Origin of the sequence: Luteolibacter sp. Y139 (assembly GCF_038066715.1) — a bacterium.
Classification (GTDB): domain Bacteria; phylum Verrucomicrobiota; class Verrucomicrobiia; order Verrucomicrobiales; family Akkermansiaceae; genus Haloferula; species Haloferula soli.
Map to the genome: position 1 here is coordinate 172,734 of NZ_JBBUKT010000011.1, position 57,671 is coordinate 230,404.

Sequence of the window (57,671 nt, forward strand, 5' to 3'; positions counted from 1 at the left end):
ATACCCCCGCCATGCTCGGCCTGACCCCGCAGTCCATCGCCGACATTGCGGCCTATTTGAAGAGCCTGTGATCAAACGCCTGATCGATTGATCAAAGCCCGGCATTCCCCAAGGATGCCGGGCTTTTTCGTGCCGGGATCTCAGGCAGCAAAGCCACCGTCGATCAGCAGGCTGGCACCGGTGATGTAGGCGGACTCCGGGCCTGCGAGGTAAGCGACAAAGGAAGCGATCTCATCGCCGGTGCCGTAGCGGGGCAGTGCCATGAGGCCCTTGAGCGATTCAGCGAAGGGGCCGTCCGCAGGGTTCAATTCCGTGTCCACCGGGCCGGGCTGGATGTTGTTCACGGTGATGCCGCGCGGTCCGAGATCTCGGGCGAGACCTTTGGTCAGGCCAGCCACTGCCGCCTTGCTCGCGGCATAGACGCCGCCTCCGGCGAAGGGCATGCGCTCGGCATTCGTGCTGCCGATGGTGATGATGCGGCCGCCCTCCTTCATGTGATTCGCCGCTTCCTGCGAGGCGACAAAAACGCCGCGGACGTTGATGGCCATGAGGCGGTCGTAGTCGGCGAGGGAGAATTGGTCGAGCGGAGCCATGACGGCGATGCCGGCGTTGTTGACGAGGATATCGAGGCCGCCGAGCTGCTTGACGGTGTCGTTCACGGAGCGCTTCACGGCTTCCGCATCGGCTGCGTCCGCTTGGATGGCGATGGCTTTGCCGCCGGCTGATTCGATTTCCTTCACGACGGCTTCGGCGCGGTCGGGAGAGCTGCTGTAGGTGATGGCGACCGCGGCTCCTTCGGCGGCGAGGCGTTTCGCGATGGCGGCGCCGATGCCGCGCGATGCTCCGGTGACGAGGGCGATCTTGCCGGTGAGCTTGTTGGTCGATTCGGTTTTCATGATGTGTGTCCTGGGGTGGGTCGGTGGTGTTCGTTCCGGCGAGTTGTCAGCCGTGGAAGAGGAATGACATGCCGCTGCCGGTTTGCCCAATGCCGTGATCGTTGGCTGGGCATGCTTATTTGGAATGGCAGCGGTTAGGGCGTGGGCTAGACCCCGAAGACTTGGTCCAGCTCGATCACGTGCTTGCCGGGGCCGAATGTGACGGGTGCCTTGGCCAGCTTCTCGGCGAGGATCGAGGTGGGCAATGGCCGGAACTTCCGGATGAGGCCGAGGCTATTCACGAATTTCAACACGTGGGCCGTGAAGCGTTCGCTGGCCCGGTCGGTGTCCTTCCGGAGCAGGAACCCCGGTCTGAATATGAGGCATTGGTCGAAGCCGAGATTGGCAATGTGCTCGTCGAGTGTGCCTTTCAGCTTGGAGTAGAACACTTTGCTGGTGGCGGATGCACCGTAAGCAGACACCACCACGGCCCGGGAAACTCCATTCCGCTTGGCGATCGCGGCGAACTTCGCGGGGATGTCATGATCGATCTGCCACTGCTTTTCCTTGGAGCCGGCGGCTTTGAGCGTGGTGCCAAGGCATGAAAACCAGACGTCGCCTTTGATGGATTCGGAAACCTCTTCGAGTTTATCGAAGTCGGTGATGACTTCTGAATACTTTGGATGCTCCAGCCCGCTGGAACGACGCACGAAGGCCACCACTTCCGTGTAGCCATGATCCTGTAGCAAGACCTTCACGAGGTCTTTGCCCGTGGCGCCGGTGGCTCCGATGATCAACGCTTTCATGTTCATCTGGGCCCCATGCAACCTGAATGGTCAAACACCTAGTTCATGCCGGGAGTGGAGGACAGATCAATTTGGGCCGTGCTTTCTTGAACAGCCACCTGACCAAGCGCAGCAGCAGGACCGAGAAGATGAATTCGAATCCGAGGATCAACCACACGATGCCGGTGAGGGGGCTGCGTTTCACGGGTTCGCTGCCGCCGTTCAGGGAGAGTTGGTGGAGGATGGCCGTCTCGGCGAAATGGGGTGCATGTTCGACATCGGAGACCAATCGCGGCAAGAGCAGCGATCCATCCGGCAGCGGGATGCTTCCGGCGATCATTTCGGCACCGAGCATGCCGGCTTTTTCATGATCTCCGTGCAGGCGCGTGGAGCCGATGCCGAGCCCGGTGGCGCCGGTGCCGAAGCCCCAAATCACCGGGCCGGAGTCGGCGTCGATGTAGAAGTCGGGTTGCTTCGAGCCGCGCGAGAACTCGCGCCAGCCGGCCGCGAGGCTGTCGACCTGCCAGAAGTCGCTCACCAGTTTCTGATAGAGTGCATCGGCTGCCACAGGATCGAGGTCGCGGGCATAGGAAAAGAAGAAGCCATTGGTGCAACCGCGCGATGGTCCCCACGCTTCGCCGCTTTCTATCGTGGCCATGTAAGGTGGCAGGTCTCCGGCGAAGTTTGCCATCACGCGTTGGAAGGCGTGCTTCGCCCAAGCGCTGCGCGATGTATCGGCTCTTTTGATCATGGCGATGCCTGCGACGACGTCGGCGGGAAAGCATTGCCCGGGGTAGTCATCGACCAGGCCATGGGCGGAGGCATCGATGTCCGCGGCGAGATCGTCGGTGAGTTGCTTGAGAAAAGGGAGGTGCTCGGTTTTACCTGTTAGATGGTGGTGGGCGGCGAGCGATCCGATCACGAGCATGCGGTAGAAGCAGTTCGGGTCGTCGAGGTAGTCATCGCCCCAGTAATTCTTCACCCACGAGGCGTGGCCGGGATCGAGGATGATGCGGGCGCAAGCCTCGATGGCGTTTTTGCCGGTTTCCTTTGGCGGGCGTTTTGCCAGAGATGGATCCTTCTCCCACTGGGCTTGCAGATTCTCGGTGGCCAGCAGGTAGAAGAAGGCGCCGTAGACCGGTGACTCGGTGGCGGTGATCTGATTCGAGCGCACGCTTTCCGCGATGCCGGAGGCAATGCGCCGGTCCACGTAGCCGGGAAGGCGGCGGGACAGTGAGGCGTGCAGATTGAAAGCGAAGGTGGAAGGCACCGCCGAGCGGAGGCCGCGATCCGTGAGAAGATACCATGATGTCTTCGCGAACGGGAAGACCACGAAGGCCAACGTGGGAATCAGGATCAGGAGGGCGAGGGTGCGCAGGACCAGCTTCTTCATGCGTGCGCTTGAGAACGCCGCAGACGCGGGGACTTGCCGTGAGGTGCGCGTGAAAAAGCGGTGAAGTACGATGGCCGTCGTATCTTCACAGCGCAGCCCGCGTCCTCGCCACCAGGGTGGAGTCCGGTGCCGATGATCCTTTCAGCCAATGCACGCTCGCGGCGAGGAAGCGGTGGCGGAATGCCGGCGACAGTGTCTGCCAGTCCTCGATGACGGCGCCGCTGAACTTGTAGTCGTGGGAGTCGGTGCCCTTCATGTAGATGAGACGCTGGGCGGCATCGACGAAGGCCTTGGGGTCACCGCCAGCATCGAGGTAGGCGAGCGTCCGGCGTGCTGCGAGCGGACGATCCCCCATGAGGCCGGAGAAGATTTCCTCCACGGCTTCGGGGCCGGGTTTGATGCCGGACACGGGCTCGAAGGTATCGATCTGGGGGCCTTCCTTCGCTCCGGCATCGTCACGGAAGAGCGGGAGGAAGGAGGCATTCTGGAGCATCAGGAAGCGGCGCGTCTCATCATTGGCGGCATGGTGGAAGGCGTAGTGCAGCGCATTGGTGGTGGTGGAAGCATGGAGCGCCACGATGCCGGGCTGGCGCATCAGCAATTCGGCTGCGGCGTGGAACATGGCGTCCCAGATTGGTTGCGGGCTGGCACCGGCATTGATGAGCTGGACGACCTTCGCCGAGGTTTCGTCCCAAGTGCCGGTGCGCAGGGTGGCGAGCATGTCGGCGGCGACTTCGGGCCGGTTTTCGCCGCCGTTCCAAGTGGCGCGGAGTTCCTTGAGGCGTTCGAGATTTTTGCGGCCGGGACGATCGGCGAGTTCGTCGCTTTCGGCAGGGTTCGCCTCATCGTGCGCGAGCAGGGCGTAGGAGAGTGAACGCAGGACCGGTTCGGCGTGCTGCCAGCCGATGAGGTGCAGAAGTCGCCAGGAATTGGCGACGTAGATGGCCTTGTGCCCGATATCCCGGTAGTCGCGCGCGCCGTAGCGGCAGAAGAGATCGAAGGCTGCCTGGGTATCGCCGCCGCGGGCGAGGGCGGCGGCGGCGGTGTCGGCGCAGGAGACATCCCACGAATCCATGCCCATCGTGAACGCCGCGGCGGCACGATCCGAGGCGGGCACGGCGGGCTCGAAGACGCTCTCCATGGTCCAATCGCCGGACTGTTTGTCGCGGTCCTGTGACGATTTGAACTGATCAAGTGCCCAAAAGACCGGGAGCCAGCGGTCCGAGTCAGGGGCATTCAAGCTGGCAATGTGGGCGGAATTCACCACCAGCACGGCGTGGAATTTGAAGCCGACCGGGCGTGGCTGGATATTGCGGATGCCGGCCAGCAAGAGGGCGGCGACGATTTCCCGATGAGTGGTGCCGGCCTTGATCTTCGCGCCGACTTCCTCCAGCAGCCGTTCACGTGGAGTGTCTTCCAGCAGGCGGACGAGGGGCTCGATCTCCGGGCGGAAGCGGACGATGGATGGGTCGACCTTTGCCTCTTGGGCGGAAACGCGCGGCAGTCCTGCGAGAAAGCCGAGACCACCGAATGCGCCCGTGCCGATGAAGTCCCGCCGTGTGAAATCGCCGCTCATGAAGGAGATGGCCTGCTTGGGAAGACCAAGCGGCACTCTGGACGAGAACGCCTTATACTGCAAGTTGCCCGGTGAGATCTTCGGGGGCGGCTGATTGCTTTCGCCGTACAAAACTCACGGCCGGCACGGGGGTAAACCCAAGAAACCCCGTGCCGGCCGTGTTCTGAACGGTTGCTACAAACTGGAAGGTGAAACCCAAGAAACCAACCGCTCGCCACAACCTATGTGGGTTCAAATTAAGCGGTAGGCGTGCCAAGTCTCTCCCAACGTTATGGAAAAATCGTCACAAAAGTCGGTGAATTGAGGTAGACATGAACGCCGTAAATCGAATTGGGGCGATCACTTGCGGTCCACAATTGCGAGCACGGCATCGTGCGACAGATCGGCTCGCTGGTAAGCTCCCATCGCGTTTTCGATCATCGCGATGGAGGTTTCGCGCTCGTCATGAATGACCTGCACGTCGTGGGCGCGGAGTTGGTCGACCTCGGTCTGGAACTTGGCGCGGGCGAAGATGAGGATGCCGGGATTCTTTTCACGGACCAGCGGCAGGGCGGCGAGGGTGATGGCGACGGAAGGGAAGGTGAAGGCGACGAAGCGCGCGCGCTCGATGCCGGCGAGATCGAGTGCCTCCGGATGGGCTGCATCCGCGAAGAGCACCGGCTGGCCGGCGGCCTTGAGCTCGCGGACGGTGTCGGCATTCAGCTCCATCACCAGCGTGGGGATGTCGCAGCGGCGCATGGCTTCATTGAGGCTCAGGCCGACCGGGCCGTAGCCGCAGATGATGGCGTGGTCGGCGATTTTGCGGACGGCGGCGGTGGGGGCCATGTCGGGCGCGGGCCGGGACGAGGACTTGAGGCCCTTGCTTTCCAGCCAACGGCCGAGCGGTCCCGCGCCGCGCATCAGGGAGGGGACGAGGCCCATGGTGACAGCGGTGCAGGCGAGCAGGAGCTGCTCGACGCCGGGATCGAAGAGCCGGAAGCCGCCGGCTTTTTTTACCAGCACGAGTGAGAATTCCCCCGTGCTCGCCAAGCTGGCGGTGGCCAAGAGGGCGGGCCGCAGCGGCACCTTCATGATCTTGGTCACGGCGAAGACGATGCCGCCCTTCACCGAGAGGATGAGGATGGTCCCGAGCAGGACGAAGGCCCACTGGTGAGCCAGCGCACCGAGGTCGATCATGAGGCCGACCGAGACGAAGAAGATTGTGAGGAACAGGTCCTTGAACGGCAGGATGTCCGCCATGATGCGGTGCGAGTAGATCGACTCGCTGAGCACGAGGCCCGCGGCAAAGGCCCCGAGGGCGAGGCTGAGCTGCAGGGCTTCGCCTGCCAACGCGACTGCGGCGCAGGTGCCGATGATGGTCAGCGTGAAGAGCTCGCGGCTGCGGGTGCGGGCGACGGCGTGGAGGAGGGGGGTATTGCCGTAGCGGCCGAGCAGTACCGCTCCGCCGAGGAACAGGACGCCTTTTCCGATGGCCCACGCGATATTGCCCACCGTGGATCCCGTGCCGGTGCCGTAGATCGCCGGCAGCATCAGCATGAAGAGGATGACGAGGAGGTCTTGGAAAAGCGCGACGCCCAGCGAGAAGCGGGCACCGGGGTTATTCGGCTGGCCGATTTCCTGGAAGGACTTCATGGCCACGGCGGTGGAGCTGAGGGCGATGGCCACCGACATGACGATGGTTTCCGGCCACGGCAGGCCGGTGAATCGGGAGACTCCGCCGGCGATGAGGGCGGTGAGTGCGACCTGGAGTCCTCCCCCGAAAAGCGACAGGCGCCAGAGATGGCGGAATTCCTCGACGGAGAACTCCAGGCCGAGGGTGAACATCAGCAGGATCACACCGAGCTCGCCGAGGTTCGCGATCGTGGGGTCCTGCGGGCCGATGCCGACCAGAAGCAGCACCCCGCTATTGGCAATCAACACGCCGCAGAGGAAATAGCCGACGAGCAAGCTCTGGCGCAGCTTCACCAAGGCCAGCGAGACGAAGACTGCCAGCACCAGCACCATGGCCAGCATGCCGAAAAACGGCGTCACGCTGGAGCCACCGGCGGCGAGAGGGAGTTGATCGATCCAAGGCACGGGCATCGCCTCCAGCATTTCCGATGCACGGCGCGGAGGGAAGCTTTGCGTCACGGCCATGCGTCACCAAAGCGCATTCCGGCTCGACGGCTCCGCGGCCCGGCCCATAGTCGCCCGCGTTCCCCGGAAGCGGGCGATGCCACCGTGGCGGAATCGGTAGACGCCGCGGACTTAAAATCCGTTGGGAGGTAACTCCCGTGCCGGTTCGAGTCCGGCCGGTGGCACTGATGATCTCCAGAGCGGCGTTACCTCGCCGTCGAAATGCCCGTTAGAGATGTGGCGGAGATCTGGGCGGCGTGATCCGAGCCGACCTTTACTAGATTCTCAGCGCGGGTCGCCTTGGTGAGGTCTTTATCGCGGAGCAAGTCAATTGCTGCAGGCGCTGGCGGGCGAGGAGGTCGATCGCAAGACCGTGGCCGCCCGGGCAGGGATAGGGTAGCGGGGAATGTTGAGGCCCGGGGGGGCTTTTGGTTTCAGACCAGCGACCGCAGGGCGCGGCGGACGAGGTCGGCGAGGTTCTTGCCGTTGATGGAGTGGGAGGCGTACTCGGCTTCCGGGATTTCCTTCACGCGGTCGGAGGCGCAAGACTCGGCAAAGACGGTCACTTTCCGGACGCGGCACTTTTCGCCCTCGTCCGTCACCAGGATATAATGATGATCCGATCCACGTTCTCCGCGAATGGATCCCAAGTATATCTCACGCATGGTCTGGTACATAGGAAGGGAAAGTATGCGATTTGGGCGTCGGGTTCGGTTGCCTGGGAGGCCGCCCTCAAAAGGTTCGACGCAGCGGGATATCCGGCGGTTACAAGGTGCGCCGGAATTCGGGAGATTTCCCGGGTAGGGTCCGGTTTAGGCCGGAAAGAGTTCGCTCAAGCAAAACGGGCGGCTCCGCGAGAGCGGCAAGCCGGGCTTCCGTTATTCGGCAGGGATCAGATCGAAAAGGTTCCGTCCGCCGTGTGACTCGGGCGGGGTGGGGGGATCGGCCGCTGGTGTGGCTGGAGAGTCGCCTGCTCCGGTCGCCGGCTGTCCGGGATCGACTGACGGTGTGGAAGCAGGGGCCTGGGTGGGAACCGGCGTGACCTCGGCCACTTGGCCAGGCGTGGCCTGATCCAATTGCCGGGTGAGGTCGTCGATGAGCTCTTCCCAGATCATGAGGTCGCTGGAGGAGAGGTTTGCCAGCGCGTTGGCTTGTGGCAGGTCGAGTTGCTCTTGCAGCGCCTCTTGCTGTTGCTTCGAGTCCAGGGGCTTGGTATCAGCGGCAGGCTTTGCGTCGGCGATGTTTTCGCTGGCTGGCTTGGAGCTGCCGTTGCTGCCGCGGCCATCGACGATCTGCATGCCCGGGTCGTAGGACTGGGCGCCCCGGACCAGGATGGGGAAGATGCGTGTCTGCTGGTCAGACGTCAGGTCGAGCTCGCCCGTGAGTTTTGCCAATTGCCGGAGCGCATGGGCTTCGACCCGGCTGGCACTGGCCAGGAGTTCGTCATGCCGCGGGTGGCCGGGTTTGACCTGAACCTTCAAGTCCGTCCGCAGCTCGGCTGCGGCTGGTCCAGAAGGCGTGTTCCGGTCTGCTCGCGGACGATTGGGACGGCTGGACTTGCCAGAACCCGCCGAACGGGCACCGCTTGCCTGGGATTCCGGTTGCCAGGCACCGGAGGTGGCGAATTCTTCCTTCGCGCTCTTGCCGCGATTCGTCCGCGATGTTCCCGCTTCCATGCCGCCGGCCGCGTCACCATGGGTGACGACGAAGGTCACCGTGCCGGCTAGCACCAGCATGACGACTCCGGTTATGAATGGAAGGCGGTGGACCATCGTGACGTCAGTCAGGTCTGCGGGCGGAGTTTCTGGATCTTCTCATCCAGGCTTTGCTTCTCCTTCTTCAGCTTCGCGGCATTCGGGCCATCGAGTTCCTCGATGAGCCGTCCGTAGAGCTCGGAGATTTGTTCGTGATAACTGAGAATGGTTTCGTCGCGCTTGAGGCGGATGCGCGTGGCCGCGCGCTGGATCTCACGCTCCACGGAGACTTGCTCCTGGGGTGCGAGGTCGAGCGAGTGCTTCAGGAGCGAGAGCGTCTCTTCTTCCCAATGGGCAGAGACCTCGGGCTTGGGCGCAGAGGCTTTCTTGCCCTGAATCTGGCCGACGCCGAAGCCGCAGGCGAAGACGGTCGCGAGGGCGAGAAGGATCACGAGATGATCGCGGAAACTTGGCTTCATGGTGCTTCAGGGATCGGGATTCGTGGGGAAGGAAGATGGCTCGAAGGCGTCAGGCGGTCCGCCAACAAGAGCCAAGCGAGGATGCCTGCCAAAACGGCCAGACCGGCCACGGTCCAGCGGCGCCAGATCTGGCGCAGGAAGCCGGCATGAACCTGAGCGCCGAGCTCAGGCAGCCAGCCGATGGGATTGTCTTCCGGTGCGGCTCCTGAGGCCGACTCGGTCATCGTGCGGCGGAGCTTTTGCCGGCCGGCGGCCGCGAGCTTCTGCCAGGATGGCGGGGTATCGGGCTTCATGGCGATTCGAGTTGTTTGAGCAATGTGTTGAGTTTCTTGCGGGCGCGGAAGGCGGTCACCTTGACCTTTGATTGGCCCCAGCCGGTCAATGCGGAGATCTCGGCGACCGAGCGCTCTTCCAGGTCGAGCAGACGGATGACGATTTGTTCGTGGGGCTTCAGTGCGGCGATGAGGCGGTCGAGAAGGCCGGACACCAGATCCGGGTCATCATTGCCGCCGTGATCTTCCGCCTGGGATTGGATGTGCTCGAGGGCGATGCGCTCGGCGTCCGTTAGATCGCTCGCCATGACGGCGGGGCGGGCCTTCTGACGGCGCAGCCAATCGTAGCAGGTGGTGACCGCGAGGCGGCTAACCCAGTGACTGAAAGGCTGCGGGCCCCGGTACTGGTGCATCTTCACGAAGACCTTGATGAAGACTTCCTGGAGGACGTCTTCCAGATCCGCATTCCGGCGGATCTGGCGGCTGACGAGGCGCGCTACCAGGGGATGGAGGAGAGTGACGATTTCCTTGCCCGCGGCTTCTTCGCCCCTGCGCGCCGCTTCCAGCAGGGCCATCGATGGCTCCTGGGATGAAGCGGCGTCATTGACCGGGGCGGCCATGCCCGGTGCCGGGCAGGCACCTGCCTGCGGCGCGTGGCCGAAGACCTCCGGGGTCGCCCAGAGCCCGTGCTCGATCCGTCCGCTATGGAGGTAGCCGCTCATGGGGTGGGCGTGCGTTGCACGCGGTAGTAACGATGGGCCGGCGCGGGCGAGGTGGTATCGGTGAAGGAAAGGGAGGCGGTGATCTTGTTCGCGGCGAAGCGTGATCCGGTCAGGGCATTGCTCCACGACTTGAGATCGTCGGAGCACTGGACCTGATAGTCGAAGCCGGTATGGGCAGGCCACCGGAGCAGGCTGCCTCCACTGGACGGCTTGGTGACGCTCTCCAAGGCAAAGGGCTCCGGCGGGATGGAGGCCACCAGCCAATCCGCGACGAGCAGCCAGTTGTCCCCGGCCTGGCCAGGAGAACCGGCCGCGATCTCCCACTCGGCGGCGACGGGTCCGAGATTCATCGCGGCCGAGACGGAGGTGAATTTCTGACTGAAAAGCGGTATGGAATCCAATTCCGCGGACCACACGTTCTTGGTGAAATTGATCGAAACACTCAGCGTCTGGAGGGCGGCGATGCCTAACAACTGGTCGCCGCGCAGGAAGGCGATGCCGGTGTCGCGGACGGTGACGCCGTCGTCGGTCATGACTTTCCCGGAGGTGTTGTCGAAGACCACTGCGGCGAGGAAGGTGCCCGCGATGTTGTAGAACGAGATGTAGAAGCGGTCGCGTTTCGAATTGGTGGAGTCTTGCACTCCCAGCAGGGAATCGAACTGCACCTCCGGGAAGCCGGTGGTGACGGGATTGAAATTGACCGGGCGGTAGACCAGAGTGGTTGCACTATTCGGCGAGGCATAGCCCAGCCAGGCGGTCTTTCCCAAGGGCAGATCGGCCACTGCATTCTGGGCGATCCCTTGCACTGCGTTGACCGAATTGGTGGAGACCCAACTGTTGCTGCCGCCCCACTTGTTGTTGCCCACGGTGAACTCCTCGAACTGCGTGGAATACAGCGTGCCCGCCTCCGACACCGGCGTCAGGATCGACGTCGAGAGGAGGAAGACCGCTTGGGCGGCAGTGAGGAGAGGGCGCTTCACAAGTCAGTTAGCCGGGCTTCGCCAAAAGCAACGCTGGGTGGGATTCATCCTGGCGGGGATTCAGGGTGAAGTGGTGGATTTGGGATCCTTGTCTGACTTGTCCTTGGTCTGGCCTGGCGGTGCCGGAGGTTTTCCGCGGCCGGTTCCCTTGAAGAATTCCTCGAGGGTCACGAAGCCATCCTCATTCTCATCCATGTGGTTGAAGTGGTTCGCGGGGACGTGCGGAGGGACGTGGCTGTATCTCGGCAGGGTGGAGAACTCTTCCAACGTGAGGAGCTGATCATCACCGGCCAGATCGAGGAAGAGGGATGCGACCTTCTGGTCCATGCGGTTCTTCAATTCCACGACCGCGGCCTGACGCTCGGTCTCATCGACCTGTCCATCGCCATTCGTGTCCCAGATCTTGTTGCCCTGGCCGCGGGAGCTATTGCGGGCCTCATCGTATGCCTGGCGCTCCAATTCGGAGATGTTCCCGTCTCCATTCACATCGAGGAACGCGGCGGTGGAGGTCGTCATGCCCGGTGGCACGGCGACGCAAACTCCGGCGAGAACAAGCCACGGGAAGAGTGGAGTTTTCATGATTGAATGCGGGGACAGCTTTCGAGAATGGCCGTCTGGCGGGGCATCGGTTTCCAACGATGCAGGGCGCAAACCGGGGTCCATACCGGCCCGCAGGATAGGGGATGGGGGGCCGCAAGGCAATGCCGAGCATGCGTAGGGTCCGGCGGTGGGAGCCGGCCTGAATCCGGGGGCCGGGATTTACTTCGCAGGCACCCGCGTGCGGGCGGCGGTGTAGCCGGCGGCTTCGGCGGTGATTTCCCAGGCACCGCCCGGCTGGGCGCTGCCAACCGGCGAGAGGTGGAGCTTGCCGGAGTCGGTGCCGCGGGTTTCGGCCATGCCCTGGGCGAGGGCGAGGATGGCGCGGATGATGGTTTCACCTTCGGCATCCGACACGGCGACCTGGGGAGGCATGGGGACCTCGCCCCAGACGCCGCCGCCGCCGGTTTTGACCTTGGCTTGCAGGCGGGCGGCCTCGTCGGGTTTGCCGCGGTATTTCATGGCGACGTCGAGATAGGCGGGGCCGACGGAGGTCTTGTCGACCTGATGGCAGGCGAAGCATTGGCGGGAGGTGACCAGCTTCTCGATGTCGGAGGAGAACTGGGGGCCGCCGGCGTCGTGGCCGGTGGGGGGGATGTAGCGGGCGCGGACGACGATCTTCGAGGGATCGGCGGCGCCTTTGACGGTGAAGGGGACTTCTTCGTCGAAGCCGAGCTTGTCGGGCTTGCCGGTGAGATCGAGGGTGAGGGGTGGTAGCGTCTTTTCCGCTTCAAGGGGGACACGGGCGATCGCGATGGCGCCTTTCGCATCGGTGGCGACGGCGCGGAGTTCGGAGCCGCTGCTGGTCAGGGTGACGGAGGTGCCGGTGCCGACCTTGGTTTCGTTGACGCCCTGGGTGAGCCACCACTCGATGGTCACGCGGTCGTTGTCAGGGTCGCTGGCGGTGGCGGTGTAGGTGGTGCCGCTGGTGGCGACGGTGATCGTGGGAGGCTGGTTGCCATCGGCGGCGTGGAAGCTGCGGATGCGGCCGTCCTTGTTGAAGTACCAGTCGCCGCCGTATTCGAGCAGCCAGAGGGTGCCATCCGCGGCCATCTCGAGGTCCATCGGGTGCTTCAGCTTGTCCATGACGGGCTCGAGCTTTTCGAGCTTCTCCTCGCGGCCGAGCTTGGCCTTCCACATCTTGCTGCGGGCCCAATCGTAGGTCAGCAGCGAGTGGTCATCCTCCTTGCCGAGGAGATTGAACTTTCTACGAGCATCATAGTAGAAGACGGGGCCGGCCATCGCATTGCGGCCACCGCTGCCCATGACGGGGAACTCGGGGCTGTCCGCATAGGGATACCAGATGAAGGCCTTCTGGGCCGGTGGCAGGTCGACGAGGCCGGTATTGCGGATGCTGGGGTTCTTCGGCTTGGCGGGGTCGGTGATTTCGCCGGGCTTGCCGGTATTGAAGTCGACGATGGCGTAGGGCTTGTTGTCGGCGATGACGAAGGGCCAGCCGAAGTTGCCGGCTTGCTTGGCCTGGTTCACTTCATCGTGACCGCGGGGACCCTTGGAGCCTTCGTTGCCGGCGTCGGGGCCGACTTCTCCCCAGTAGAGTACGCGGGTTTTCGGGTCGATGGAGATGCGGAAGGGATTGCGGCAACCCATCACGTAGATCTCGGGGCGGGTCTTTGCGGTGCCGGGTGGGAAGAGATTGCCCTTCGGGATCTCGTAGCCGTTTTCGGTGGGCTTGATGCGGAGGATCTTGCCGCGGAGGTCATTGGTATTGCCGGCGCTGCGCATCGAGTCGGCGTGCTCGTGGCCATCGCGGTCATCCATGGGCGCGAAGCCATCGCTCTCGAAGGGGTTCGTATTGTCGCCGGTGCTGAGGTAGAGGAGGCCATCCGGACTGAAGGTGAGCGAGCCGCCGTGGTGGCAGACCCGGTCGCGGCGGTCGGTGGGGATATCGAGCAGGACCTTCTCCGAGGAGAGGTCGAGCTTTCCATCCTTCAGCTCGAAGCGGGAGAGGCGGTTCAGCATCTCCTTGGGATGGCTGTAGTAGAGGTAGAGGCGGCGATTCTTGGCGAAGGCTGGATCGAGGGTCACGCCGAGCAGACCGTCCTCGCGGGCCCATGGCGAATTGCGGTCGGCTTCGCGCAAGGCGGTCACTGGCACCTCGCCGATTTCGAAGACGCCGCCGGTGGATGGGCGAACGCGCAGCACCCGGCCCTCGCGCTCGATGACGATGATGTCGCCATTTGGAACGAGGGTGATTTCCATCGGGTCGCGGAGGTTATCGACGATGGTGGTGCTCTGGATTTCGGCGGCCGGGGTGCAGGTGATGGCGAGGCCGGAGAGGAGGACGGAGCGAAGGGTGAGTGACGAGCTCATGCGAGGGTTCGGACTGGGCTAACGGGGCGGAAGGATTTGGTGGGAGGCGATACTTTCTCAGCTAATAAAACGTTTCAGGCGGCCGGGGCCCAAGCGAAAAAAGATGGCCTTGGGAGGGCGCGCAGGGGCCTCGGGAGGGGGCCAGTCGAGTCCGTTGACGCATCCGGGGGCTGGTGATGAAATACGGGCATGAGGTTTGCGTGTGTTCTGTTGGTTTTCCTGTCGGCGGCCTTGTTCGCCGAGCCTGTCGAGCTGGTGACGCCCGAGTTGCGGGATGCGATCCAGCCGCAGCTCGCGGTCGGGGTGGCGGGGGACATCCATGTTGTCTTCGGCAAGGGCAATGCGGTGTATCATACGGCCTCGGCGGATGGCCGGAAGTTCTCCGCGCCGGTGAAGGTGGGGGAGCTGGAGAAGCTGGCGCTTGGCAGGCGGCGTGGTCCGCGGGTGGCGGTGAGTGACGGGCTGGTGCTGGTCACCGCTATCTCGCATGCGGATGGGAATTTCCATACGTGGACTTCTTCCGACAAGGGCCAGAGCTGGCAGGAGGGCGAATCGCTCAACTCCAAGGATGGCACTGCGGGGGAAGGCATGCACGCGCTCGCAAGTGACGGCCGTGGCCATGTCGTGGTGGCGTGGGCAGCGAAGCGTGCCGGCGGGATGGAGGAGCGGGACCGCGTTTCCCATGATGGGGGAAAGACGTGGGGGCCGGAAGAGAGTGTCTATAGCTCGCCGAGCGGCAGCATCTGCCCGTGCTGCGTGCCGAACGTGGCGATCTCCTCGAAGGGGCAGGTCGCGGTGATGTGGCGGAATTCGCTGGAGGGGTCGCGCGACCTACACGTGGCGTTCCGCGAGGGTGATCAGCCTTTCTCACCGGGTATGAAGCTTGGCGATGGAACCTGGAAGATCGAGGGCTGCCCGATGGATGGCGGCGGTCTGGCTTTCTCGCCCATGGGGCAACGATTTGCGGTCTGGCGTCGCGAGAAGGCGGTTTATGCCAGCTCTTATACGTACCGGGAGAAGCTTTTGAGCGAGGATGCCAGCCAGCCGGTGGTGGCTTTTGCTGGCGACACGCCGGTCATCCTTTGGGAATCGGGTGGGAACCTGATGATGAAGCAGGGGGAGGAGGCGGCCGAGAAGTTCGCTGAGGGAGGGAAGTTCGCGAGTATCGTCGGCGAGAAGAATGGTGCGTGCATCGTGTGGGAAGGCACGAGGGGGGAGGGGAAGACGCTGCTTTTCGAGAGGCTGCGTTGAGAGTCGGCTACCAACCGAGCACCATCAAACGGGGCTTGGATGGATCGCCCTCGATGAAGCTGATCCAGATTTCGTGAGGATTGGATTTGGGAGCGAAGCCGAATCGGAAGATCACCTCGCGAGGTTTCTCCGGCTCGATTCGAAATCCGCGATAGGCTCCGATTCCCTGCCAGTCCTTGAGAGTCGCGTAATGCTTCAATACCGCAATCACTGCTTCACTGGGGCCGAAGAGCTTGTCCAACTCTTCCCACCTGTCCTCGTTGATGAGCGCCGTGATCCGGCAGGCTTCCGCCAAACACTGTGCGTCCTTGTCGGGTAGCTTCTCGATGCTTTGCTGGGCGAGCTTTTCCGGCTGCGTGACTTCCGCGATAGCATTCGGTGCAAAGGCCAACAGCGTCAGAAAAGCGACGAGGGTAGTAGGCGGCATGCCAGAGCATGCCACGGAAGGAACATCCCTACTGTAACTTGCGTGTAAAAACGAACGGGAAGCAGGAACGATCATTCCTGTTTCTTCGGCTCCAAGTTCTTCAGCAGGCGGAACAGGTCGCTGTTCGTGGTGAAGATCGCGGTGGTGTCCTTGGAGAGGGTGCTTTGGTAGGTCTCCAAGGTCTTCATGAACTGATAGAAATCGGCGGCCGCGGGGCTGGTGTTGTAGGCGGCGGCGTAGATGCCGGTGGCTTCGGCGTCGGCCTTGCCGCGGACTTCTTGTTCCGTGCGGTAGGCTTCGGATTCGATCTGTTGGAGATCGCGCTCCTTGCGGCCGAGGATTTTGGCGGCTTCACCAGCACCTTCGGAGCGGAAGCGGTCGGCGATCTGCTTTCGCTCGGAAGCCATACGGGCGTAGATCTTTTCCACGACGCCCGCCTTGTAGTTGATGCGCTTGAACTGGATGTCGATGAGTTCGATGCCCCAGGACTTCACCTTCGGTGCGGCGGACTTGAGGATCTGGTCGTCGAGGGCGCTGCGGCCATCGCGGATGGGAGGAAGCACGCCGAGATTCGAGTCGGCGGCGGTCAGTGCTTCATCGCGCTGGGGTTGGCGCGTCTTGTCGGTGCGAATGACTTCGATGAGGTCATGGGAGGCGATCACGGCACGGGTCTCGCTGCCGATGATGTCATCGAGCCGCGAGAGCGCGCTGCGTTCGTCGCGAAGCTTCTCGAAGTAGAGCTTGGGATCGGAGATGCGCCAGCGGGCGAAGTTGTCGACGGAGATGTAGAGCTTGTCGCGGGTGGGCATTTCGGTCGATGGGCCGTCCCATTCGAGGATGCGCTTCTCGATGCGATTGACATCCTGGATGAAGGGCTTCTTGAAATGCAGGCCGGCTTCGTTTTTCGCCGGGTCGGCATTGATCGGCGCGCCGACGGGCTTGCCGAATTCGGTGACGAAGATCTGTTCGGTTTCGCTGACGGTGTACATGCTGCCGCTGAGGAGCAAGTAGGTGAAGACGACGCCGGCGATGCCGAGGATGAGGATGGGGCGTTTCATGGCGTGCGATTTCAGCGGGCCGGGGCGACGCCTTGGTTGAGGTTCATGAGCGGGAGGAATTGCTTGGCGTCCTCGTCGATGATCACCTTGTTGCCGAGTTTCGGGAGCACTTCGCTCATCGTTTCAAGATAGAGGCGTTGCTTGGTGATGGCAGGCGCCTTGTCGTATTGAAGAAGGAGCTGTTGGAAGCGGGCAACGTCGCCCTGGGCTTCATTGATGCGGCGGACGGCGTAGCCCTCGGCGCCGGAGATGCGCTGCTGGGCCATGCCGCGGGCCTTCGGGATGACCTGGTTGTACTGGCCGTTGGCTTCGTTGATCATCTGCTCGCGCTCCTGTTGGGCGCGGTTCACGTCCTCGAAGGAATGCTGCACCTCGGCGGGCGGGTTGACGTTCTTGAGCTGGATCTGCTCGACACGCAGGCCCATGTCGATGTGCTCGACGTGCTTCTGGAGCTTCACCAAGGCCTCGGTCTCGATTTCGGTGCGGCCGATGGTCAGCACTTCATCGACGGTGCGGTCGCCGACCACTTCACGCATGGTGCTTTCGGTGAGGTCGCGCAGGGTCGGTCCCGGGTCGCGGACCTTGAAGAGATATTTCTCCGGATCAGAGATGCCGTATTGGACGATCCACTCCACCTGGGCGGCATTGAGGTCGCCGGTGACCATGTCGCGCTCAAGCAGGGGATCCTCGCTGCGTTGATCGCGGCTCGTCGCTCCGGGGGTATTGAAGCCGAACTCGAGTTTCAATTGCCGGCGGATGGGCACGACGGTCGCGGTATCGACGCCGAAGGGGATCTTGAAATGCAGGCCGGGCTCGGCGACGTGCTGGAATTTCCCGAAGCGTTGTACTACCGCCACCGATTCCGGGCTCACCGTGTAGAAGGAGGAGAAGATCCCGGTGAGCAGCAGAATCCCGACCGGGACAATGAAGGCGATCCACAGGAAAAGGCCAAGACGAGGCTTGGGAAAGCGGACCGAGGAAAGGGGAGGAGGGCCGGGCATGGGATTGGGGAAAGCGGTTGCACTCCCATATGGCCCCAACTGGCCGCCGGAATCGACTGGAATCTCGGGCTTACTTTCCTCCCGGGTCTTACACCGGCACTGGCACCTCTTCCAAGATATCGGCCACGACCTGGCGGCCGGTCACGCCGGAGAGCTTGGCTTCCGGGGCGATGACCATGCGGTGGGCGATGACGTCGGCGGCGACGGTCTGGATGGTTTCCGGCACGACGAATTCGCGGCCTTCGAAGAGGGACAGGGCCTGCGCCATCTTCATGAGGGCGATCGAGGCGCGCGGGCTGGCGGCGAGCTGAACATCATCGCGACCGCGGGTGGCGGAAACGATGTCGACGATGTAGCCGCGCAGTTCATCGCTGATGCGCACGGTGCGGGTGGTCTCTAACAGATTCACGAGATCATTGCGATTGATCACGGGGTCGAGGCGATCGACGGGATGGGTGTCGATCTGGTCGGCGAGGATGGCGCGCTCTTCTTCCGGGGTGACGTATCCGAGGCGGCTCTGCACCATGAATCGGTCCATCTGGGCTTCCGGCAGCGGATAGGTGCCGCGGAACTCGACCGGGTTCTGGGTGGCGATGACGAAGAAGAGGCCATTGAGGTCATGTCGCTCACCATCGATCGTGGCCTGACGCTCGGCCATCGCTTCTAACAGTGCCGACTGGGTGCGTGGCGAGGCGCGATTGATTTCATCCGCGAGCAAGATGTCCGCGAAGACCGGGCCGGGCCGGAAGCGGAACTCCTGGGTGCGGGGATCGAAGATCGAGACGCCGAGAATATCGCCGGGGAGAAGGTCGGGCGTGAATTGCACGCGCTTGAAGCCGGCACCATCCACCGCGCGGGCGATGGCCTTCGCGAGCGTGGTCTTACCGGTGCCGGGCACGTCTTCGACAAGCACGTGGCCACCGGCAGCGAGGCTAGCGAGGATATTGCGCAGGGCGGCGTCCTGGCCGCGCACCACGGTGCGGACGGCATCTTCAAGGAGGCGGGCGGTTTGGCGGGCGGAGGTGAGATCGCTCATTCTTTGGGTGTCTGGCGGCGCTCGCGGTCAGCGGCGGAAAGCGTACGATGTTTCTCGTAGATCGACTCCAGTTCACCGCGCGCGCTATCCGGCAGGCGGTCGGCGACGCGGTCCCACAGGCGGCGGTTGAGGAACTCGCGCGAGCGGGTCAGGGGGTCGAAGAAGTCCAGCTCCGCGAGGACGCGGGGTCCGGCGGGTGTGGCGGCGACCACGTGCATGGCGTAGGCATCGGCCGAGTCATCGCCGGTGGCGGGCGGCACGCGCACGGTCACCGCGGTCCAGCGGCCGGCGCGGTTCACGCCGAGGATTTCTCCCTGCTGGTGGGAGAGCAGCTCGTAGCCGGTATTGCGCAGCAGCTTGTCCTTGCCCGCCTTGTCGTCGAAGCAAGCGGACCGGGTGAGCATGGTGGCCACGTCACCGGAGGCGATGGCCTTGCGCCATTCTTCGACGGTGCGTTTCGCATCGTCCTCGGAGGGAGCGGAGTCTGCGGCGATGCCGCCGATGCGCTGCAAGAGACCGGCGGACCAATCCTCGGTGCGGGCCTTGGTGGCATCGGCGATCCACTGGCCGATCGCGGCTCCGTCCTTTACCTGGGCAAGGGCCGCTGATCCGGAGAAGCCAGGATTGGCGCGCCAGCCGCCCTCGCTGCGGTGAAGGAAAATCGTTTCGAGTCGCGGCTCCTCCGGCATCTTGCCGGAAACGACCTGGACCAGCGCGGCTGCGTCGTCACCGGTCTCGTGAATGTCGAGGAGCACCGGCGAGGCCAGATCGTCCGTCTGGTGGAAGCGCTGCCACAGGCGTGCCGTGCGGCCGAGGGCATCCAGTGAAACCTCGGCTTGCCCCGTGAAATCGAGGAGCGGGCAAAGGGCTGCCAGCGAGTTTGCGCGGAGGGCCGCGAGCACGGCATCGGCGGCGGCACGGGAGGTGGCTTCGCGGATGGGCGCGTAGGCTTCGGCGAGTTTTCCGGGGAAGAGGGCGAGCAGGTCGGGGTCGGCTTCCTCGGCATCTTCCTCCTGGCCCGGGCTTGGCTTGTGGATGACGGGATTGAGCAATGCCTGCGGGAGGCGCACGCGCCACTGGCCTGACTTCGAGCGGACGAAGGGCAGCTGGACGATCTTCGGCCGGGGGCGGGCGGCGAGGTCGCCGGGATCGAGCGCGACCACGCTGACCAGTCGTTCGTCACCATCCGGATCGGCCTGCACGATGGCGCGCAGGGCGTCCGGTGCGGCCAGCAGGCGCCATCCCGCATGGTGGATTTCCGGGCTCCGCAGCGAGCGGGAAATTGCTTGGAAGGTTTCTTCCCAATCGGCTGGCCGGGGATCCTCGAGGCCGCCGGCGATGGCGAGGGCGACCGGCAAGTTGCGCCCTTGCAGCGCGGTGAGGAAATCGGTGGCCAGTTTCTCCGGCGTGGATGAGTGGAGTTCGTCCGGGCTCTTCACCTTCCGCATCTCGTCGGAAAGCATGGAGAAGATATTGTCCTTCAGCCGGACGAACTGTTCGCCGCGAGCGCGGAGCATCCAGTCCTCAAGCTGCTTGGCGCGTGCGAGGAAGCCGGGCTGGAAACTCAGGCCGGTGCTGTCGAAGGACGAGGGTACCGGTGCCGCGCGCCATTTGCCCGCGCTCTTCACCATGCCCACGGCGTGGATTTGCACGCTGCTGGTGTCGTAGTTGGTGACCTGTGACACCAGCACGGCGGCGAGGTCACCGTCTTCCTTTTCATCGATCACCCGCAGGTCTTCCGGGCGGATATGGCGGCCAAGCTTGTTGAGCTTTTCGGCGATGTCCGCGCGCTCCTTTTCCGGAACGTCCGGTGAGACGGCGGTGTCGGTTACCGACAAAATGGCATTGCCGTCCTTCAGCCCGCGCAGGAATGACAGCGCAGCATCGCCCGGCCCGTCGGCGGCAGAAGCCGCCGCGGTCCACGCGAGTGTCAGCACGGCGGGCCAGTATTTCATAGAGACTGATGGAACGTGTCCTTCGGCCCCAGCGACAGCACGAAGCCGGCGAGGAGGTCGATGGTCCGCTGGATATCATCCAAGTGGGCGGTCTCGACCACCGAGTGCATGCAGCGCAGCGGCAAGGATACCAACGCACTCGGAACGCCTTCGCGCATGTGGAAAATCTTGTCGGTGTCAGTGCCGGTGAAGCGGCTGCTCGACTCGTGTTGGACCGGGATCTTGCCGGCGGCGGCGACTTCCATGAGGCGCTTCACGACCAGCGGGTGATTCGCGGTGCCGTGGGAGACGGTGGGGCCGCCGCCCAGTTTCACGGCGCCGAACTTGTTGGTGTCGATGCCCGGGGTGTCGGTGGCGTGGGTGACATCGAGGCAAACGCAGGCGCCGGGGAAGTGGCGGTAGGTGGCCATCATCGCGCCGTGGCCGCCGATTTCCTCCTGCACGGCATTCAGGCAGAGCAGGGTAACGGCGGGCTTTTTCTTCGACTTGGCGATCTGCTTGAGGACTTGGGCGATGATGTAGCCGCCGATGCGGTTATCGAGCGCGCGGCTGATGATGCGCTTGTGGGCGAGCTCGGCGGGGCCGTCTTCGTAGACGCCCGGGTGACCGACGCGGAGGCCGAGGGCTTCGACTTCCTTGGCGCTGGAAGCTCCGACGTCCACCCAGAGTTCGTGGGGCTGCGGGGCCTTTTCGTCGCCGCCATTGTCGCGGCGCAGGTGGATGGCGGTATTGCCGATGATGCCGAGGACCGGGCCCTTGTCGCCGGCGAAGATGATGCGGCGTCCGCGGGCGGTGGCCGCATCGCTGCCGCCGATGCGGTCGAGACGGATGAAGCCATCGCCCTGGATGGTCTTGATCATGTAGCCGATTTCGTCGGCGTGGGCGGCCAGCATGATGGTGTGCTGCGATTTTCCCTCGAGGCGGGCCCAGGTGGAGCCGTAGGCGTCGCAGGCGACTTCCGTCGCGAAAGGCCGGAGGTGGTCCGCCCATACCCGTTGGCCGGGCATTTCGAAACCGGTGGGGCTGGGGGTATTGAGGAGGGTGAAAAGGAACTCCCGGTCGTCTTTCGTCATCCGGGCCATTCAAGCATGCCCGGGGCGGAGGGCAATGGGGGAGTGACACAAGTGTTTCATCGCTGCGCTCCGTGGTGGAAAGATGCGTGGCTGGACTCGACGTTCTTTCCAGAACCGATTTCATGAAGCAGCAGATCCTCACCCTTGCCGCCGGCCTGATGGCCGCGTCCGCCATGCACGCCGCCGAGCCCTTCCTGGTCGCCCACCGCGGCGCATCCCACGATGCGCCGGAGAATACCGTGCCCTCGTATGAGCTGGCGTGGAAGCAGGGCGCGGACGCGATCGAGGGCGATTTCCACCTGACCAAGGATGGCAAGATCATCTGCATTCACGACTATGACACCGCGCGCGTGTGCGGGACCAAGCTGGTGGTGAAGGACAGCACGCTCGCCGAGCTGCAGGCGCTGGATGCCGGCGCGTGGTTCAAGCCGGAGTTCAAGGGCACCAAACTGTCGACGCTGCGCGAGGTGGCGGCGACGGTGCCGGCGGGGAAGAAAATCTATGTGGAGGTGAAGATCGGGCCGGAGATCATCCCGACGATGCTGGAAGACCTCAAGGCGTCCGGTCTGAAGGACGAGCAGATCGTGATCATTTCCTTCCAAGCCGATGTGATCGCGGAAATGAAGAAGGTGAAGCCCGCCTACAAGGCGTGCTGGCTGGCGTCCTTCGAGAAGGAGTCACCGCTCAAGCCGAGCAAGGACGAAGTGCTCGCGACGTTGCGCAAGATCAAGGCGGACGGCTTCAGCTCGAAGGCCGATGAGCGGCTCGACCCCGAATTCGTGAAGGCGATCCGCGATGGCGGATTCGAGTATCACTGCTGGACCGTGGATGATGCTGCCACCGCTCGCCGCTTCCTTGATTTCGGCGCGCTCTCCATCACGACGAACCGTCCTGAATTCCTGCGCAAGGCGCTCGGTGAGGCTCACTGAGCGGTGCGGGGCTCGCTCAATGGGACGACTTGCACCGGCATGCGGGTGGCGGTGCGGTCGTCCTTGAAAACAAACCACTGGCGGCGGCTGCCCGTGTCGAGTTCCGCGGTGGTGTTCAGGCAAGGCTTCAGCTTGTTGTCGGTGTCGGTGAAGAGGATTTGGAACGGCGCGGTTTTGGAGCCTTCGGGGAAACGCAGCACGATGGCCTTGCCTGGCAGCAAGCGCAGGCGTTGTTCGCCCCAGATCATCTTCATCTCAACCGGCGCCACATTCACGACGCGGATGCCATCGCGCGGGATGGCTTCGGTGGAATCATCGAGAGGCAGGCAGCGGGGCTCGTTCCACTTGTCGCCGGGGCGCCAGACGACGAGCAGCGTGGACTTGGTGGTGCCGAGGGTTTGCTTGAGCCAGATCTTGTTCGCGGCGGGATCGCGCAGGGTGACGGTGGGTGGATCGATCTTCGGCATGGCCACGGCTTCGGAGACTTCGCCGAGTCGCAGGTGCATCAGCTTGTCGGCCTTCTTCTCCTCGCCTTCAGGGGCAGGAATGCCGACGGAGATTTCACCCGGTGGCAGGCTGCCTTCCGGAGCATCGATTTCCTGGCGCATGTTGCCGCGCACTTCCTGGACGAAGGGCGGGCGGTTTCCCAAAGGCAAGACGCGCACGGTCACTTGCTCCACGGGTTGTTGCGCGGAAGCGAGTCCGAGCATCGCGATCGAAGTGGCCACTTGTCCGATTGATTTCTTCCACATGAAGACATGGAGTGGTCACGGTGCCGTCACATGAAGCATGCTTCCGCGTCGGTTTCGTGACATGGCACGGCTCTGGATCTGTTAGGTCGCTACGACTTCGTAACAGCAGCGGTTTTGAAGAAACGCGTTCGATCCGTATGGTCACCGGCCTTGAAGACGTCGCCCACACCCTTACGCGCTCACGAAAAAGGATTTAGTCTGCTCACATCGTTGATGCTGATGGTCCTGCTTACCGTTCTCGCCGTTGGCCTGCTCGGGCTGTCGTCGATTGAGATCCGTTCCTCGTCGCGAAACGTCGCCATGCAACAAGCGCGTGCCAACGCGCGGATGGCGATGGTGATGGCGGTAGGAAGCCTCCAGAAGTATGCCGGGCCTGACCAACGTGTGACGGGTCCGTCAGATTTCCTGGCGTCGCAAGGTTCCGGTGGGAGCGCGAAGCAGCCGCATTGGACGGCGGTATGGAAATCGGTGATGCCGGATGGTGGTCCGGTGATCCGTCGCCAGGGCAATGGCGGTGGCTTGCGCGATCGCCGCAGCCTCGAGGGCTGGAATGTGCAGGATGACCTGCTTGCCCAGCTCGTTAGCGGCAATGAAAACGGGACCAAGTATACTGGCGACAGCGATGCGGGCAATGAATCGAGCCAGGAGGTGCTGGTGGGAAAAGGAAGCCTCGGCAACGATGTGCAGGACAATTCGGGATCGATCGTGCGCGTGCCCAAGGTGGCGATCGCGGAAACCGAGGATGGCAAGCCTTCGGGTGAATATGCGTGGTGGGTGGGTGATCTCGGAACCAAGGCCAACATCGCCACGGCCGACCATTTCGCCGAGAAGAGCGGTTCGACCATCCGCCGCCTCCAGATTGCCCAGGACTACTCGGTGGCAGGCTCAGGGCAGGCGGACTCTGAAAACGAGGACCGCGAGCGCTTTGTCTCGCCGGGCGAATTCGGCCTGCAGACGTCGGGTGGGGATGCTTCCCTGGCGAAGGAGCACTTCCATGATTTCACGACCGACTCGGAGTCGTTGCTGGTGGATGTCCGTGACGGTGGCCTGAAAAAGGACCTAACGGCGTATCTGTTAGGCACCGGGAACATTGGCGATCTACCCAATGCGCCGGGGATGGAGGGGCTTGGGGTGAAGGATGACGACAACCTGATCGGTGCGCCGAACAAGCAGGCCGAGTCCTTTATGGCGGATGGCGGTGAATCGAGCCGGATGACGGAGGTCTCGCCATCCTTCCAGCTGCTGCGCGATTTCGCGAAGCGGGCGGATTCGACGCCGCTCACGATGCGCACGGCGAATCCGGACTACCCGCAGACCCGCCAGCGGAAGGATGATCAGGTGGGATACGGCGGCCACAACACGATGCCGGTGGAATTCAAGAACCGGACCAAATCGGACGTCACGCCGGTTCTGGTCGAATCGTCGATCTACTATAACCTTAGTTACTACGACACGAACGATACGGACACGCGCTTCAAGACCGGCCTGCGCCTCCATCTCTATCCGCGGGTGGTGCTGTGGAATCCGTATAACACCTCGCTCAAGGTCGGTGCCTCGATGGTGGGGATGCAGATCAACGGGGCCAAGGAAATCGAGGTGACGCTGACCGATGGCCGGAAGCAGATCTACAAGATGTGCTGGGGCCGGATGACGAACGAGAGAGGCCAGTATTCCGGAACACGGCGGGGGACCCACTACTTCCAGCTGGAAGGCACGACGATCGGGCCGGGAGAGACGGTGGTCTTCTCTCCTTCAGGGAACCGGCCGTATGAGATGGAGAAGCTCTCGGCCAACGTGCTGACGCCCGGTCTGGCACCTGATCCGACGCGCAGCTTCTACATGGACAAGCGGCCGGACGACGAGCCGCCGAATCCGGGTCCGCCGAGCGAGAAGCACTCGCTTTTCCACACTTACCAGAGCCGCCCGCCGAATGCTGCGATCCGGGATGATCGCACGCTGACCATTCCGGTGAAGTGGCGGGAGGTCGTGGGTGCGATACCCGCTGGCAACGTCCAGGCGGCAGGATACACGCAAGCGGACGACTACTGGATGTTCTGGAAGCCGTTTCCGCCGGGTGCGAAGGCGAACTCGCTGACCGAGTTCAACAACTTGCCTCACGGGCGTTGGGTTTCCTGTGCGTATCAGTACGGCGATGAAGACGAGTTCCCGGTCCAGTGGAGCGCCAGCACCGACCTGGTTCCTTTCCAGAAATCGGATTCCGCCGGCGTGACGCGGCAGATCCCGGACCGGCGCACCCGCGATGGATTCCGCATGCGCTGGTTCCGTGAGCCGCAGTCGAATGTGGATGGCTCCGGAAGCCTGAAGGGAACCCCGCACCTGGAAGATTCGCCAATCGCGGATTGGAACGTGCGCGCGTCGTATTCGTTCCGCTCGGCGATGGAGAATGTCACGGATGTGGCGCCGCATTTCTTCGGCATCTACACGCGTGATCTCTTCGACGACGACGTTTCCTGGAACAACATGATGCCCCGCGGCAGCGGTGGAACCCAGCTGGGCGATCCCTTTGGCCAGCCGGTCTCGGGCATGTCGCGGATCTTGTTCGATGTGCCTCGCACGGGAGCAGAGGTGGTTTCACTTGGTGCCTTCCAGCACCTGAAGTTCTCCGAATTCATCTGGCATCCGACGTACGCGTTCGGAAACTCGCTGGCGGATCCGCGGTGCGAACGCTCGATGACCCAGCCGGATCGCGCCAAGGACGTCAATTCGCGCGATGGAGGGTGGAACCGCGACTCGATCGGCTACTCGACGGACGGCCGCTCGAACAACAACAACGCCGGTACGGCCAGCGACCCGGACAACTGGGCCTACGCCGCCCGCGGCATGCTGGAGCACATCGCGAAGGAGCAGAACACGATCTTCGACCTGAGTTACGAGCTGAACCACTCGCTGTGGGACCGCTACTTCCTTTCGACCGGGACCAATCGGGAGAAGAGCGATTTCGTCAAGGACCCTGCCTCCCACCCGCTGCCCAACGGGCGCCTCCGGCCGGTGAATGCCTCGAAGGACCTGGCCGATGACCTCGTCGATTTCCATCGCGCCGCTTCTGCAGTGACAGTGGATGGCGGGTTCAACGTGAACTCGACGAGTGTCGATGCGTGGGAAGCGCTGCTGCTTTCCTCGCTGGGGGTTCAAGGAGGTGATACCGTCACCTTCCCCCGGATCTTCAATCTTCCCCGCGGGAACTGGGATGGCAAGGATGCCTCCTCCCAGGATGCATGGACCGGCCAGCGTGCGCTGAGTCGTGGCGAGGTGAAGAAGCTGGCCCAGTCGATCGTGGAGGAAGTCAAGCTGCGCGGGCCGTTCCTTTCGCTGGCGGACTTCGTGAACCGCCGCCTGCGCGAGGACGAAACGGGCAAGATGGGTGCGCTCGAAGCCGCGCTGAAGCGGAGTGGCATCAACTCCGCCTTCCGCCAGAGCTACCCGCTCAACAACACCAAGTCGCTGCCCAACTACAAGCACATGGACAACATCAAGGATCCGACGCGCGTGGAGCAGACGCTCAAGCCCGACACGGGTGCGTGGGGAGCGCTGGGCAATCTCACGCAGGCGGATCTTCTCCAATCGCTGGGCCCGGTGCTCTCGGCGCGCTCGGACACTTTCGTGATCCGGACCTACGGCAGCTCGCTCGATGCGGATGGCAAGGTGATCGCCGAAGCGTGGTGTGAGGCGGTGGTGCAGCGGACGCCGGTGCCGCTGGTGGCGGATCAAAGCGGGCTCAATCCCGACACCTCGAAGCCGATCGATTTCGGGCGGACTTTCGAAGTGAAGCGTTTCCGCTGGCTGCACCGCGATGAGATCTGAGTGCGCCCTTCTTGAATGAAACCGACAATTTGCCAGTATCCGATCCAACACCCATGAGTCCGTTCCGTCCTGTTTTCCCGCTCGCCTCGCCGCGCCTTAGCCGCCGCTCCTTTCTCGGGGCTTCCAGTTCGATGCTCGTCGCCTTGAGCGCGGGCCGGGCTTGGAGCAATGAACCGATGGTGAGGGAGAAGCCGTCTTTCCAAGCCTATCCCTTCCAGCTCGGAGTGGCGTCGGGCGATCCATCCGCGGATGGCTTCGTGCTGTGGACGCGGCTGGCGCCGGAGCCGCTTGCCGGTGGCGGCATGCCGCGGGAGGCCGTCTATGTTTCGTGGCAGGTGGCGGAAGATGAAGCGATGACGAAGGTGGTCGCCAGCGGCAAGGAGATCGCGAGTCCGGATTGGGCGCACTCGGTGCATGTCGAGGTCACCGGTCTGAAGCCGGATCGCTGGTACTGGTATCAATTCAAGGCCGGTGCTGAAATCAGTCCGCCGGGACGCGCGCGCACACTCGCGGGTCCGGGGGCATCACTGAGCGAGACTTCGCCGTTGAAGATGACCTTCGCTTCCTGCCAGCACTTCGAGTCCGGCTTCTATACGGCCTACCAGCACATGCTTGCGGAGAGCCCGGATCTGGTATTCCACCTTGGCGACTATATCTACGAGGGATCGGGCCGGGATGGACAGGTGCGCAAGCACAACAGCGCGGAGATCATGACGCTGGAGGACTACCGCAATCGTCATGCCCAATATCGCTCGGATCCATCGCTCCAGGCGATGCACGCCGCCGCACCGTGGGTGGTCACGTGGGATGACCACGAGGTGGACAACAACTACGCCAACGACATCCCCGAGGAGAAGGGGCCGATGGAGCACGAGGCCTTCCTGAGGCGCCGGGCGGCTGCCTACCAGGCCTACTACGAGCACATGCCGCTGCGCGCCGCCTGCGTGCCGAAGGGCCCGGGCATGAAACTCTATCGTAGCGTTCGCCACGGCAGCCTGGTGGATTTTCACGTGCTCGATACCCGCCAGTATCGCACCGATCAACCGAACCATGACAAGAATGGTCCGGCATCGATGGATCCCAATGGTACCCTGATGGGCGGCGTCCAGCGCGAGTGGTTGTTCGGTGAATTGAAGAACTCCCGTGCTGCGTGGAACGTGCTCGCCCAGCAGGTGATGATGGCGCGCGTGAGCCTGAGCAATGGCCCGGGGGAAATGTGCAGCATGGACCAGTGGCCGGGCTACGAGGTCGAACGGGAAGCGCTGCTGCGTGCCTTCGTGGACCTGAAGGTTTCCAATCCGGTGGTGCTCACCGGTGACATCCACACGCATTGGGCGAACGAACTGCCCGTGGCACCGACCCAGGCGGATGCGCCGATCGCGGCGACCGAGTTCGTTTGCTCGTCCATCACCTCGAAGGGCGATGGTACCGATCATCCGGCTGGCTTGGAGCGGATCCTTTCAGAGCACCCCTTTGTGAAATACCATAGTGATCAGCGCGGCTATGTGAGCTGCGTGATCGACGCCAAGTCGTGGCGCAGTGATTTCCGGACGGTGGAATACGTGAGCCGGCCGGGTGCTCCGCTCAAGACGGAGGCATCGTTTGTGGTCGAGAGCGGCCGCGTTGCCTTGAACAAGGCTTGAGGTAGGAGCTGAGGGTTTGTTCGTGCGCGAGAGGCTGCCTTCCGATTGGGGGGCAGCCTTTTCTTTGTCTGAGAGGAAGGCTGCTTGTGTGGTGCGTGGCCCCAGCTTTGGGCGGATGAAGTTGGTGAAGGCCGCTCTTTTCTTGGCTTCGTCCGGCTGAAGCCGGGACTACTTACAACTTGAGTCGGGGCCGATGGGATAGCGGCATGAAAAAGGCCGCCTCCTTGCGGAGGCGGCCTTGGTGGTTTGGGGATTCAGCAGGAGCGATCGCTCATTTGGTGTAGTCCACCGTGAGGCGACCGAAGACCTTGGTGCTGCTGTTGGGCAGCTGGCCCTTGATATCGGAGGCGTCGTTGACCGTGGGGGTCAGGGTGCTCCAGTTCTTCAGGTCGGTGCTGATCTGCAGCTTGTAGGTCACTCCCGGGTCGACTGCGGCTTCGGCTCCCTTGTGGAAGCTGATGACGCCATTCACACCGAGCTGCGGCAGCACGTTGAAGGCCCGCGGGTTCAGGCCGAGTGCGTACTCGACCACGGCCGAGATGCCGTCGTGGTCCTGGTCTTCATCCACGTTCGATCCGGGGATTCCGTTGGCGGAGGCCCAGTTGTCGAATGAGCCGGGGCTGTAGATCGCGGTCTGGATCCGGAGCATCGGAGCACCACTGGACAGGAGCGGGTGGTCGATCACGCCTGGCAGGAAGGGCTGCCAGCCATCGGTCGTTTCCGGTTTCACGTCGAAGCCGAAGTTGTCGTCGCCGGTGCGCCAGTTGGCGACCACGGAGGTGACATCGATGTAGTTGGTCGTGTTTTGACCCATGCTGCCGAAGCGGACCGCGGCGGGTGCGATGTGCGTGCCGACCACGGGGCCGAGGTTTCCGTAGCGGGTTGCCGGGGGTGTCTCGACTTGCCAGTCCGTGATCATCTGATGCACGGCGTAGGGTCCGGGGCTCTGGGCATTGGAAGAGCCGCCGTAGAATGGCGAGTGGGTCGCGAGGATCAGCTCGGCCTTCACGATTTCCTCGCCGATCGGGATGGTCTCTCCGCCTTCCGTGCCGAACTCCACCGGGAACTTCAGCAGCATCTCGGTGGTGCCGGTGGTGGGGTCGTTGAGGTCAAGGAACACCGTATCGACCAGCGATCCATCCTGGGTGGGCGACTGGCTGTTCACGATCGCCGAGCGATCCGCCAGGAAGTAGTAGTCCTTCACCGGTAGGGTCGTGTAGGTGACTTCGAGCTTAGGCCGCAGCAGTGGGTTGGTATTGCCCACGGTGTCGTAGTTCCAGCCGTCGGTGGTCGGCGAGGAGAAGATCGAGAAACCGTAGTTCGGCTCGCCTTCCGCCCATGCCTTGACGATCTGGGTGACGTCCGCCGTGCCGACTTGACCCTGAGCCATGCCGGTGTAGCCGGCCACGGGGAGTCCATAGGAAGCACCGCGAGCGCCTTCGAGGCCGTCGAAGGTGTTAGGATTCGGGTCACCGCCGAGGCTGGCGTAGGTGGTGGAATCATTGACCGCCACCATCAGGCGATCGATCGCCCAAGGGCCGGGCGACTGGGCATTGCTCACGGTGGCGGTGGTCAGGATCAGCTTGGCATCGATGACTTCAGCGCCGGGTGGGATCTGGCCGGGACCGGTGCCGAAGATGTTGGAGAAGCGGATCAGGCCATTGGTATCTTCGCTGGCATCGGCCGGACCGGGATTTCCGTCCACGGCGTACTGTTGCACCGCGGAGCCGTTCTGAGCCGTGCCGTTTTCACCGACGCGGCGATCCCATTGGCCGGTGTAACCATTGATGCCCTGCTGGAAGCTGGTGGTGAACTTTGGAATCACCACGCTGCCATTGAGGATGGTGCCGATGGCAGCATTATAAACGCCGACCGTGTAGCCCGATCCGGGAGTGATCGTGACGTTTACCGTTTCAGCCGGCTCGAGGGTGGCATCGCCATTCGCGGAAACCGGGACCACCACGGACGAGACGCCGATGGGGAAGGTCACCGTGCCGGGAAGGGTGGCATAGTCGCTACCCGCCGTGGCAGTGCCGCTGACCGCGTAGCTCACCGTGAGCGCGCTCGCGGTGCTGCCGGAGCGGGTGAAGGTGAACTCGATGTGATCCGGGCTGTTCTCCGTCGCCTGCTTGTCGGTGGCGAGGACGACGACCTCATCGCCGTGGATCACGACCGGATTGTGCGGCACCACCAGGAAGCGGAAGCCGCCGGCCTGGAACTGTCCGCTGAGGCCGGGCAGGTCCTGCGAGAAGACCACGAAGGAATTTCCAACCGCGGAGTAAGACATCACGTTGTCACCGGCGGGTCCGACATTGGTGTCGGCGACGATGAAGAGTGACGAGTTGGATGGGTTGATGATGTTGCCATCGCCGATGGTGATCTCGTAGCCCTGCGTGCCGCGATTGACCGTGGCGCCGACGAACTTGAGCTCGTCATTGAGGATTTGGAGAGTGCCGGCTTCCGCGACCTGGCCGCTGAAGACCTGGGTGGCGGTGGTGGGAACGAAGACGAAGCCAAACGGGGCGTCTTCGCGGTTCTGGCTGTTGTCGACCACGTTGACGATCCAGTTCTGGCCGCTGATGGCGACCGAGACCACATTGTCAGAGGTGTCTCCGACTGGCATGGCCAGCAGGTTGCCGACGGTGGGCAGGCCGCTGATCTGATAGGTGCCGAGGGCGGTGCGGGTGATGGTCACGCCGGCCGGCAGATTCTGGCTGCCGGAAATGACGGTGCCGGTCTCGTCGACATTCGCGCCGATCCAGCCATTGGCATACGGGAAGTAGCCGAGCGAGAAGCGCGAGGACTCCTCCGTGGCGATCGGATCGGTGGCACCCGGATCTTCGTTGTCGATGGTGCTGAGGAGGTATTCGCCTCCGGCACCGCGATAAGGAGCCAGGCTGTTGTCGGTGGCGGCGAGTTCGCCGACGATCGAGTGGTTGCTGGCGAGGAGGATGCCGCTGTTGAAGGAGACCGGAGAGCCGCCAACGTTCACGGCGAAGTCACCCACATCGGTGCCACCTTGCGCGAAGGCGCGAGGGGCAAGCGTGGAAGCCTCGATCTGCCAGTTGGCTGGGTCCACGGCCGCAACGTCGTCATCGATGTCAGCGTCGCCGCCGTTGACGATGCCGGCGCTGTAACCCGGAATCACGGGACCCGGAAGGGTGACCTCCACGCCGATCTCTTCCGAGAGCGATGTGGCACCGAGGGAGTCCACGGCCACCGCGGTCAGCACGTGCGAGCCGCCGAGCGGAGCATTGGTGTAGCTGAGTTCGAAGGGTGCCGAGGTGTCGCTGCCGAGCAGGCTGCCATTGTCATAGAAGCGGACCTGGCTGACGGCGCCGCCTGGATCGCTTGCCGCGACGGTGATCGGGATCGGCTGTCCGAAGAGGAAGCGCGCGCCGTTCACCGGGGCGGTGATTCCCACGCTTGGCAGGACGTTGTTGGTGAAGGTCTGGCCGGGTGTCCAGAAAGGAGCGTTCACGAGCGTGCCAGCCAGCGAACCGGTCGCGGTGCTGGTGATGGTGGCGCCGGTGCCTTCGGACATGTTCCAGCGGGCGACGAGGCCGGTATTGCTCGCGGTTTCGAAGTTCACTGAAGAGCGGATCTCCGTCTGCGTGCGAGCGGTGTTCCAGATGCGGACTTCATCGAGGTAGCCGTTGAAATAGCCGGCTGGCTGGCCCGTCGAGTTGAGGGCACTGGCGAGGGCGGCTTGCTGGATGCTATCGACGCGTGGCACCAGGCCGCCGGCGTCGCGCGTGGCTTCGAGGTTGCCATCGAGGTAGAGCATCCACTTGGTGCCGTCGAAGGTGGCGGCGACGTGGTGCCATTGATCGAGCGGCACGGAGGTCTTGCCGGTGACAGGGACGTTGATGCCGAGGTTCGAGTCCTCGAAGTCTGCGACGAGAACACCGTCCTCGCGGATGCCGAGGAAGTAGTTCATGTCCAGGTTCGATTGGTCGGCCTGGTCGCGGCCCTTGCTGATGAGCGGTGCGGCGATCACGCCGCCGGCGCCGGTCGTGGTGGTGATGCCGGTGCCGACGCGACGGAACCACGTTTCCAGCGTGAAGGTGGAGAGCTTGAGCGAAGCAGGATCGCCGAGGCCGACGTATTCATTCACGCCATTGAAGTAGAGGCCGCCCGATCCACCTGGAGGCGTCACGGTGTAGACGATCGGGTGGGCGTAAGTGCGGGACCCGTCATTGTCCACGGCCACTGCGTCGACCTGCGCACCTGTGGGCAAGTTATAGACCGGAGTGGTGTAGGAGTAGGGAGCGGTGGTGTCCGTCGATGCGAGTTGGCCATTGATGTAGAACTCGACCGCAGTCACGAAACCCGGAGCCGTATCGGCGGCGTCGGCGGTGATGGTGACGCTATTGCCAGTGAGGATCTCCGCGCCATTGGCCGGTGAGGTGATCGACACGGTGGGCTGTGTGTTCGATGGCTGGGTGGTGAGGAAGACGAAGTTGAACATGTCTTCATCGCCCGTCGCGCCGTCTTCCAGCACGGGCTCACCCATGGCGGGAACGATGTCGCGGCTTTCGATGACCCAGCCGCCCGCGGTGGCGTCCCACTGGTAGGAGACGATGTTGTCGAGGTTCTTGGGGCCGCCGGTGCAAGGCGTCACGATCAGGGTGCCGGTGGTGGCCGTCTGATTCGGGATTTTCAGCAGCCAGCGACCTTGGGTCGGTGCCGTGGTGAAGGTGAGCGCCACGCCGGTGGCGGTGGCAGTGGGAGCGTGGTCCAGCGTGATGGTGGAGCCATTCACGGCGGCCACCTTGGTGTCGGCGGGGATGCCGGTGCCGGTGACGGCTTGGCCGACCGTGATGCCGATGGCGCTGGTCACGACCACATCGAACTCAAGCTCGGTGGTATTCGCCGTGGTGTTCACCGGTGGAAAGGATTCCACCAGCTTGGTCACTGTGAAATTGCCGCCGGAGATTTCCGCGGAGCCATCGCTCTGGATGCGGCCGACTGCGGTCACGAGGTCGCTGCCGGCGGCTGCCACCGGAACGTAGACGAAGGCGATCGGGTCGCGTTCGAGGCCGGTGCCATCGCTCTCATTGTCCTTGAGCGTGACGTTGAAGGAGCCGTTCGCATTGTCAGAGGAGAGCGCGTAGTTGTCCTCGTTCTTTTGGCCGGTGACGAGCAGCACGCCATTTTGAGAGGTGGCGGGAATGCCACGCCAGTTCAGGGTGCTCAGGTTGATGACGAAATTGCCACCGGCGTTGTCGATGAAGTGGGTGCCGTTGACGATGCCGGGAGTGGCGGTGAGGATGTCCTGCACGCCGCCATTGGTGCCGGAGGAGTTCTTGGTGTGTCCGCCGAGCCAGCCTTCATGGAAGGGGAAGTAGGCGGCCGCGAGGTTCATGTTGAACTCGTAGTTGTTCGGCGCCGAGGAGAGCGGGATGAAGAAGTAGGCACCGCTTCCCGTTCCGCTGATATCGGACAGAGGGGTAACGTATTTGGTGCCTGCCTGGGGCGGTGTGTCGCCGCCAGCGGTGTTGTCGCGACCGTTTTCGCGGACGGAGGTGATCATCACGCCGTTGGCCGGGTCGGTGTCGTAGCCGAACCTTACGTCGAAGTCGCCGCGATTGGCGCCGGTGCAGCTGAAGTTCGGCGTGCTGCCGGGTGCGACGGCGATGGAAACCGCGGGATCGATCTCGGTCAGACCGCGGTTGGAGTTGTTGAGCTGGATGACGTCGAGGTTGCCGTATTCAAGAGCCGGCAGGCCTCCTGTTAGACAAAGTGCGGCGGACGATGCCGCAATAAAGTTTATTCTCATGACGGGGCGCATGAAGCGAAACCCGTTTCATAACCGACGACACTCGCACTGAAACAGTTTGGTAACTTGTTCTACATCAATGTCTCGAAACCGTAACATGGGTTTCCGGGACGCGTGACGTGACTGCCACGTGAGGATGGAACGCACTTTGACAGAGCGAGTTCCACTGCGGCCATGCGGCCATCTAACAGATCACTCGGGGGTTCCAACGCCACCGCCATCGTAGGGCAGGATGCTAAATCGGAAGAACTCCTTCGTTTCGTCGATGGGTTGCTCGACGTCCTTCAGTTCGCCATCGCCAAGAAATTCTAACAGATTGCTCCAATCCACCAGGTTGATCGACTGTTGGAGGACGTAGCGGACGTCAGGAATCGTTTCCATGCCGAGGGTGACCGTGCCGCTTTCAAGGTCGGTGCTGAAGCTGTTGATCACTGGCGCACCTCCCGGAAGCACGGCGGTCATGCTGGGTGCCGCGTCGTTGGTGTCATTCGCGTCACCGGTGCCATTGTAGATCCACGGTGCCACGAAAACCGATCCTGTCGCAGCGGGTGCCGTGAAGTTGAGAGTAACGGTGGTGGTGCTGCCGTTCGCCAACGCGGAGACCGGGACGGTCAGCAGGTTTTCGATCACGCTTCCCGCAGGTGCGGAGCCATTGAAGGTGGCATTCGGCGGCAATTCGACTTCCAGGCTGGAAGCGGAGGAGTCGTTCGGCCCGTGATTTGTGATTGTGTAGGTGACGGTGAAGCTGGAAGCCAGATCGACGGCAAGCGGTGCATCCACGCTTAGCGCCAAGTCGGTGCTGGATGTGTCCGGCACCACGGTGAAGCCGACATCATTGCCGACCGGTCCACCGTCGCCATTGGCCTGATAGGTGACCTGCAAGGCGAGCCCATTGCCGATGGGGACGACTCCACCTTCCGGCAAGTTGTGGAAGGTGCCATGGATCGGATCGGTGCCATCGTTCAGCAAGAGAAAGAATGAGTCATTCTCGACAAGAACGGGGTCGCTGCCGAGGAGGAGGTCACCATCAAGGGTTACCGTTCCTTCCACCCGCATCTGATTGTACTCCAGCATCGGCGTGGTGCTGGCGAGGTAGAACTCGATTTCAGCCGAGCGATCCAAGGTGAAGTCGCCGGTCACATGCAATTGGCCGTCGTAGTCGGGGAGGACATAGGCACCTGCTTTGGCGTGGACGTTGCCATCGACGAATCCATTGCCCTCCAGATAGCCGGACACGGTGAGATCGCCGAGGAGGGAGCCATAGACATTGGCGAAATAGCTGGAAGGAACGTTGACTGGCACGGTCATGGCCGAGGCATCAAGCGTGGCGTCTGTTTCGATGAAGAAGGAATGGGAAGTGCTCCAAGCGGCATTGTTCGCGATACGAAAGGTGCCCTCGTAGGCATCGCTGTAGCCGGTGAAGGAGTTCGTGCCGCTAAGGACGACGGTGCCGGTCCCCGTTTTTTCGAGGCTCATGCTCCCGCTCAGCGGGCCGGTGATTTCCAGTGCGCCATCTGCATCGAAGGAGAGGGTGGTGGAGGTGGTTTGGGGATTGGCGCTCTGGCTGATGCCGCCGGAGATGCGGGCTTCCACTGCGGCAGGGCCGTCCGGCACCTGAATCTCCCGGTGCAAGTTCGTTTGGCCGTTGTTGAGTTGAAGCGGGTTTTGGAAATCGACCGTGTGAGTTGCGGTGTGGCTGCCCAGCACCAGATCGCCGTAGGTGGTGAAGCCAGAATGGGTGAGCGACAGGAATGGTGGTGAGATCTGTCCCCAGACGAAGGTGGAGCCTGCGCCGCCGATATTGACGATGCGATCCGCGCCATAGGCAGCGAAGCCTGCGCCGGCAGAGGTCTCCAAGCGCACTTCGCCGGGGCCGCTGCCGAGGGCGCGCGTGAAGTTACCGTTGCCGAGCTCCAACACGCCAAAGTTGTCGAGCCAGAGATTACCGGCAGGAAGCGAGGCGGTGCCTCGCAGCGAAAGAGTGTGATGCGAAACGATGCCACCTGACGGTGCGAACACGGTGGCCCAGCCGATCATGAGATCGCCGCCGGTGCCGGAAGTGGTGCCGGATAGCACGGTGGTGCCGCCGGAGCCGAAGAACGAAGTGATCCCGCTGCCCCAGGCGACGTTGCCTGTTAGATCGAGCACGGTGGTGCCATCAGCGCGGATCGATCCTCCGGTAGTGCCGAAGGAGACATCGCGTGGCATCGAGAAGGAGCTGGACGCAAGCAGGCAGCCGCCCTTGATGGCCAAGGGTGCAGTGCTGTCGCCGAGCGCGCTATCGGCGGGGATGGAGAGGATGCCTCTTTGGATCGTGGTGGATCCTCCATAGGTGTTTCCCGCGGCGAGCTTTAGCGCTCCATTGCCTATCTTCGTGACGTTGAAAATTTCGCTGCCGTCGTCGATCGCGCCGGTGACATCGAGCACGGCGGAGCTGGAGATGTCCGTAGTGCCATTGACGACGTTGAAGACGAGGTCTTGATCAAGAACGAAGCCGTCGCTGTGAACGAGTGTGCCAGGAGCAAGTGCCGAGTAGGGAAAAGTCGTTTCGGCGGCCAGGGGAGAGAGGAGTACGGCGACGGCTGAGGTTCCAGCAAAGAGGCCGCCCGGGGAGGGTAAGAATGGCATCATTCGATGCCGCAAGCATAGTTTCGGGAAGGCTAACGGAAAAGCCCTTTATCCCGCTGCGATGGACGATGAGCTTACTTCGGTCGCTTCCATGCGTTGGAGTCGCGCGTGTCGCCATCGGGGATGATGGCGATTTCTTCCGGTTGGATCGGGAAGGTGACGTTGGGCGATCTTGCTTCAGGGCCGATGCCGAGCGCTGGGAGAGGAGAGTCTACGGGCAAGGCGTGGTCGTTGCCGAGGCGCGGATCTTCGATGTGGTTTCCTTCCGGCAGGGGGACTGCGTTGGCTCCTTCCCTCCAGGGCTGCCGCGTGTTCCAGAAGACATTTCGCTGCACCATCGGAGAGCCGTAGCTCTTGGCCGAGATCCGGTCTTCGTTGAGCAACGACTGGGCAATGCCTCTTTCCGAAGTCGAGAAGATGTTTCCGGTCACTTGCGGTGAAACCTTCCCGCAGAGGGACAGGCTCACGCGTTTGTTATCCATGAATAGGTTCCGCTCGATCTTGTCGGTGCTCTCATTCCAGCAGGAGATGCCGCTGATCTCATTCCGGACGATCACGTTACTGGTGATCTCTCCCGCGGTGTCGCCAGAGGCGTAGATGCCACAGCGAGCATTTTTTTGAATCAGGTTTTTGGTGAGCTTCGGCGAGCAGTCGTCGTAACGAATGCCGTGCCATGCCGAGCTCTCGATAATGCATTCCGCGACGGTCACGGCGCGCGAGCGAGGGCGGATGGAGATGCCCGCGTAGTAGCAGTTCCGCACCGTGCAATCGAGGATGTCTGCCTGACATGAATCGCCGAGGACGATGCCGGTGTTCCATGCGGCGGCTACCAGGCAAGCGGTCATCCTGAGATGGGCATCCTTGGCCTCGATGCCATTGCCCACCGATCCGACGAGAGCGCAGTTCCAGAGATTCAATTCGCACCGCTCGGCGGAAATCAACGAGGTCTCAACCAATCCTCCTTCCGGGGGAGGAGTGCCTCTCATCGAGAGTGAAATGCCCTGGATGTTCACAATACCCTGCGTCTCGATTTTGATGGCCGGCAGCATGGCTTGCTCTGGCGGAATCTCGGGCTTCTCGTAATCACCGCGGTCCAAACCGTTTTTGGCGAGATAAGGGCCTTGAACCACGATGCGGGTCTTTTCCCTGCCGGAGCCGATCAAGGTAACCGGTTTGCGAATGGTGACGCGCTCCAGATAGGTGCCTTCGGCCAAGTGGATCACCGCGTTGTCAGGTGCGGCATTCAAGGCTTCCTTGAGCGTGGCAAATTCTCCCAGCCCATCGACGGATACGGCAGGTGGAGCCGTCTCCGGAGAAGGCCGGGATTTGAACGCGAAGATCGCCGCGTAGGCGCCGATGCCAGCAAGCAACGACAGGGCCATGACGGTGCCGCGTTTGCGCATGGATGGAATGACCCAATGGAGGATCAGAACGGCGACGACGAGTATGGAGAGGATCAGGACCGCGCCCTTTTCGAGACCCGAGGTCAGCCATGCGGCGATCAGGAGGATGGCCGGAGCGGAGTGGAGCAGCTGGCTCTTGAGAAACTCGAGGCGTGAAGGTCGCGGTTGTGGGGCGGCTGTGACTTCGCGCGTCACTTGGCCGAGCACGGTGTTGAAATCGCCCACGGTCTGGAATCTTCGTTCGGGCTCGGCTTCTAGTGCGCGAAGGACCACTTCATCCAGCCGCACATCGATTTGAACGCGGCGTGATGGTGCTACGGGAAATGTAGTAGGTCGCTCACCGGTGAGCATTTCGTAGAGGACCACGCCGAGGGCGTAGATGTCGGCGCGATGGTCGATGGCCTGGGCGCCGCCGTTTTGTTCGGGGGCCATGTAGTGCGGGGTGCCGGCGCGCTCGGCGGCATCTCCGGCCAAGGTGGCGATGCCGAAGTCGGCGATCTTCACGCGGCCGTCGCGATCCAGCAGGATGTTCTCCGGCTTGATGTCGCGGTGGACGATGCCGTGGTCGTGGGCGAACTGCAGGGCCTCGCAGATCGGAGGGATGATGGCGAGGGCTTGCTCGGGAGCCATCTTGCCGTCGCGGAGCAGGTCGCGGAGGTTCACGCCATTGATGAACTCCATGACGAGGTAGTAGAGGCCGCCGGTTTCGCCGAAGTCGTGGATGGTGACGATGTGCGGGTGGCTCAGCTTGGCGAGCATCTCGGCTTCTTTGGCGAAGCGGGCATCGCGTTCGCGTTCCGGGGCGAGGATCTTGATCGCGACGAGGCGGTTCAGTGATTTCTGGCGGGCCTTGTAGACGACACCCATGCCGCCGCGGCCGAGGCATTCGAGGATTTCGAACTGCGGGAATTTTTCGGCGATTTCCTCCGGCGCGGGCGGCGGTGGAATTTCGCGTGGTGCCCGGTCTTCATCGAGTGTCCGCGATGCAATCGCCTGGGCCATCAGGCAGGCGGGGCAGACCTCGCTGCCGGCGGGGAGGGGCTTGCCGCATTCGGGGCATGAGTTGGTGGGATTCATCTCAAGGCTCACTCACCCGAAAGCGAAAAGACGTTACAGCCTAGCGACGGCGTTCCTGCCAATCCCGCATCGCGCCACCGAGTTCCGCTAGCGTGTCGGTGGCGGTGGTGATGGGGCCTTTCGCCAAGGCACGCTCCGCGGCGCGGCCGCAGAGCCACGCGGCGAGGGAGGCGGCGTCGGCGGGTTTCATCCCTTGTGCGAGGAATGCTCCGGCGACTCCGGAGAGGACATCGCCCTGTCCGCCAGAGGCCATGCCGGCGTGGCCGGTGGGATTGAAGCGGGTCGCTTCGCCCGGGGCGGCGACCAAGGTGCGCGCGCCTTTCAAAAGGAGCGTGCAGGGATGGCGCGCGACGAAGGCCTGCGCCGCCTCAAGGCGATCTTTCTCCGCTAGGTCGGGTGCCAAACGGCGGAACTCGCCGGGGTGGGGGGTGATGAGGTGACGGCTTTCTAACAGGGCCATCTGTCCGGCCGAGACGAGGATGTTCAGCGCGTCGGCATCGAGAACTGCGGGTGGGTGGGGCTTGGCCAATGCGGCGAGGAGATCGGTTTGCTGGCTCTTGCTCATGTTCCCGATACCGGGGCCGATCACGAGCGCATCGTGCCCGGCGGAGAACGCATCGGCCACGGGCTTCCGGGAGACCTTCACCATTACCTCGGGAGGCATGGGGGCGGCCAGCGAGGGGAGAAATTCCGGCTCAACGTGCAGGGTTACCAAGCCAGCTCCTGCGCGAAGGGCAGCGGTGGCGGCGAGGATGGCGGCACCGGTCATGCCCGGGGAGCCAGCGAGCAGGCCGATCCTGCCGGCGTCGCCTTTATGGAAATCGTGGGGCCGCGGGGAAAGCAGGCCGGTGAAGTAGTCCGGGCAGAAGAACTCGAGCGCGGAACCGTCCGGAGGAGGAAGGTCGGCGAGTGGCACCAGCAGGATCCGGCCGGCGCTGGCGATGCCTGCCGGGGTGCTGAGGCCGAGCTTCGCAACTCCTACGGTGAGGGTGAGATCGGCGATGACGCCTTGGCCTTCGCCGGCATCGGCATCGATGCCGGACGGGAGGTCCATGGCGGCTACGATGGCTCCGTGGGAATTCCTCAGCCATGCCATCTCCTCGGCCAAACGGGCGAGGGGTTCCCGCAAGGTGCCGCGGGCGCCGATGCCGAGCAGGCCATCAAGCAAAAGGAGTGGCCCCTGTCCTTCCGGGATCGCGCTCGGCAGGTCGCCGAGTTCGCGCCGCTTGCGTCGCGGGAGCACGCCCCAGTCGGTTTCCGGGTAGGCGGCTTTCAGGGCGATCTGCCAGCCGGCTTCTCGGAGGTGCCGGAGGGCGACGAGGGCGTCGCCGCCATTATTGCCCTTGCCGATGTAGGCGACGGCTCGTCTCGGCCGGGGAAAATGATCGATCAACCTGCGAGCGATGCCTTCGCCCGCCAGATCCATCAGCGACTCCGCGGATACGCCGCGGCGGAACACGGCTTCCTCCAGCGACCGCATGGCCGCACCGGTGACAAACGACATGCCACCACCTCTAGCGGATCAACCCGCCTTGCGGAAGCGAACGATGCCCTCGGCGATGCCTTCGGCCAGCGACTGGCGGTACCATGCCGATTTCATCCGCGAGCGTTCGCCGTCATTGCTGACGAAGCCGCACTCGACGAGGATGGAGGGGCAGGTGGTGTTCCGGATCACGTAGAAGCGGGCGAATTTCACGCCGCGGTTCAGGGCCCGCACCTTGCCCATGATGCCGGAGTGGACATAGGAGGCCAGGGGCTGGCTTTGGGGGGAGCAGAAGTAGGTCTCGAGGCCGGAGACATCCTGCTTCCACGTGTAGTTGTAGTGGATGGCGACGAAGATCGCATCCGAGTAGCGGCTGGCGATGCGGACGCGCTCCGGCAGGGAGATGAAGTAGTCGCTGCGGCGGGTCATCACCGTGCGGAAGCCGCGCTTCTTGAGCTCGTTCTCAAGGCGGGTGGCGGTGTCGAGGGCGAGGTGTTTCTCGTAGACCATGCCCCACTGGCCGCCCTTGTCGTGGCCGCCGTGACCGGGATCGATCACCACGGTGCGGAAGGCGCGTGCCTGGGCCGGGAGGCTCGCCAGGCAGAGCGCGAGCACGGGCAGCAGCAGCGAACGGAAAAGCTTTCTCATGGCGGAAAGATTGTTAACCAAAGCAAACAATATAGATTTTTTAGATATGGGGGTCCGCGATGTAAAGGGTCAAATCCCTGAACGCTGGGGAATCCCGCGAGACGGAACTCAGAAAGTCGGGCGGTCGGAGGCCTTGCGCACCTTGCCGCGTGCTTCGGCCTCGGCCTTGGGATCGTAGGGGATGCTGTTTCCCACCTGCACGATTCCATCCCGCGAGGTCAGGAGCACCGGATCGGAGCCGGCGCCGCGCTTGTGCAATTCACGGCCGAGGAGCTGGCCATCCGGTGCGACGCGGACGTGGCCCCACATCTCCGGCGACATCAGGTAGAGCACGTGCATCACCTGGCGATTGTCGAGGGTCACGGAAGGCTTGCGGAACATCAGCGCCTCGCCCAGCGGGTGGGTCCGGATCGCGTTGCCGGTCCGGGTGTCCATCACCTGGGCGTAGAGGGTGGTCTTGGAGCCGGTGTTGAACTGGAGCACGCGGAACTCGCGGCCTTGGCCCGGTTTGCCGGCGAGGCCGATCTTCTGGGTCCAGTAGGGAAGAGCCGTATTGACGTTGAAAACGGTGCGGTTGGAGCCGTAGCCATTGTCCGCCTGACCCGGCAGCCGGACCACGGCGTAGACCGAGAAATTGCCCGCGGTCTGGAGCGGGTAGAGCGAGGCGAGATCGACGGTGCGGCTCATCGCCTGACCCAGCGGGATCTTCACCGCGCCGAAGGCCGGCTGGCCGATCGGGGTGAGGGCGACGCCATTCAAGTTGCTGACCATCAGGTCCAACCAGCCGACACGGCTGTTTCCTTGGAAGACGAGGTCCTGGCCGGACCGGTTGGTCACGGTGACGGCGACCGGGATCGATTCGCCGCTGACGAAGTTATTCCGCGCCATTTTCAGGGTTACCTCCACTTGGGCGCGGGCCGTGGACAGGCACAGGCCGAGGAAAAGCAGGGGGAAAAGCAGGCGGATTCCGGTCATGGGCTGGAAGGCCTAGCGCACACCCCCGGTCGCGTCAACCCAACGGGTCGGGAGGTCGTCTAACTACGATGGCGGGTGGTCGGCCACGGTCCGGCGCGGATTTCGGGACGGCGGGAAAAAGGGGCGTCCTCCGAGGGGGTGGGAGCTGTCGGCCCCATCCTAGGCAACGAGTTCTCGCCGATCCGGGCGTTCCATTGGAAAATCGCGCCATGAAATTCGCGTGCGCGTGCGGGAATCTGATTCCTGACCAGACGGACTACCTGTCGTATGCGGCTCACTTGATCGCCGATCAGGATCTCTACGATGCGACCGCGATGTCCGAGCGCGGCTCATCGGACTGGTGGCCCTCGCTCACGCGGAAATTGTACCAGTGCGATTCCTGCGGCCGGCTGTGGATCGAAGACCGCGGGAGGGAGCTGCGGGCCTTCGTCCCGGAGGAGCCGGCGCCTCACTTCCTGAGCTCGATCCATGGCGACCAATGGAAGCGGATCCTGAGGGGGGAATGGAGGGATGAGCGGGTGATCGCCACGCTGCCGCGCGGTTTCCTCGGCTGGGCGCATCTCTCGGAAGAGGATCATGCGACCTTCGATGACTGGGGGCTACTGGAGCGAGCTTACTACGACCGTTTCGAGGAGTTGAAGAAACGCGGGATCCTGCGCGATGCGATGCTTACCAAGAATGGGGAGACGGTCCATTCTTGGGGACGTGCGTGAGCTCGCGGTGTCACCTTGGGTGATTGCAAGGGAGCGGCCCGCTTGGCAGCGTGAAGGACGATGAAAGCGATCCTCGCGTTTTTGGCGGCAGGTTTTCTGAGCGTGTTGCCTGTAGTGGCGACTCCGCGGGAGTGGAAGACTGCCGATGGTGCCAAGACCATCGCGGCCGAATTTGTCAGTGCGAAGGATGGACAAGTGACCATCCGTCGCACGTCGGATCAGAAGATTTTCACGATCGCCCTGGCGACGCTTTCCGAAGCCGACCGCAAGTGGGTGGCGGACACGCTGGCGGCAGGAGAAGAGGCCTCGGCGAAGTCCGACAAGGGAAGCGCGTTTGCGAAATTGCTGACCGGCGAGTGGGAGCGCACGGAAGGTCATGGGCTGCAGTACCGGATCTATGGTGCTCGCAAGCTGCGCGGTGCCGATGAGGCGGGCTATCCGCTGGTGATCTACCTGCACGGGCGCAACGGCGATGTGATGACGCCGGAGCAGCCGGGCGATGCGCGTTCGTTTTCGGAGGAGGACAACTATCGGAAGCGCCCCTGCGTGATCATCGCGCCGCAATGCCCGAAGGACGGCAGCAGCTGGGACGGCAAGAATGCGGAGGCGGTGGTGGAGATCATCCGCGACCTGATGAAGAACCTGTCGGTCGACAAGAAGCGGGTTTACCTCACGGGCTACTCGATGGGCGGCTACGGGACGTTTTATCTGCTGGGGAAGGAGCCGAAGCTATTCGCCGCGGCGGTGCCGATCTCCGGTGGCGGGAATCCGAACGACGCGGAGAATTTCAAGGACGTGCCGGTGTGGGTCTTCCACGGTGCCAAGGATGAGACGGTGAAGCCGGAGCAAAGCAAGCGCATGGTGGAAGCGCTGCAGAAGGAGAAGGCCGAGGTGAAATTCACCGAGTATCCGGATGGGGATCACGGGATCTCCGGGAGGACGTATGCCGACAAGGCAGTGCACGAGTGGATTTTCCAACACAAGAAGTGACAACCGGGCGCTAAATCGAGGGAGGATGCGGCTTGTCGTTCGGGGGGGCGTGGGTTCAAGATGTTGCGTGACTATTAGGGGCATCTCGTGTGCCTCATATCGTCGCTTCCCCAACCTTCCCCTCCCTTGAAAACATACACTTCGCTTTTGCGCGGTGGCTTCGTCGCCCGTGCCCGTACTGGTTTTCTGGCTGCTGCCGTGACCTTGGCCGTGATGGCCGCTTCCGCATCGTTTGCCGCGCCGGACATCGTCATCGAATCGCCTCCGCCCGAAGTGATCGCCGATGGTGGTGATTTGGCATCCTTCGGCGATCATACCGTCGGCAGTGTGGCGCTCGTTAAAACGCTCACGGTCCGCAACACGGGTGACGCCGTTCTCAATCTCGGTGCCGCGACCTTCACCGGGGCTGCCGCCGGCGACTTCACTGCGGATCTTTCCGGTGCCGACCTCACGGTGGATCCCGGTGGAAGTACGACGTTTACCGTAGCTTTTGCGGCGACACGTCGCGGAGGGCGGGAAGCGACGCTGCAACTCGCGAGCAATGATCCCGATGAGAGTCCCTACGATGTCCACGTTTCCGGCAACGGGCTTGCCTGCGATGTGAGCGTGGAGTCCGGCGGCGACGAGATTCCGAATCCCTCCGGCAGCAAGGATTTCGGCTCCGTCAGTGTCGGCCTCGGTAGCGGCACCTATTTCTTCCAGTTGAAGAACACCGGCGAGGTGGACCTGAATTTGAACAGCATCACCGTGGGAGGAGACAATCCCGGAGACTTCCAAGTCGTCAGTGAGTTCACTTCGCCGGTGGTCGGACCGTACGGCTCCTTCAGCTATTTCTGGATCACCTTTTATCCCACCGCTGGCGGGACACGCTCGGCGGTCGTCAGCGTCAAGACCGACGATGTGGACGAGCCCGACTACCGCTTCACCATCACGGGTACCGGCGTGCCGGTCCCGGAGATCCGGACCGAGAACGCGGAGGGCGGCGAGATCTTCTACCAAGACTTCGGCGGGGTGGAGCCGGGCGACACGATCGGGCCGGTGGAAATCACCATCCGCAACAGCGGCACCGCGAATCTGAATCTCGGCACGCTGGTGCTCGCCGGGGACAATCCCGAGGCCTATCAACTCGACATCAGCGGCACCGCCGCGGTCGTCAGCCCGGGAGGGACCACCAAGTTCAAGGTGACCTTTCATCCCACCGACATTGGCTACAAGGCGGCTGTGGTGAAGATCCCCAGCGATGATGCGGACGAGGGTCTGCTGCAATTTTTCCTCAGCGGCTACAGCACCCACATGGCGGAGACCTATGTGGACTGGGCGGCGGCTGCCGGGCTGGAGGAAGAGGACTCGTGGACCGATGCCGAGCCCTATCACGATGGCGTGGCGAACCTGCTCAAGTATGCCTTCAACATGAACGGTGGCGGCCCGGATGTGCACGTCATGGCCGCCGATACCGGCACCTCCGGCCTGCCGCGCTGGTCGCTCATCAGCGGTGGTCCGCTCGGTCACTACCTGCGCGTGGAATACGTGCGGCGGAAGGGTGCGATGATTTCCTATGACGTGATGATCTCGGAGGATCTGGAGAACTGGGATTTCCCCACCGTGCCGCACAATGCCACCGTCATCGATGATGATTGGGAGCGCATCACCCACGACATCCCGGTGGATCTGGAGGAGACGCCGAGGATGTTCGGACGGGTGGTGGTGAATGAGTTTGTGCCAGCGTAGCGCGACGTGGAGAAATACGAAAACCCCAAGACATCGCGTCTCGGTGAGGTGCTTCACCGGAATTGGTGAGCTTCATCCGGACTAACAATCGAGTCATCGGACCTCCTAAGGAAACGACAGGGTGATGGTCACCGGCGAGTGATCGCTGGCCGCTTCGGGCACCTCGATCAGTTTGGCGCTTCCGGGTGGCAGGCCCTTGGTCAGGATGTAGTCGAAGGTGGTTGGCTCGAACTGAGAGCTGCCGTGCCAGGACAGGCGGTCTTTTTTTGCCACGTCCTCCCAGGTATTGTGGAAGCCGCCTTTGGTGAGAATCTCCAGGGTCTTGTCGCCGAACTGCCCGTCCTGGTTGGTGTTGAAATCGCCAGCGATGACGATGCCACGGATCCGGCCCTTGAAGGCGAGCCGTTCCATCAGCGAGACGTGCTGCAAAAGCTGGGCGGCGGATTCTTCCCGCATCCGCGAGTTGGCGGCGGCGGCATGGTCGTCACTGCTGCCGCGGTTGCTCTTGAGATGTACGCCATAGATCAACAGCACGCCTGTTTCCGGCGCAGGCAGATTCACCGCGGCGAAACTGAACCCGCGCGGGACGCCGATCGTTTGCTGCCAGGCTTCCGACCATGCCGCTTCCACGGGCAACTTGCTGGCGATGCCGACCTGCTGCGGCCACAGGGTCCCGTCCGTTTCGCTGCGGAAGGACGACACCACTACGGCCCGGAGGTCCGGGGTGACCGCGGCCAAATCGGCAAAGACCTGCCAGTTGCGGACTTCCTCGCCGATGAAGATGTCCGGCTTTTCCCGCTGGATCACTTCGGCCGCGGCCTTCTTGTGGGCATCGACGGCAGAAGCCTCCGCTGTCGGCGAGTGCCCGGGGAACCATTCGAGGTTCCAAGCCACCAGGCGGATGTCCGCGGCGGAGGCGATACCAAGCAGTGGCAGGAGGAGCAGGGATTTGAGCTTCATGGCGGAGAGTGACAGCAGCATCCCGGCCAGTCCCTGCGGGCGGCAAAATCAAAATGGCAACAGGATCGACGTGATCATCAGCGCGGGTTTTTGGAAAGTGGCGAGGACAACCAAACGGGGAGCTCGTTGGGTGACGCTTGTCTTTTGTTGGGGAAGACCGCCCCCAAGCCTGCCGCTTGAATCTCTTCCTCGCTCTCTTACGCTGTTCCGATGTTCATCAACCGTTACCCGGCACCGGGTTCCCCTCCGGCCACGCTCCTGCCTCACGTGACGAACGGCGAGGGAAAGAAGCCGCGGATCCGGCTGATCGAATACAACAATGACAGGCTGGATGAACGGGAGATCAGCGACGTGGGTGAGATGATCCGGGCGATCGAAGCCGGCAAGGTGACGTGGATCAACATCGATGGCTTGGGCGACATCGAGGCGCTCCGGGCGCTCGGCGAGCTCTTCAATCTCCATCCGCTGGCGCTGGAGGACGTGCTCAACACCGGCCAGCGGGCGAAGGTGGAACAGTTCGACGACCATTTGTTCATCGTGGCCCACATGGTCTACCAGAATGCGGAGAAAACCATCTGTGGCGAACAGGTCAGCATGTTCCTGGGCAAGAACTACCTGATCACCGTCCAAGAGGAGGCGGATTACGATGTTTTCGATCCGGTCCGGGTGCGCCTGCGGGCCGGCCGTGGTTCGATCCGGAAGGCGAAGGCCGATTATCTCGCCTATGCGCTGCTGGACTCGATCATCGACCACTACTTCCCGGTGCTCGATGAAGTCGGATGCTCGATCGAGGATCTGGAGGACAATCTGCTGGCAAGTCCCGACCGCTCGATCGTGATGAAGCTGCACGGTCATCGCCGGAGCCTGACCCAGCTGCGGCGTTTCGTGTGGCCGCTAAGGGACCTGGTGAACGGTCTGCTTCACGACAATTCGGGATTGGTGAAGGATCCGACCAAGGTCTTCCTGCGCGATTGCTACGACCACTCGGTGCAGCTCATGGACTTCGTCGAGAGCTACAAGGAAATCACCACCGGGCTCATGGAACTTTATCACTCCAGCGTCGGCTTGCGGACCAACGAGGTGATGCGGGTGCTTACCGTGATCACGTCGATCTTCATTCCGCTGACCTTTATCGCCGGGATCTATGGGATGAATTTTTCCGAAGAGAAGCCGGAGCATCTCGAGATGCCGCTGAACATGCCGGAGCTGTATCACCCGTGGGGATATCCCGGGGTGATGGCAGTCATGCTGCTCATTGCCGTGGCCCAGCTGATCTTCTTCAAGAGAAAGAAGTGGCTGTAACGCCAGCCATGCCATGTCCGAAGAACGCGAACCCAAGAAGAAGCCGATGCTGAAGCGAATGGATAACGTCCTGATCGTGGTGGACGATCTGGAAGCAACGAAGGCGTTCTTCACCGAGCTGGGTCTTGAATTCGAGGGTGAGGCAACGGTGGAGGGGCCTCAGGTCGGTCAATTGATCGGGCTGGAGGATGTGCGGGCGACGATGGCGATGATGCGGACGCCGGATGGCCAAGGCATCGAGCTGGACAAGTTCCACACGCCGGATGCCGTGCGTTTCGGGCCGGTGAACACGCCGGTGAATGCGTTCGGGATTCGCCGGCTGATGTTCGCGGTGGAGGGTATTGATGCGCTGGTTTCCCACATGCTCGGGCATGGGGCGGAACTGATCGGTGAGATGGAGTATGGGGACAGCTACCGGCTGGCCTACTTGCGCGGGCCGGAGGGGATCATCGTTGGATTGGCGGAGGCGCTGGGGTGATTCCAGAGCCCGCTCAGTCCACTTCAACCACCCGGAAAAATCCACGCGGGCCGCGGCTGAAGGCACCCAGCACGGAGCGGGTGGGGCTGCCAGCGGTGAAGCGAGACGCCACCGTCCACGGCCCGGTGAGATTTTCGGCCTTCTCAACCACGTAGCTGCGGCCGTGTGTCAGATTTTCGGCCATGAAGCGGACGGTCCCGTCCGTCGTTGAAATGAAGGCACCGGCGCGAACGGCCGGAGCTACTGCTGGCAGATGGCCGCGGAACAGGCCGACCTGTCCCTCCCTATTGCGGGCGATCCCATAGAAAGCCCCGTCCGTGGCGCAGGCCTGCGAAAAGACCTGCTCAACCGTGCCGAAGCCATCGAGCTCCATGCCTTCCCGGATCAACAGGTGCCGGTTACCCTCAGCAGTCCAGACGACGAGCCCGTAGCGGCTATTCGGGCTCAGGTCATGGCACACGATGGGGCCATAGGTGACCAGAGGACTGCCTGGCGGCGAAACAGCGGCGGCTTCGTGGATCTGGACCAAACCTTGGCCGGGCAATGTTATTCTATCTGCGTATGACGGGCCTGAGCGCGGCTTGGCGGTCCAACTCCCGTCTGCCCGGACTTCCACCTCGAACTGCGGAGTATTCACTCCAAAGGTTTTCACGATAAACCCGGCCGAGGTGTCATTGAGCCACCTGAACTGCGGTTCGCCGTCGATGGTCAGTCCTGTACCGGGGATCGTATCCCCGTTTCCAGGACTCAAACGGAAAGGACCTCCCGCGAAGGAGATCACGAACAGGCTATCCGAATTCGATGTCGAGGTGGCGATGGCGTAGCTGCTGCCCGTGTAGTGGAGCTCGCGAGGATAGTAGTGCGGAGTGCCACCGTCCGGCAGGATGGTGTCCGGCAGCAGGACCGGGGTGACTCCTTCGGGCCCGGCGAGGAAGACCGCGAACTGTTCGTGTCCCTGGTATCCATGGTTCGCGAATAGCACGCGACCGCCCGCCGGTGCTGGGTAGGAAATGTCCGTTACCCCGTCGCTGCCGATTGTGGCCAGGACTTGCGACTCTTCGCCAAGGGTCCAGACGAGGGTTCCGTCCTGCACCTGCGCGGTCTCTCCCGTTTCGAGGTTTCCTCCGTTCCAAGGGCTCGTCCAGAGGGATAGCACCACCTGCCGGGTGGAGAGGGAAAACAAGCCGGACCAGACAGGATCATAGGAGTAGCGCTGGTTCCAGAGATAGACGTGATCCGCATTCGCGCCTGTCACGCCCCAGCTATCATAGGGTCCGCCATTCAGCATCCCCAGCAGCTCCAACTGCGGAAGGGCAGCTTCTTTCTGGTTGAAGTGATCCAGCGCCAGCCCGCGGAGCTTAATGTTGTCCAGCGCGACCTTCGTGGTGGTGGCCTCCAGACGGGCCAGATTCGTCCAGGTGGTTGGAAAAGTCACCGTCTGGAAATCCACCTTTGGCCCGGTCCCATCGATCACGCCATCCGGGGTGAAATCGAAGTTCAGGACCGCTCCATCAGCCTTCGTGGCGCGGAAGCTCACCACGGAGGGGATGGCATAAATGCTATACTCCGCCACATCGATGGAGAGGGCATCGAACGGTGTCCCGTCTGCCTGGACGATCGAGACTGGTGCGCTGGTGGAAGCTAACCTGAGATGGATGCCGCCGTTGTCCGGATTGAAGGCGGATGATGGTTCCAAGATGAGAAACTCATTCTCCGGTCCCGTGACCCGGTAGCCATGCTGGGTGTAGCCCATGCCCCCGGGTAGGCTGAAGTCCAGCGTGCGCGTCGCTTTCAGGTGCTCCGGCACTTCCCCAGCCAGCAAAGTACTGGCCAAGGATAGGAAGAAGATAACAGAGGAGACGCGATGCACGGCTGGAGACAAGCGTCTCCAGCCTATGACGGCAAGCGAGTTGGCAACGTCCTCCGTGACGCTTCAGACGTAGTGCAGCTCCTTCGCCTTGGTGGCGATGTCGCTTTCGCGGTCGAGGAGTTCCTGGATGGGGTCCCAGCGGCCGGCGACGAGGGCGTCGCGGGCGGACTCGGGCATCTCGAAGCCGAAGTCGAGGCCGGTGGAGGAGCGGACGCGCTTGTTGACGAGGTCGATGGTGACTTCGACGGCGGGGTCGGCTTGGACAGCTTGGCGGAGTTGGTCGATCTCACCGGCGGCGAGGCAGACGCAGGGCATGGCGAGGCCGGTCGAGTTGCCGAAGAAGATCTCGGCGAAGGACTCGGCGACGACGGCCTTGAAGCCATACTTAGCCAGCGATTGCGGGGCGTGCTCACGGGAGGAGCCGCAGCCGAAATTGACGCCGGCGAGCAGGATGGTGGCGGCCTTGAAGCACTCGTCATTGAGCGGGTGATCGGTCTTCTCGCCGGTGTTCGGGTCGAAGCGGACGTCGTAGAAGGCGAACTCGCCGAGGCCGTCAAAGGTGACGCACTTCATGAAGCGCGCCGGGATGATGCGGTCGGTATCGATGTCGGCGCCGGGAACGAAGACGGCGCGGCCGGTGACGGTGGTGACTTTTTCGAGAGCCATGGAAATGGGAACCGGGTGAGGATTATTCGCCGTCCTTCGGCGCTGCCGGGGCGTCGCCAGCGGGCTTCTTGTACTTGCCGACGATGTCAGCGACCTTCCGTTGGAAGGCGGGCATCTCCTTCTGCACGGCGGGCATGGCGACCTTCATGGCATCGGCCATGATCGAAGGCATGGCGGAGAGAGTCTTCTGGCCGAGCGGGGTGCGGTAGAACTCGGTCATTTCGACGATTTCCTCCGGGGTGAAGTGCTTCTCGTAGAGTTCGATGGTCTTCTTGCGCAGCTCGGGGCCGGAGAAGATGCGAACGTACATTGCGCGAGCTTCGGTGCGGATCTCGGCGATGGCTGCCTCGGGGATGCCGCTGGCCTTAAGCTGCGAGAGGGTGGCATTGAAGGCGGCCTCGGCGGAGTCGACTGCGAGTTCTTCATTGCGCATCACTTCGAGGAGTTCCTCGGTGGGGGTCTTTTTCGCTGCCGGCTCAGCCGCGGACAAGCAGTTGCCCGCGAGCAGGAAGGACAGGAAGATGAATGTTTTCATGGAAGTGAGGATGTGAGTGTTCAGTTCAGGCGACGGCGGCGGCCGGTTCGATCTCGAAGACCTCGCGGGCGTCGGCGATGCTGCCCTGGATGGCGGCGGCGGCGACCATGACGGGCGACATCAGGACGGTGCGGCCGGTAGGGGAGCCTTGGCGGCCCTTGAAATTGCGGTTCGAGGACGAGGCGCAGAGCTGGTCGCCGACGAGCTTGTCGGGGTTCATGGCCAGACACATGGAGCAACCGGCCGCGCGCCACTCGAAGCCGGCGGCGGTGAAGATCTTGTCGATGCCTTCCTGCTCGCACAGGTGGGCGACGATCTGGGAGCCTGGGACGGCGATGGCTTTCACGCCCGCGGCGACCTGATGGCCCTGGATGTACTTGGCGACCTCGCGGAAGTCGGAGAGGCGGCCATTGGTGCAGGAGCCGATGAAGGCGACGTCGATCTTGACGCCCTTGATCGGGGTGCCGGCGGGCAGCTTCATGTAGGCGAGTGCCTCATCGATGCTGGCCTTTTCGAGCGCGGTGGCGGCGGTGGCGGGATCCGGGATGTTTTCGGAAACGCTGATGCCGTGGTCGGGCGAGATGCCCCAAGTGACGGTCGGCTCGATGGAGGCCGCGTCGATCTTCACGATGTCATCGTAAACAGCGTCGGCATCGGAGGCGAAGGCCAGCCAGCGGGCGGCGGTGGCGTCGAAGTCGGCCATGTCGACGTAAGGGCGACCTTGCAGGTAGGCGACGGTCTTGGCGTCGGGATTGACGTAGCCGCAGCGGGCGCCGCCTTCGATCGCCATGTTGCAGACGGTCATGCGCTCTTCCATCGACATTTCGTCGAAGACATTGCCGGCGTATTCGTAGGCGTAGCCGATGCCGCCCTTGGCACCGAGCAGGCGGATGATGTGAAGGGTCACGTCCTTGGCGTAGACGCCGGGGCGGAGCTGGCCGGTGACCTCGATGCGGCGGACCTTCAGCGGCTCCATGGCCATGGTCTGGGTCGCGAGGACATCGCGGACCTGGGTGGTGCCGATGCCGAAGGCGATCGCGCCGAAAGCGCCGTGGGTGGCAGTGTGCGAGTCGCCGCAGGCGATGGTGGTGCCGGGCTGGGTGATGCCTTGCTCAGGGCCGACGACGTGGACGATGCCCTGCTTGCCGGACTTGAGGTCGAAATAGGTGACGCCGAAGTCATCGCAATTCGAGCGCAGGGCCTCCATCATTTCCGCGGCGAGCGGGTCGACCGGCTGGTCCTGATTTTCGGTCGGGACGATGTGGTCGACGGTGGCGAAGGTGCGCTGCGGGTACTTCACCGTGAGACCGAGGTCGCGGAGCATCCCGAAGGCCTGTGGCGAGGTCACCTCATGGATGAGATGGGTGCCGATGAAAAGCTGCGTGCGTCCGTCGGCCAGAGTGCCGACGCTGTGGCTTTCCCACACTTTTTGGTAGAGGCTCTTGCCCATGATCGGATGGCCGCGTGCTCGCGGCGGGCGGGCAACGTGGGTGCTCGGGCGCGGATTGTCAAAGCGGGATCCCGTGTGCCCCGGAAGGCGTCACAGGATGTCGAAGTAGAACAACAGCGCCACGCCCGCGCCCGCCAGCACCACCGAGGTGGAAATCCAAAGCCAGCGTTTCCAAGAGCCCCGCTGCGCCGCCGGATCCACCCAATCGTCCCAGCCCCGGTTATCCTCGCGGTAGCGATGATAGTGTCGGTTCGAGGATTGGAAGCGTGGCCGTGCTTCGGGCGTTTTCATTAGAAGCTCATTGGAGAGGTGGAGCGGGATCTGGCTTCTAACCAAATCTTTGCAGAACGCAACCGGCGAATCGTTCCATTTCGGAAACTACGTATGCACGAAATTGCGTACAAAGATCGTGTTAGCTAAACACGGAAAAGCCCCGCACGGCGGACCGGGCGGGGCTGGGGAAAAATCGGTGTAGTCGAAGCTTACTTCGAGTAGTGCACCTCGGCTGCTGCCGGGACTTCCTGGAACTGGGGAAGGGGGCGAAGCGGTGCGGCCTTTGGCTCGCTGGTGCAGCAGCAGGAAGCGGAAAGGAACGCGAAGGCGGACACACAAACGGCAGCGATAATGCGGAGCATGGCGGGAGTGAAGTGAGGTTTTTTTGAATTCGCCAGAAAAATGATTTCCGGGCGAAAATTCAGGGCGGACCTGTCAAGAGGTCCACCCTGAGTTGAGTCATGATGCGGATATAGAAGGTCCGCAAAAATGGATTACTTGGCCGGGGCGACGTAGGTCGGCGAGGCAGGAGCCGGAGCCGGCTTGCTGGAGCAGCAGGAAGAAGCGAAGAGCGAAGCGGCAACGAGGGCGGCGATTTTGACGAGTTTCATGATGGTAGCTTGGTTGCGGTTGAAACGGACGTAGTCCGATTGGGGCCGACTCTAACGGACCGGACATCCCGCGCAAGTTGAAAGTCCGGGGCTCCGAAGCCCGCAAACCCTTCATTACAGGCGGTCTGCGGGCCTCAGGAGGTCTTCCGGCGGAACATGATCGAGGCGGCTCCGAGGGTGCAGAAGCCGATGATGATCAGCGGCAGGATCAGCGAGAAGACCCGCTCCGCCGAGGCGTCCTTCAGGAACACGCCCTTCACGATCTCCACGAAATGGCGGACCGGGTTCGGGATGGTGGCGATCTGGAGCCAGCGCGGCATGTTTTCCACCGGCGAGGCGAAGCCGGAGAGCATCATGGCGGGCATCATGAAGGAGAAGGCGCCGAGGAAGGCCTGCTGCTGGGTATTGCAGACCGAGGAGATCAGCAGACCCACGCCGGTCAGCGAGAGGGCGTAGAAGAACATCCCGACGTAAAGGAGCAGCAGGCTGCCCTGGAAGGGAATGCGGTAGAGGAAGACGGCGGCGCAGAGAATCAGGGTGGCCTGGAAGAAGCCGACGATGATGGCAGGGACGGCCTTGCCGATCATGATCATTTCCGGCGTGAGCGGCGAGACCAGAAGCTGATCGAAGGTGCCCTGCTCGCGCTCGCGGGCGACCGAGAGGGCGGTGAGGATCAGCGAGCCGATGGTGGTGATGACCGCCACCAGGTTCGGCAGCATGAAGTTCTTGTAGTCGAGGTTCGCATTGAACCAGTAGCGGGTGACGGTTTCGGACGGCATTTTCATGCCCTTCGCGGTCATGCGGTCCTTGATGAAGGTTTCGGTGATGCCTTGCAGGTAGCCGAAGGCGATCTGCGCGCCATTCGAGCGTCGGCCGTCCATGAGCACCTGGACGGGGGCGGTCTCCCCGGTGGCGAGGCGGCGGGAGAAGTCCTCGGGAATGCTCACCGCGAGCATGGCGGAGCGGGACTCGATGGCGGCCTCCATGTCAGCCTGGGCGTGGATCGCGAGGACCTCGGTGAAGGCGTCGGACCGGGCGAAGCGCTGGACGAGTTCGTTCGAGTCCGCGCCGGTGTCGCGGTTGTAGATGGCCAGCGAGGCGTTTTTCACCTCCAGGGTCGCGGCATTCGGAAAGAGCAGCGTCTGCAGGATCACCGGCATGATCAGCAGCGCGCGGGCGGAGGGATTGCCCAGCGTGGATTGGAGCTCCTTGATGACGAGCGCCCGGATGCGGAGGAAGAAGTTCATGGCGGGGTGGCGTTCATTCCATGCGGCGCCGGGTCAGCCTCGCGGTGAGGCCGAGGAACAGGGCGGAGGAGGCGATCAGCATCAGGATGTCCGGCATCAGCACCTTCCACGGCGAGCCGACCTGGAAGATGGTCTGGATGGCGGAGACGAAATAGCGGGCGGGGATAAGATGGGTCACGCCGCGCAGGAAGGTGGGCATGCTGGAAATCTCGTAGATGAAGCCGGAGAGCATCATCGCCGGCAGGAAGGCGGCATTCAGGGCAGCTTGTGCGGCGTTGAATTGGTTTCGGGTGGCGGTCGAAATTGCCAGCCCGATGCCGAGCACGCTGAGCAGGAAAAAGCTGCCCACGACGAACAGCGCGAGCGCCGAGCCACGAAACGGCACGCCCATCAGCCAGCGCGCGGCGGCGACGCACATGACCAGCGAGATCATGCCGAGCGCGTAGTAGGGGAGGATCTTGCTGAGCAGCAGCTCCGCGCGGGTGACGGGGGAGGCAAGCAGGGCCTCCATGGTGCCTCGTTCCCATTCGCGGGCCACGACCAGAGAGGTGAGCAGGGCGCCGATCACGGTCATGATCACCGTGATCGAGCCGGGGATCAGGAAATTGCGGCTCTTGGCCGAGGGGTTGTACCAGTAGCGGGGCTCCAGTGAGACTTCCCGTTTCATGTCCTCGCCGCGGTCCTCGGCGCGCTGGAGCTGCCACTGCTGCCAGATGGCTCCGAAGTAGTTGCTGACGAACTGGGCGGTATTCGGTTCCGAGCCGTCGGCCACGACCTGCACTGGTGCGGTTTCGCCCGGCTGATTCATCCGCCGTGAAAAGTCGGCCGGGATGATCATGAAGCCGCGGATCTGCGAATCGACCATCGCCCGCTCCATGGCTTCGCGCGATTCGAAGCGGCGCACTTCCATCGATGGCGTGCCTTCCAAGGCGGATGCCAGACCGCTCGCATCCTCGCCGGTGGCCTCATTGAGCAGACCGATCTTGAGGATGGGTGTGTCGAGATTGATGCCGAAGCCGAAGACGAAGATCAGCAGCAGCGGCAGGACGAAGGCGATGAGATTGCTGCTCGGATCGCGGAAGATCTGGAGCGTCTCTTTCCAGCAGAGCGCGCGCAGCCGGCGGAAGGAGAGGTGTTTCATGCGGCTGCCTCCTCCTTGCTGGTGACCAGCTCGATGAAGGCGTCCTCCATCGTGGGGTCGGGATTCTCGGCGGTGGCGACGCTTTCCTTCAGCTCGTCCGGAGTGCCATTGGCGATGAGCTTGCCGCGGAAGACCAGGCCGATGCGGTCGCAGTACTCCGCCTCATCCATGAAGTGGGTGGTGACCATCACGGTCACGCCGCGTTCGACGAGGCCATTGATGTGCGTCCAGAATTCGCGGCGGGTCACGGGGTCAACGCCTGAGGTTGGCTCGTCGAGGAACAGAATATCCGGCTCATGCATCACCGAGCAGGCGAGGGCGAGGCGCTGCTTGTAGCCTAGCGAAAGCGAGTCGGTCTTGGAATGGAGGAAGGGGCCGAGGTGGAAGATGTCCGCCATCTCGGCGATGCGCTCGCGTTGGCGCTTCCCCGCGACGCCGTAGATGCCAGCGAAGAAGGCGAGGTTCTGGTTCACCGTGAGGTGGCCGTAGAGCGAGAACTTCTGGGCCATGTAGCCGAGCCGCTGGCGGGCCTCGCTGGCGCTATGGCTGAGATCGAGGCCCACCACCATGGCCGTGCCGGCGGTGGGGGTGAGCAGGCCGCACATCATCTTGAAGGTGGTTGATTTCCCCGCGCCATTCGGGCCGAGCAGACCGTAGATCTCGCCGCGCTTCACCGCGAAGGTGACGTCGTCGGTGGCCTTGAACTCGCCGAATTGCTTGGTGAGGTGCTCGGCCTCGATGACTGTCTCGTCGTCGTGAGGGATCTCCTTGGTGGCCTTGGCGAGCACCGATTCACCGGGAGGGCCACCGCCTAACAGGTCGATGAAGGCATCCTCAAAGCGCGGTTTCACGGGCACCCACTCGGCACCGGCGTCCGCGCCGATTTCTGAGGGGTCGAAGGGCTTGGTGTCTTTCTTAAGAGTCAGGCGCAAGCTGTGGCCCTGG

General features: G+C 63.0%; 46 protein-coding genes and 1 tRNA gene (2 of these 47 cut by a window edge). 11 read left to right on the forward strand and 36 right to left on the reverse strand.

The genetic code is table 11. From position 1 onward, the window contains the following. Positions 1-71, forward strand: partial view of a PVC-type heme-binding CxxCH protein gene (locus WKV53_RS23220; RefSeq protein ID WP_341407209.1) — the end only. Its footprint begins 4,009 nt before the window's first position; only the last 71 of its 4,080 coding nucleotides appear in the window; the start codon falls outside the window, past its left edge; the stop codon is at positions 69-71. Between the two features lie 69 nt (positions 72-140). On the opposite strand, the gene WKV53_RS23225 is transcribed toward WKV53_RS23220, so the two are convergent. From WKV53_RS23225 to WKV53_RS23245, 5 genes are all read right to left on the reverse strand, one after another. Continuing rightward, a complete protein-coding gene (locus WKV53_RS23225) occupies positions 141-896 on the reverse strand; it encodes a 3-oxoacyl-ACP reductase family protein (RefSeq protein WP_341407210.1) in 756 nt (251 codons plus the stop codon). A 146-nt stretch (positions 897-1,042) separates the two neighbouring features. Continuing rightward, positions 1,043-1,681 (reverse strand): NAD(P)H-binding protein, encoded by a 639-nt coding sequence (locus WKV53_RS23230; protein ID WP_341407211.1) that lies wholly within the window; start codon positions 1,679-1,681, stop codon positions 1,043-1,045. Positions 1,682-1,724: 43 nt separating this feature from the next. Further along, positions 1,725-3,053, reverse strand: coding sequence for a hypothetical protein (locus WKV53_RS23235; protein WP_341407212.1), 1,329 nt, complete (start codon positions 3,051-3,053; stop codon positions 1,725-1,727). 85 nt (positions 3,054-3,138) lie between these two features. Then, a complete protein-coding gene (locus WKV53_RS23240; protein WP_341407213.1) occupies positions 3,139-4,629 on the reverse strand; it encodes a hypothetical protein in 1,491 nt (496 codons plus the stop codon). Between the two features lie 339 nt (positions 4,630-4,968). After that, positions 4,969-6,765 carry a cation:proton antiporter gene (locus WKV53_RS23245; RefSeq protein WP_341407214.1) on the reverse strand — a complete coding sequence of 599 codons (1,797 nt, stop codon included), beginning with the start codon at positions 6,763-6,765 and terminating at the stop codon, positions 4,969-4,971. Between the two features lie 78 nt (positions 6,766-6,843). On the opposite strand from WKV53_RS23245, the gene WKV53_RS23250 reads away from it, so the two are divergent. After that, a tRNA-Leu gene (locus WKV53_RS23250) sits at positions 6,844-6,929 on the forward strand. A gap of 249 nt (positions 6,930-7,178) precedes the next feature. Here WKV53_RS23250 and WKV53_RS23255 read toward each other — a convergent pair. From WKV53_RS23255 to WKV53_RS23290, 8 genes are all read right to left on the reverse strand, one after another. Further along, on the reverse strand, positions 7,179-7,409 hold the full coding sequence (locus WKV53_RS23255) for a hypothetical protein (RefSeq protein WP_341407215.1): 231 nt from the start codon (positions 7,407-7,409) through the stop codon (positions 7,179-7,181). A 213-nt stretch (positions 7,410-7,622) separates the two neighbouring features. Continuing rightward, positions 7,623-8,480 carry a hypothetical protein gene (locus WKV53_RS23260; protein ID WP_341407216.1) on the reverse strand — a complete coding sequence of 286 codons (858 nt, stop codon included), beginning with the start codon at positions 8,478-8,480 and terminating at the stop codon, positions 7,623-7,625. Between the two features lie 47 nt (positions 8,481-8,527). Next, positions 8,528-8,917, reverse strand: a complete 390-nt coding sequence (locus WKV53_RS23265) for a hypothetical protein (protein ID WP_341407217.1) — start codon at positions 8,915-8,917, stop codon at positions 8,528-8,530. Then, positions 8,914-9,210 carry a hypothetical protein gene (locus WKV53_RS23270; RefSeq protein WP_341407218.1) on the reverse strand — a complete coding sequence of 99 codons (297 nt, stop codon included), beginning with the start codon at positions 9,208-9,210 and terminating at the stop codon, positions 8,914-8,916. Before WKV53_RS23270 ends, WKV53_RS23265 begins: the two co-directional genes overlap by 4 nt. Continuing rightward, complete coding sequence (locus WKV53_RS23275) at positions 9,207-9,911, reverse strand: RNA polymerase sigma factor (RefSeq protein WP_341407219.1); 705 nt, start codon at positions 9,909-9,911, stop codon at positions 9,207-9,209. Before WKV53_RS23275 ends, WKV53_RS23270 begins: the two co-directional genes overlap by 4 nt. Beyond that, positions 9,908-10,891: a hypothetical protein gene (locus tag WKV53_RS23280; RefSeq protein WP_341407220.1), complete on the reverse strand. Its 984-nt coding sequence runs from the start codon at positions 10,889-10,891 to the stop codon at positions 9,908-9,910. The genes WKV53_RS23275 and WKV53_RS23280 overlap by 4 nt, the downstream gene beginning before the upstream one ends. Before the next feature lie 60 nt (positions 10,892-10,951). Then, positions 10,952-11,470 (reverse strand): EF-hand domain-containing protein, encoded by a 519-nt coding sequence (locus tag WKV53_RS23285; RefSeq protein ID WP_341407221.1) that lies wholly within the window; start codon positions 11,468-11,470, stop codon positions 10,952-10,954. 180 nt (positions 11,471-11,650) lie between these two features. Beyond that, positions 11,651-13,819 carry a PQQ-dependent sugar dehydrogenase gene (locus tag WKV53_RS23290; RefSeq protein ID WP_341407222.1) on the reverse strand — a complete coding sequence of 723 codons (2,169 nt, stop codon included), beginning with the start codon at positions 13,817-13,819 and terminating at the stop codon, positions 11,651-11,653. A 189-nt stretch (positions 13,820-14,008) separates the two neighbouring features. Between WKV53_RS23290 and WKV53_RS23295 the strand changes: the two genes are divergently transcribed. Then, positions 14,009-15,070, forward strand: coding sequence for a sialidase family protein (locus WKV53_RS23295; protein ID WP_341407223.1), 1,062 nt, complete (start codon positions 14,009-14,011; stop codon positions 15,068-15,070). A 7-nt stretch (positions 15,071-15,077) separates the two neighbouring features. On the opposite strand, the gene WKV53_RS23300 is transcribed toward WKV53_RS23295, so the two are convergent. From WKV53_RS23300 to WKV53_RS23325, 6 genes are all read right to left on the reverse strand, one after another. Next, on the reverse strand, positions 15,078-15,497 hold the full coding sequence (locus tag WKV53_RS23300) for a hypothetical protein (protein ID WP_341407224.1): 420 nt from the start codon (positions 15,495-15,497) through the stop codon (positions 15,078-15,080). 71 nt (positions 15,498-15,568) lie between these two features. Then, a complete protein-coding gene (hflC, locus tag WKV53_RS23305; RefSeq protein ID WP_341407225.1) occupies positions 15,569-16,555 on the reverse strand; it encodes a protease modulator HflC in 987 nt (328 codons plus the stop codon). Between the two features lie 11 nt (positions 16,556-16,566). Further along, positions 16,567-17,556, reverse strand: a complete 990-nt coding sequence (hflK, locus tag WKV53_RS23310) for an FtsH protease activity modulator HflK (RefSeq protein ID WP_341407226.1) — start codon at positions 17,554-17,556, stop codon at positions 16,567-16,569. 88 nt (positions 17,557-17,644) lie between these two features. Continuing rightward, positions 17,645-18,592 (reverse strand): AAA family ATPase, encoded by a 948-nt coding sequence (locus tag WKV53_RS23315; RefSeq protein ID WP_341407227.1) that lies wholly within the window; start codon positions 18,590-18,592, stop codon positions 17,645-17,647. Further along, positions 18,589-20,547, reverse strand: a complete 1,959-nt coding sequence (locus tag WKV53_RS23320) for a nuclear transport factor 2 family protein (protein ID WP_341407228.1) — start codon at positions 20,545-20,547, stop codon at positions 18,589-18,591. The genes WKV53_RS23315 and WKV53_RS23320 overlap by 4 nt, the downstream gene beginning before the upstream one ends. Continuing rightward, the gene (locus tag WKV53_RS23325) at positions 20,544-21,620 is read right to left on the reverse strand and encodes a M20/M25/M40 family metallo-hydrolase (protein ID WP_341407229.1); all 1,077 of its coding nucleotides are present in this window, start codon (positions 21,618-21,620) and stop codon (positions 20,544-20,546) included. Before WKV53_RS23325 ends, WKV53_RS23320 begins: the two co-directional genes overlap by 4 nt. 122 nt (positions 21,621-21,742) lie before the next feature. Here WKV53_RS23325 and WKV53_RS23330 point away from each other — a divergent pair, with 122 nt between their 5' ends. Next, on the forward strand, positions 21,743-22,549 hold the full coding sequence (locus WKV53_RS23330; protein WP_341407230.1) for a glycerophosphodiester phosphodiesterase: 807 nt from the start codon (positions 21,743-21,745) through the stop codon (positions 22,547-22,549). On the opposite strand, the gene WKV53_RS23335 is transcribed toward WKV53_RS23330, so the two are convergent. Continuing rightward, entirely contained in the window at positions 22,543-23,301 is a 759-nt protein-coding gene (locus WKV53_RS23335; RefSeq protein WP_341407231.1) for a hypothetical protein, read from the reverse strand. The two genes, WKV53_RS23330 and WKV53_RS23335, sit on opposite strands and share 7 nt — an antisense overlap. A gap of 219 nt (positions 23,302-23,520) precedes the next feature. On the opposite strand from WKV53_RS23335, the gene WKV53_RS23340 reads away from it, so the two are divergent. Both WKV53_RS23340 and WKV53_RS23345 read left to right on the forward strand, forming a co-directional pair. Next, the gene (locus tag WKV53_RS23340; protein ID WP_341407232.1) at positions 23,521-27,123 is read left to right on the forward strand and encodes a hypothetical protein; all 3,603 of its coding nucleotides are present in this window, start codon (positions 23,521-23,523) and stop codon (positions 27,121-27,123) included. Positions 27,124-27,176: 53 nt separating this feature from the next. Then, on the forward strand, positions 27,177-28,766 hold the full coding sequence (locus tag WKV53_RS23345; RefSeq protein WP_341407233.1) for an alkaline phosphatase D family protein: 1,590 nt from the start codon (positions 27,177-27,179) through the stop codon (positions 28,764-28,766). A gap of 271 nt (positions 28,767-29,037) precedes the next feature. Here WKV53_RS23345 and WKV53_RS23350 read toward each other — a convergent pair whose 3' ends face one another. The 6 genes from WKV53_RS23350 to WKV53_RS23375 form a co-directional block, all read right to left on the reverse strand. Then, positions 29,038-34,548 (reverse strand): Ig-like domain-containing protein, encoded by a 5,511-nt coding sequence (locus WKV53_RS23350; RefSeq protein ID WP_341407234.1) that lies wholly within the window; start codon positions 34,546-34,548, stop codon positions 29,038-29,040. Between the two features lie 192 nt (positions 34,549-34,740). Next, positions 34,741-37,179, reverse strand: coding sequence for an autotransporter-associated beta strand repeat-containing protein (locus WKV53_RS23355; RefSeq protein WP_341407235.1), 2,439 nt, complete (start codon positions 37,177-37,179; stop codon positions 34,741-34,743). A 71-nt stretch (positions 37,180-37,250) separates the two neighbouring features. Then, entirely contained in the window at positions 37,251-39,656 is a 2,406-nt protein-coding gene (locus WKV53_RS23360; protein WP_341407236.1) for a pectinesterase family protein, read from the reverse strand. Positions 39,657-39,696: 40 nt separating this feature from the next. Continuing rightward, positions 39,697-41,160 (reverse strand): NAD(P)H-hydrate dehydratase, encoded by a 1,464-nt coding sequence (locus WKV53_RS23365; RefSeq protein WP_341407237.1) that lies wholly within the window; start codon positions 41,158-41,160, stop codon positions 39,697-39,699. A gap of 18 nt (positions 41,161-41,178) precedes the next feature. Continuing rightward, a complete protein-coding gene (locus WKV53_RS23370; RefSeq protein WP_341407238.1) occupies positions 41,179-41,787 on the reverse strand; it encodes an N-acetylmuramoyl-L-alanine amidase family protein in 609 nt (202 codons plus the stop codon). Positions 41,788-41,895: 108 nt separating this feature from the next. Beyond that, entirely contained in the window at positions 41,896-42,762 is an 867-nt protein-coding gene (locus WKV53_RS23375) for a hypothetical protein (protein WP_341407239.1), read from the reverse strand. 209 nt (positions 42,763-42,971) lie between these two features. Here WKV53_RS23375 and WKV53_RS23380 point away from each other — a divergent pair, with 209 nt between their 5' ends. The 3 genes from WKV53_RS23380 (at position 42,972) to WKV53_RS23390 (ending at position 46,193) form a co-directional block, all read left to right on the forward strand. Then, entirely contained in the window at positions 42,972-43,475 is a 504-nt protein-coding gene (locus tag WKV53_RS23380) for a DUF8617 domain-containing protein (RefSeq protein WP_341407240.1), read from the forward strand. Positions 43,476-43,535: 60 nt separating this feature from the next. Beyond that, positions 43,536-44,465 carry a carboxylesterase family protein gene (locus tag WKV53_RS23385; protein ID WP_341407241.1) on the forward strand — a complete coding sequence of 310 codons (930 nt, stop codon included), beginning with the start codon at positions 43,536-43,538 and terminating at the stop codon, positions 44,463-44,465. A 126-nt stretch (positions 44,466-44,591) separates the two neighbouring features. After that, on the forward strand, positions 44,592-46,193 hold the full coding sequence (locus WKV53_RS23390) for a choice-of-anchor D domain-containing protein (RefSeq protein WP_341407242.1): 1,602 nt from the start codon (positions 44,592-44,594) through the stop codon (positions 46,191-46,193). A gap of 105 nt (positions 46,194-46,298) precedes the next feature. Here the strand turns inward: WKV53_RS23390 and WKV53_RS23395 are convergent, their stop codons facing one another. Continuing rightward, a complete protein-coding gene (locus tag WKV53_RS23395; RefSeq protein ID WP_341407243.1) occupies positions 46,299-47,153 on the reverse strand; it encodes an endonuclease/exonuclease/phosphatase family protein in 855 nt (284 codons plus the stop codon). Positions 47,154-47,363: 210 nt separating this feature from the next. Between WKV53_RS23395 and corA the strand changes: the two genes are divergently transcribed. Both corA and WKV53_RS23405 read left to right on the forward strand, forming a co-directional pair. Then, positions 47,364-48,455: a magnesium/cobalt transporter CorA gene (corA, locus tag WKV53_RS23400; protein ID WP_341407244.1), complete on the forward strand. Its 1,092-nt coding sequence runs from the start codon at positions 47,364-47,366 to the stop codon at positions 48,453-48,455. Positions 48,456-48,468: 13 nt separating this feature from the next. After that, a complete protein-coding gene (locus WKV53_RS23405) occupies positions 48,469-48,933 on the forward strand; it encodes a VOC family protein (protein WP_341407245.1) in 465 nt (154 codons plus the stop codon). Positions 48,934-48,946: 13 nt separating this feature from the next. Here WKV53_RS23405 and WKV53_RS23410 read toward each other — a convergent pair whose 3' ends face one another. The 9 genes from WKV53_RS23410 to WKV53_RS23450 form a co-directional block, all read right to left on the reverse strand. Then, the gene (locus WKV53_RS23410; RefSeq protein ID WP_341407246.1) at positions 48,947-50,803 is read right to left on the reverse strand and encodes a hypothetical protein; all 1,857 of its coding nucleotides are present in this window, start codon (positions 50,801-50,803) and stop codon (positions 48,947-48,949) included. Between the two features lie 63 nt (positions 50,804-50,866). After that, positions 50,867-51,469 carry a 3-isopropylmalate dehydratase small subunit gene (gene leuD, locus WKV53_RS23415; protein ID WP_341407247.1) on the reverse strand — a complete coding sequence of 201 codons (603 nt, stop codon included), beginning with the start codon at positions 51,467-51,469 and terminating at the stop codon, positions 50,867-50,869. Between the two features lie 22 nt (positions 51,470-51,491). Beyond that, the gene (locus tag WKV53_RS23420; RefSeq protein WP_341407248.1) at positions 51,492-52,004 is read right to left on the reverse strand and encodes a DUF2059 domain-containing protein; all 513 of its coding nucleotides are present in this window, start codon (positions 52,002-52,004) and stop codon (positions 51,492-51,494) included. 25 nt (positions 52,005-52,029) lie between these two features. Continuing rightward, positions 52,030-53,454, reverse strand: a complete 1,425-nt coding sequence (gene leuC / locus WKV53_RS23425) for a 3-isopropylmalate dehydratase large subunit (protein ID WP_341407249.1) — start codon at positions 53,452-53,454, stop codon at positions 52,030-52,032. Positions 53,455-53,544: 90 nt separating this feature from the next. Then, positions 53,545-53,745 carry a hypothetical protein gene (locus tag WKV53_RS23430; RefSeq protein ID WP_341407250.1) on the reverse strand — a complete coding sequence of 67 codons (201 nt, stop codon included), beginning with the start codon at positions 53,743-53,745 and terminating at the stop codon, positions 53,545-53,547. A 191-nt stretch (positions 53,746-53,936) separates the two neighbouring features. Beyond that, on the reverse strand, positions 53,937-54,089 hold the full coding sequence (locus WKV53_RS23435) for a hypothetical protein (protein ID WP_341407251.1): 153 nt from the start codon (positions 54,087-54,089) through the stop codon (positions 53,937-53,939). Between the two features lie 383 nt (positions 54,090-54,472). Further along, entirely contained in the window at positions 54,473-55,585 is a 1,113-nt protein-coding gene (locus tag WKV53_RS23440; RefSeq protein ID WP_341407252.1) for an ABC transporter permease, read from the reverse strand. Positions 55,586-55,598: 13 nt separating this feature from the next. Then, positions 55,599-56,726 (reverse strand): ABC transporter permease, encoded by a 1,128-nt coding sequence (locus WKV53_RS23445; RefSeq protein WP_341407253.1) that lies wholly within the window; start codon positions 56,724-56,726, stop codon positions 55,599-55,601. Continuing rightward, positions 56,723-57,671, reverse strand: partial view of an ATP-binding cassette domain-containing protein gene (locus WKV53_RS23450; protein WP_341407254.1) — the 3' portion only. Its footprint extends 779 nt past the window's final position; only the last 949 of its 1,728 coding nucleotides appear in the window; its start codon lies beyond the right edge, outside the window; the stop codon is at positions 56,723-56,725. Before WKV53_RS23450 ends, WKV53_RS23445 begins: the two co-directional genes overlap by 4 nt.

Excerpts from the sequence above, each read along its gene's own strand:
- WKV53_RS23225 (WP_341407210.1), bottom strand. The coding sequence starts at position 896 with ATGAAAACCGAATCGACCAACAAGCTCACCGGCAAGATCGCCCTCGTC.
- WKV53_RS23230 (WP_341407211.1), bottom strand. The coding sequence starts at position 1,681 with ATGAAAGCGTTGATCATCGGAGCCACCGGCGCCACGGGCAAAGACCTC.
- WKV53_RS23235 (WP_341407212.1), bottom strand. The coding sequence starts at position 3,053 with ATGAAGAAGCTGGTCCTGCGCACCCTCGCCCTCCTGATCCTGATTCCC.
- WKV53_RS23240 (WP_341407213.1), bottom strand. The coding sequence starts at position 4,629 with ATGAGCGGCGATTTCACACGGCGGGACTTCATCGGCACGGGCGCATTC.
- WKV53_RS23245 (WP_341407214.1), bottom strand. The coding sequence starts at position 6,765 with ATGGCCGTGACGCAAAGCTTCCCTCCGCGCCGTGCATCGGAAATGCTG.
- WKV53_RS23255 (WP_341407215.1), bottom strand. The coding sequence starts at position 7,409 with ATGCGTGAGATATACTTGGGATCCATTCGCGGAGAACGTGGATCGGAT.
- WKV53_RS23260 (WP_341407216.1), bottom strand. The coding sequence starts at position 8,480 with ATGCTGGTGCTAGCCGGCACGGTGACCTTCGTCGTCACCCATGGTGAC.
- WKV53_RS23265 (WP_341407217.1), bottom strand. The coding sequence starts at position 8,917 with ATGAAGCCAAGTTTCCGCGATCATCTCGTGATCCTTCTCGCCCTCGCG.
- WKV53_RS23270 (WP_341407218.1), bottom strand. The coding sequence starts at position 9,210 with ATGAAGCCCGATACCCCGCCATCCTGGCAGAAGCTCGCGGCCGCCGGC.
- WKV53_RS23275 (WP_341407219.1), bottom strand. The coding sequence starts at position 9,911 with ATGAGCGGCTACCTCCATAGCGGACGGATCGAGCACGGGCTCTGGGCG.
- WKV53_RS23285 (WP_341407221.1), bottom strand. The coding sequence starts at position 11,470 with ATGAAAACTCCACTCTTCCCGTGGCTTGTTCTCGCCGGAGTTTGCGTC.
- WKV53_RS23290 (WP_341407222.1), bottom strand. The coding sequence starts at position 13,819 with ATGAGCTCGTCACTCACCCTTCGCTCCGTCCTCCTCTCCGGCCTCGCC.
- WKV53_RS23295 (WP_341407223.1), top strand. The coding sequence starts at position 14,009 with ATGAGGTTTGCGTGTGTTCTGTTGGTTTTCCTGTCGGCGGCCTTGTTC.
- WKV53_RS23300 (WP_341407224.1), bottom strand. The coding sequence starts at position 15,497 with ATGCCGCCTACTACCCTCGTCGCTTTTCTGACGCTGTTGGCCTTTGCA.
- hflC (WP_341407225.1), bottom strand. The coding sequence starts at position 16,555 with ATGAAACGCCCCATCCTCATCCTCGGCATCGCCGGCGTCGTCTTCACC.
- hflK (WP_341407226.1), bottom strand. The coding sequence starts at position 17,556 with ATGCCCGGCCCTCCTCCCCTTTCCTCGGTCCGCTTTCCCAAGCCTCGT.
- WKV53_RS23315 (WP_341407227.1), bottom strand. The coding sequence starts at position 18,592 with ATGAGCGATCTCACCTCCGCCCGCCAAACCGCCCGCCTCCTTGAAGAT.
- WKV53_RS23320 (WP_341407228.1), bottom strand. The coding sequence starts at position 20,547 with ATGAAATACTGGCCCGCCGTGCTGACACTCGCGTGGACCGCGGCGGCT.
- WKV53_RS23325 (WP_341407229.1), bottom strand. The coding sequence starts at position 21,620 with ATGACGAAAGACGACCGGGAGTTCCTTTTCACCCTCCTCAATACCCCC.
- WKV53_RS23330 (WP_341407230.1), top strand. The coding sequence starts at position 21,743 with ATGAAGCAGCAGATCCTCACCCTTGCCGCCGGCCTGATGGCCGCGTCC.
- WKV53_RS23335 (WP_341407231.1), bottom strand. The coding sequence starts at position 23,301 with ATGTGGAAGAAATCAATCGGACAAGTGGCCACTTCGATCGCGATGCTC.
- WKV53_RS23340 (WP_341407232.1), top strand. The coding sequence starts at position 23,521 with ATGGTCCTGCTTACCGTTCTCGCCGTTGGCCTGCTCGGGCTGTCGTCG.
- WKV53_RS23345 (WP_341407233.1), top strand. The coding sequence starts at position 27,177 with ATGAGTCCGTTCCGTCCTGTTTTCCCGCTCGCCTCGCCGCGCCTTAGC.
- WKV53_RS23350 (WP_341407234.1), bottom strand. The coding sequence starts at position 34,548 with ATGAGAATAAACTTTATTGCGGCATCGTCCGCCGCACTTTGTCTAACA.
- WKV53_RS23355 (WP_341407235.1), bottom strand. The coding sequence starts at position 37,179 with ATGATGCCATTCTTACCCTCCCCGGGCGGCCTCTTTGCTGGAACCTCA.
- WKV53_RS23360 (WP_341407236.1), bottom strand. The coding sequence starts at position 39,656 with ATGAATCCCACCAACTCATGCCCCGAATGCGGCAAGCCCCTCCCCGCC.
- WKV53_RS23365 (WP_341407237.1), bottom strand. The coding sequence starts at position 41,160 with ATGTCGTTTGTCACCGGTGCGGCCATGCGGTCGCTGGAGGAAGCCGTG.
- WKV53_RS23370 (WP_341407238.1), bottom strand. The coding sequence starts at position 41,787 with ATGAGAAAGCTTTTCCGTTCGCTGCTGCTGCCCGTGCTCGCGCTCTGC.
- WKV53_RS23375 (WP_341407239.1), bottom strand. The coding sequence starts at position 42,762 with ATGACCGGAATCCGCCTGCTTTTCCCCCTGCTTTTCCTCGGCCTGTGC.
- WKV53_RS23380 (WP_341407240.1), top strand. The coding sequence starts at position 42,972 with ATGAAATTCGCGTGCGCGTGCGGGAATCTGATTCCTGACCAGACGGAC.
- WKV53_RS23385 (WP_341407241.1), top strand. The coding sequence starts at position 43,536 with ATGAAAGCGATCCTCGCGTTTTTGGCGGCAGGTTTTCTGAGCGTGTTG.
- WKV53_RS23395 (WP_341407243.1), bottom strand. The coding sequence starts at position 47,153 with ATGAAGCTCAAATCCCTGCTCCTCCTGCCACTGCTTGGTATCGCCTCC.
- corA (WP_341407244.1), top strand. The coding sequence starts at position 47,364 with ATGTTCATCAACCGTTACCCGGCACCGGGTTCCCCTCCGGCCACGCTC.
- WKV53_RS23405 (WP_341407245.1), top strand. The coding sequence starts at position 48,469 with ATGTCCGAAGAACGCGAACCCAAGAAGAAGCCGATGCTGAAGCGAATG.
- leuD (WP_341407247.1), bottom strand. The coding sequence starts at position 51,469 with ATGGCTCTCGAAAAAGTCACCACCGTCACCGGCCGCGCCGTCTTCGTT.
- WKV53_RS23420 (WP_341407248.1), bottom strand. The coding sequence starts at position 52,004 with ATGAAAACATTCATCTTCCTGTCCTTCCTGCTCGCGGGCAACTGCTTG.
- leuC (WP_341407249.1), bottom strand. The coding sequence starts at position 53,454 with ATGGGCAAGAGCCTCTACCAAAAAGTGTGGGAAAGCCACAGCGTCGGC.
- WKV53_RS23430 (WP_341407250.1), bottom strand. The coding sequence starts at position 53,745 with ATGAAAACGCCCGAAGCACGGCCACGCTTCCAATCCTCGAACCGACAC.
- WKV53_RS23435 (WP_341407251.1), bottom strand. The coding sequence starts at position 54,089 with ATGCTCCGCATTATCGCTGCCGTTTGTGTGTCCGCCTTCGCGTTCCTT.
- WKV53_RS23440 (WP_341407252.1), bottom strand. The coding sequence starts at position 55,585 with ATGAACTTCTTCCTCCGCATCCGGGCGCTCGTCATCAAGGAGCTCCAA.
- WKV53_RS23445 (WP_341407253.1), bottom strand. The coding sequence starts at position 56,726 with ATGAAACACCTCTCCTTCCGCCGGCTGCGCGCGCTCTGCTGGAAAGAG.